We start from the raw sequence: 57,671 nt of genomic DNA, 5'->3' as shown, positions 1-57,671 counted from the left end.
TCTGATAGCACTACAAATATGTATTTTTTTCAGGGATGGATACTATGCCGGGAAGAAAAGATATAAGTAAAGTAATGATAATAGGTTCTGGTCCAATCGTGATTGGTCAGGCCTGCGAATTCGATTATTCAGGCACACAGGCGTGCAAGGCGCTTCGAAAGCTGGGTTACAAGATATTACTTGTAAATTCCAATCCTGCCACGATTATGACCGACCCCGGGATGGCAGATATCACATACATTGAGCCATTAACGCTCGATTCAATGACTGAAATCATCAAAAAAGAACGGCCTGATGCGCTGCTGCCGAATCTTGGCGGACAAAGCGGTTTGAACCTTGTTTCCGAACTTGCAAAGGCAGGCGTTCTTGAAAAATATAATGTCAAAGTCATCGGCGTGAACGTTGACGCAATAGAAAGAGGCGAAGACAGAATCGCATTCAAAAACACAATGGCAAAGCTCGGTATCGATATGCCGAAAAGCGACCCTGCCTATACAGTTGAAGAAGCGGAGAAAATTGCGGAAAAGCTCGGCTATCCGGTTGTTGTTCGTCCCGCATACACAATGGGCGGCACCGGCGGCGGTTTGGTTTATAATATTGAGGAACTTCGCATTGTTGCAGCCCGCGGTATCGCGGCAAGCCTTGTCGGTCAGATTCTTATCGAAGAATCCGTGCTCGGATGGGAAGAACTCGAGTTGGAAGTCGTCCGCGACTCCAAGAATCAGATGATTACAGTTTGCTTCATCGAAAACGTTGATGCAATGGGCGTTCATACAGGCGATTCATACTGCACCGCTCCGATGCTGACAATCGATGAAAAACTTCAGAAGAAATTGCAGAAATATTCGTATGATATCGTCCAGGCAATTGAGGTCATTGGCGGAACAAACGTTCAATTCGCTCACGACCCGAAAACCGGCAGAGTAGTTATTATTGAAATTAATCCAAGAACAAGCCGGTCGAGTGCTCTGGCATCCAAAGCGACAGGATTCCCAATTGCGTTGGTTTCAGCTATGCTGGCAGGCGGTCTTACGCTTGATGAAATTCCATACTGGAGAGACGGGTCTCTTGAAAAATACACGCCAAGCGGCGATTATGTTGTCGTGAAATTCTCGCGATGGGGATTTGAGAAATTCAAAGGTGTGCAGGATAAACTCGGCACACAGATGCGCGCGGTCGGCGAAGTAATGAGCATCGGCAAGAATTATAAAGAAGCGTTACAGAAAGCAATTCGATCTCTTGAAACCGGCAGATACGGACTTGGCTTTGCGAAAAATTTCAACAAAAAATCGCTGCCGGAACTTATGGATATGCTCAAAGAACCGACAAGTGAACGGCAGTTTATTATGTACGAAGCGCTGCGAAAAGGCGCTGATGTGCAGGAGCTTTATTGCAAGACATATATTAAGCCATATTTCATTACGCAAATGAAAGAGCTTGTCGAGCGTGAAGAAGAGGTTCTTAAATACAAAGGCAAACAACTGCCTGATGAATTGCTCGAAAAAGCCAAGAAAGACGGCTTCGCGGATAAATACCTTGCGAAATTGTTGGGCGTTGCCGAAGAGAAAATCCGCAAGCAGAGAAACGCAATCGGCGTTGTTGAAGGCTGGCACGCAGTTCCGGTCAGCGGCGTTGAAAACGCGGCGTATTATTATTCAAGCTATAACGCAAAAGATACGGTATCTGTCAGCAGTAATAGTAAGAAGATTATGGTTCTCGGCGGCGGGCCGAACAGAATCGGGCAGGGCATCGAATTTGACTATTGTTGTGTTCACGCGGCGATGGCGCTTCGTGAAGCAGGCTATGAAACCATTATGGTCAACTGCAATCCGGAGACTGTTTCTACCGATTATGACACTTCGGACAAATTGTATTTTGAGCCGTTGACAGTTGAAGATGTGTTAAGTATTTATGAAAAAGAAAAACCTGTCGGTGTTATTTGCCAGTTTGGCGGACAGACACCATTGAATATAGCGGGCGAGCTTGAGAAGGCAGGCGTTAAAATTATCGGTACAAGCGTGCAGAGCATCGACCTTGCCGAAGACCGCGATATGTTCCGCAAGCAAATGGAAAACCTGAATATTCCAATGCCCCAATCCGCGATGGCAAGTACGTTTGACGATGCGTTGAAAGCGGCAAAGGAAATCGGATACCCGCTGATGATTCGTCCGTCTTATGTTCTGGGCGGTCGAGGAATGGAAGTTATTCACGACGACGAAATGTTGAAAAAATATGTCGATGCGGCGGTCGGTGTAACGCCTGAAAGGCCGCTGCTCATCGATAAATTTTTGAGCAATGCCATCGAATGCGAAGCGGACGCTCTGGCTGACGGCGGCGACGCTTTTGTGCCGGCGGTTATGGAGCACATTGAGCTTGCCGGTATTCACAGTGGTGATTCAGCTTGTGTGATTCCGCCTATAAGCATCCCGCAAAAGCATCTCGATACAATTTACGATTATACAAAAAAGATTGCGATAGAATTAAATGTTGTCGGTCTTATGAACATTCAGTACGCTATTGCCGAAGATAAGGTTTATGTTCTTGAGGCAAATCCGCGAGCGTCGCGAACTGTGCCGCTTGTGTCTAAAGTCTGCGGAATACAAATGGCAAGACTGGCGACGCAATTGTCGCTCGGCAAAAAAATCAGCGATATGAAATTGAAGCCGAAAAAATTCGCCCACTTCGGCGTTAAAGAATCGGTATTTCCGTTTAATATGTTCCCGGAAGTCGACCCGCTGCTTGGGCCTGAAATGCGTTCGACAGGCGAAGTTTTGGGGATGGCTGAATCTTTCGGGCTTGCATTTTACAAAGCTGAAGATGCTGCGAAATCAACGCTGCCGACAAAAGGCACTGTACTGATTACTGTTAACGATGCCGATAAAAAAGCGGTCATTGGTGTGGCGAAAAAATTTGCGAAGTTAGGTTTCAAAATTGTTTCAACTTCAGGCACTTGCAAATCTCTGCAGGAAAACGGCATCGAAGCTGTGTCGATTTTCAAAATGCAGGAAGGCAGACCGAATATTGTTGATGCGATAACAAATGGCGAAATTCAGCTTCTGATTAATACCCCGGCAGGCAAAAGCAGCCAGTATGATGATTCATATCTTCGCAAGGCTGCGATTAAGTATAAAACTCCGTATATAACGACCATCGCGGCCGCTGTTGCTGCTGCCAAGGGCGTTGAAGCGATACAAAAAGGCAAAGGTGCTATCAAATCATTGCAGGAATATCACGCGGAAATTAAGTAAAACTGCACATAAAAACCGTTTTGTTTAAATAAAACCCCGATGGCTTGTCGGGGTTTATTTTTTTAATGCAATTTTATGGATTGACGAAACGCCAGATTAGTTATAGAAAAAAGGTGTAAGTTGACGATGTACTATAAATGTTATTAATGAATAATGAAAAATTAAAATAGGTAATTTAGTAAAGGAAGAAAAAAATGAAAAAAACGATTATTATGTCTGTAATGGTTGCCATATTACTTGGATTTGCAGGCTTTGCCAAGGCGGCGGAGCCAAACAAGCCTGTAAGACCTCAAAGGCCGCATTTTGACCCGAATGCTATTGTCGGAAAAGTTGAAGTAACACAAGACGCCAATGGCGCTGTAACATCGGTGAAAATAAAGGGCAGAAGAAACGGCGATTTTAACGTTGTTTTGGATGAAAAAGGCAAAGAACTCGCAGCGATGGCAGATAAATTTGTCAGAGTTACCGGTAAAAAAGAGACCAAAGATGGTGTACAATGGCTGACAGTTGAAACCATTCAGGAAATTAAACGGGCAAGACCTGCCGATCCTAATCAGATTCGCAGACGCCCCAACGCACCAGGTGCCCAAAAATAATTGTTGAAATATAAAAGCGCACTAAAGCCGATGGCAATTTCCCATCGGCTTTTTTATTTATGCAATATTTAAATTCTTCAAAGCGTCTATATGTGCAGACCGTACAGAACAAGAACAGAATTTTATTTAAGGAGTTTAAGTATGAAAAACAAAGTTGCGTTATTTTTAATGATTGCAGCTATCGGGTTTGCTTTTGTCAGCATTTCACAGGCTGACCCGAATAGGCCGCAAAGGCCGCATTTCGACCCGAACGCCGTCAGAGGCATGGTTCAGGTTACGCTCAATGACAGCGGCACTGTTACTGCGATTAAAATCGAGAACAGAAGAAACAGTTGGAACATTGTACTCGACGCCAAAGGCCTTGAACTTGCAAAGTTAGCAAATAAGAGGGTCTTTGTTGAAGGCACAGTCGCAGAGCAAAACGGCGAAAAATGGGTAACCGTAACATCTTACAAAGAGATGCAGCGTCGGCAGGGCGGACGTGAGCGACATCGTGGCGATGACCCGAACGGTCCTCCGCCAGGCGGTCCTGATGGTCCACCTCCGGACGGCCCAGAAGGCGGCGAACAATAAGCAATTGATTTCAACCGGCGATAAACAATTCGCCGGTTTTTTATTTTTCAACCTTTTGCAATTCCTGTGATTTATCTTTTGACAAATCGATGTTTTGCAGGGCATCATCTTCTGGCAGAATCAAAAGCAATTCATTGCACTTGTCAATTTGACATTTGCCGTCGGCGATTTCAAAGTCGAGGATATGGCCGCCTTGTGTAAAATCTTTGCTCAAAAAATGAAAATGATAACCGCTGACGTTAATTCCTTTGACAAACGGCGGCGACCTGAATCCGACTATTGTTCCGGCAACATCGTTCATCTCAAACACCGGCTGCGTTTTGGCGACTTCCACAAGCGGCGGATACGGTTTGTTTTGAGCCGGTACGCTGCGGGTTTTCATATATTTGAATGTTCCGGTAATTTTAACGGCCAAAAACTGATTCTGATTTGGAAAATTTTCGTCAATCATCGACTCGGCAGTTTTGAAATTTCCTGATTTTAAATTAAATTGCGAATCTGTTTTGAATTCACACACTGACGCAAACGGCGTCTTGGCCGAAATGGCGGGGATGTAAACTTTGCCATCGGATTTAATCTGGTAAATTTTGCCGTCCAAAACCGCCATTTCGCCATCAAGCCTGTCGAATGTTCCAATCCCGAAATCGCCATAGTTTAGCAATTGCCGGCATTCTATTTGACCATCATACGCACCCGCCAGTAAGGCGTCTATGGTCGATGTTTGGGTTATTCTATCGGTCTGCGGCGTACATCCGGCAGCCAACAAAAGTACGAATACCACTAAGATTTTTTTCATATTGAACTCCCAATGTGAATTTAGACACAAATATATCAAAATACAAGTTTAAATTTATACCAAATTTTAGCTTGCCAAACGGGATTTTTTTCGTATTATTATTCGTCTATTGCCCAGGTGGCGGAACTGGCAGACGCACTAGCTTGAGGGGCTAGCGAGCTTCGGCTCATAGAGGTTCAAATCCTCTCCTGGGCATTTGGGCGGACATATAAGTTCGCCCCTACACAGAACTTCACCTAATTTCACTATGGATAAAAAACCAATAATAGGAATACTCGGCGGTATTTCGTCTGGTAAAAGCACTGTTGCAAAGCAATTTGAGACATTGGGCTGTGCTGTTATAGACGCCGACAGGATAGCAAAAGACCTGCTTTTAGCCGATGATGTCAAGAAAGAGATTCGTGAGGCTTTCAGCGATGGGGTTTTTGATTCGGCAGGTAACGTAGATAAAACCAAACTGGCTGAAGCGGCTTTTAATAGTCCTGCTGCTGTCGGCACGATAAACAATATTATACATCCGCGAGTAATGCAAATTACCGAAACGCTTATCGAAAAATGTCAGATGGATGAAAAGATAAAAGCGATAGTATTGGATGTTCCGTTGCTTATAGAAGTCGGATGGGAAAACAGGTGTGATAAACTCGTCTTTGTGGCTTGTGATGAACAATTAAGGTTCAAAAGAGCGGCTAAAAGAGGCCATTTAGACGAAAATTTGTTAAAAAAACGAGAAAAATTCCAAATTTCTCTGGACAAGAAGCGAAAAATATCGCATTATATAGTTAATAATAACGAAGACCTTTCGGAGCTGACAAAACAAATCAGCGAGATTTTTCCCGCTTTAATTTCCAAGGAATGAGCGTTTTTTTGTATTATAGTACATCGGCGGGTATTCACGTACTACTATGGATGTTAATTATTCGTGTTGTTCTCCGCGGGTAAGGCGAAGCCGGCAAAGAAGTTGGCAAATCTCGCAACGCGCGAGTAATAATACCAATTGGTATAATTACATAGGTTAAAGGCAAATCGCATCGACCGTCTATGTTGACAGGTTGTTCTAAATCGTAAAGTTTTGCCAAAGAAAATTTATTTATACACAAAATTCTAAAATTTTAGTCGAATTTAAAAGGTCAAAAATTTTAGGAAGGAGCTAAAATGGCCAAATCGGAAAAACCAGATGACAGAAATCCACGCAGACGTAAATATACGAAGAGGAACGATGCAGAGTCTCAACCGGTAGAATCTGCAAAGCAGACAGTTGACGCACCTCCGGTGCCGCAGGAAGAACCCTCGGTTCAGCCGCAGGCGGCGCAGCAGACACAGCCGCAAGCTCCTGCTCCTTCTCAGCCACAGACAACGCAACCACAGACTCCGGCCGTCGCAAACGGTCAAAGCAATCAGAGCCAGAGCGACCAGGAGAAGAGTGATTACGAATCTACCCATGCAAAATACGAACGCATCAAACGCGGCAATCTTCACATAACAGACCTGCAGAAAATGACAGTATCTGAACTTCATGAAGTTTGCAAACGTGAAGGCGTTAATGAATATACAGGAATGAAGAAGCAGGAGTTGATTTTCAAAATCCTGAAAGAGAGAATCCAGTCGAACGGTTTGATGTACGGCGAAGGCGTTCTCGAAGTTCTGCCCGATGGCTATGGCTTCCTCCGTAATACAGAGTACAATTATCTTTCAAGTCCTGACGATATTTATGTATCGCCGTCACAGATTAAACGTTTCGGCTTGCGAACAGGCGCTGTTGTAAGCGGCCAGATTCGTCCGCCAAAGGATTCGGAAAAATATTTCGCGCTTCTTCGCGTTGAAGCGATTAACTTTGAAGAGCCGGACAAGCTCGTTGAGAAGGTGAACTTCAGCGATTTGACGCCGCTGCATCCAGAGAAGCGTTTTTACCTTGAAACTCGCAGTGACGAACTGAATATGCGTATTATCGATATGGTAACGCCGGTCGGTAAGGGCCAGCGTGGTCTTATCGTAGCTCCGCCGCGTACTGGTAAAACCGTGTTGATGCAGAAAATCGCAAACTCCATCAGCACAAATAATCCTGAAGTAAAATTAATCGTTCTGCTTATTGATGAGCGTCCTGAAGAAGTAACGGAAATGGAACGCAAAGTCGCTCGCGATGTTGAAGTTATTAGTTCGACATTCGATGAGCCTGCATCAAGACACTGCCAAGTTGCGGAAATGGTTATCGAAAAGGCCAAACGTATGGTCGAATACGGCCAGGATGTTGTGATTCTGCTTGACTCGATTACAAGGCTTGCAAGAGCATATAATACTGAAGTGCCGCATTCAGGCAAGATTCTGACTGGTGGTGTTGACGCCAACGCGATGCAAATGCCGAAAAAGTTCTTCGGTGCTGCAAGAAATATTGAAGAAGGCGGTTCACTTTCGATTTTTGCAACGGCTCTTGTCGACACAGGTTCGAAAATGGACGAAGTTATTTTCGAAGAGTTCAAAGCGACAGGCAATATGGAATTGCATTTAGACAGAAGACTTGTCGAACGACGCGTATGGCCTGCAATCGATATCAGTAAGAGCGGTACGAGACGCGAAGAACTGCTGCTCGACCAGAAAGAACTTGAGCTGATTTACAGATTGAGACGCGTATTGAGCGAACTTAATCCTGTCGAAGCGGTCGAACTGCTAAAGAGCAGACTGGCCAAATGCAAGACGAATGCCGAGTTCCTGATGTCAATGAAACTCGATTAGTACCGATTAGTCAAAAAAAACAAAGCCCCTTGATAACTTGCGTAAGAGCGGTGTCAAAGGGGCTTTTCTTTAATGAAAATTAAAAGTCAAAATTTAAAATGCAAAATTAAGGTGTCCCTTACGGGATAGATTTTAAATTATGATGGAAACAAAATACCGCATCTATTTAATTTACATCGTACTGGCGATTATCACATTTGCCGTTTACGAACCGATACTTCATAACAGTTTTGTCAGTTTCGACGACGATTCGTATATCTATGACAATCCGCATATAACTTCAGGCCTGAATATAAACAACATCGTGTGGGCGTTTACGAATATTCACTCCAATAATTACCATCCGCTGACTTCTATTTCACACATGCTGGATTGCCAACTTTATAAGCTGCATCCGGGCGGACATCATTTAACTAATCTTGTTTTCCATCTGGCCAACACTGCTCTGCTATTCTTTGTCTTGAGCAGTATGACAAAACGAATATGGGCGAGCGCATTTGTCGCGGCACTTTTTGCGCTGCATCCGATGCACGTCGAATCAGTTGCCTGGGCAAGCGAAAGAAAAGATGTTTTGAGTGCTTTCTTCTGGTTACTGACAATGCTGGCTTATTGGCATTATGTACAGAACAAATCTAAAAGATATTATGTTTTAACGCTCATTACATTTACGCTTGGATTGCTTTCAAAACCGATGCTTGTAACACTGCCGTGCGTTTTGCTGCTGCTGGATTATTGGCCGCTGCAAAGATTAAAGAATGTAAAGTTAAAACTGCTTATTGCGGAAAAGATTCCATTTTTCGCACTTTCGGGAATTTTGAGTATTGTTACATTTTTGGTTCAGCGTCAGATGGGTATAGTAAAGGATATGATGCGTTATCCTTTTACCTGGCGGCTGGAAAACGCCATCGCTTCTTATGTAATATATATAGAAAAAATGTTTTGGCCGTTTAATCTGGCGATATTTTATCCGCACCCAAAAGGGACTATCTCGCCGGCTCATACGGTTACTGCGATATTGATTCTGGCGGTTGTAACGATTTTTGCTCTGCAGAAAATTCGCAGCAAACCATATCTTGCAATCGGTTGGCTGTGGTTTATGGGGACGCTTGTTCCTGTTATCGGTTTGTTTCAGGTTGGTATGCAGTCGCACGCTGACCGATACACTTATATTCCTTACATCGGTTTGTTTATCGCAATTACGTGGTTGGTCTGCGATGTGCCTGCAAAAATAAACTCGCGAAAACTATTTTACGGAGTATTCGCAGGGCTGCTGCTTTTTTCGCTCGGCATTAAAACTTATATCCAAAATATGTTTTGGCAGAATAATTATACGCTATATTCGCACGCGATAGATGTGGTGGACAAAAACTGGTGGGCGTATGGATTTCTCGGCGTGGCGATGGGAAAGCAGGGTGAGTATGATGTAGCCGAAGATATGTTGAAAAAATCGCTGGAGATTTCGCCGGATAACGCGTCGATGTATTACGAGTTGGCCAAGATAAGCCTTTACAAAGGCGACTGGAAACTGGCGATTAAAATGTATGAAAAGCTGCTGCCGCCTCTGCCGGATGATGTAAACGATGAACGAAATGTAAATGTGTCGAGATTCGATTATCCGATGCTTCGGAATATGTATATAAACGCGAACATCAATATGGCCATTGCTCTGACTAACGAAGGCAGATACGCTGAATCGCAGCGGCGATATAAAGAAGCCCTGTGGCTCGTACCGGATTTGCAGGCGGCAAAAGACGGGCTCAAAAGAATCGAAGAGTTAATGCGCAAATCTTCAGAAACAAAAGACGCAAACGCAAATTAAGTTCTGAAAAGTGCAAACCAATTATACGGACTTGTGAAAACATGTCTCGTGAGCCAAAACTCTGATATGGTTATCGTGATAACCATTAGAGCAATCATTAGCATTACTGCTTTAGAGCCCAACTTGCCGAATAACTTCCAGATTCCATCTATGTAAATCAGCAAGAATGGCACCAATACAGAAGAGATAACTCTTCCGGCGACAAAATAAGGTCTATCTCTGGATGGCGACAGGCAATTATGGTAATCATATAATATCGAAGCAAAAGCCTGTAGAAATATCGCTGCTGCAATCACAAGAAAACTTAACCCCATAACAATATGATAAGTTGCAGTATTTTTCTTGTAATTATAAATATATATAAAGAGAAAAATGGCAGTAAATATGATTGATGATTTTATATAGAATTGGTCTGCGATGTTCGAAGATATACAATTCCAGTGCCAGGCTAATTCGCCTCGCCAGAATGTTTCAATTAATGACGTGAAAAATTGGCTTATACCATCGTCAAGAAAAAAAGGGTGATTCCATAATTGGTTGAAAGGTTTTGGTGTCCAGCCCCAATATTTCGCCTTATACCGTATACCAGCCAAATCTCCGAAGACAAAATAATTGCGAATCATCCATATTGAAACAGGTACCAGGAATGCGGAAAGAAGAATACCAATGCGGAAAAAGCATAAACTTGTACGTTCCTTTTTTATTTTTAATATGATAATTACCAAAACGAGCATTAATAACGCCGCATTTGGCATTCTGGTCAAAAACAATGCCGCGGCAAGTAATCCTGCAAAAAAATGATACTTCAGGGACATATTTTCAAAATATATCCTGATCGCCATAAGAAAGAAAATAACAAATAATAACGGCGGCAATGTATCGGAACTAAGCGTATAAAAAACATCCTGCGGAAAGAAGGCAAGTAAAAGCGGCACGGCTAATTGCTGGTGCACATTGGAAAAGCATATTTGTGCCAATCGCCAGGAAAACCAAATCAAAGCCATAAAAACCGGTACATTTATCAGCCTTGTCCAGAAAACAAGCATAGCGTCAGAAATGCCGAGAATCTCACCGGCCCTGTACCACATTCCCGCTAAAAAATAATAAACAGGAGGTGAAGAAATTTCGTAATTAATTTTTTTCTTATATTTTTCAATTAATTTAACATATATATCAGAATTAACAAAATCCTCTTGACGCCACAAAGGCCGACAACTGTTCGTATCCGTAGATAAGTATTCCGGACTGCCGTAAATAACCGCATCCTGAATTGTCTTGCTGCTGAAGTTTTTATAATGGCCAGGTAAAGATCCTCTTGAATATTTGTAAATTAAATCGAAATGTTCTTTTTCATCAATTGCATTGAAAAAAGGAAATATTAAGCAGAAAAATAAAATTCGCAATCCGCCGATTACGCATAAAGCTATTACGATTCGCCGGGAATTTACGTCTGTTTGCTCTGTTTTAGCACAAATCAAATCCATAATTGTATAATAATTGAAGATTTAATTTTCGCAAGCAAATAAAAGATAACAAATTGCTTTAATTGCCTGACTAAGTATAATAAGGCAAGATTTTTTTCAGGATAATATATAATGATTAATCGTTTTTCGGCCAATATAATTTTGCTTGCCATAATGTGTGGAGCTTTTTTTCTCATTGCCAATCTTGGCAATCAGTACCTATGGCAGGATGAAGCAGAGACTGCGCTTGTCAGCAAGACAATTCTCACCGAAGGTGTGCCTCGCGGCTACGATGGCAAAAATTTCTTTTCGCAGGAACTCGGCAGCGACTACGGCAAAAATTATATCTGGCACAGGCTTATGTGGCTGCCTTATTATACAGTCGCGGGATGTTACGCGGTCTTCGGTGTTTCCACGATTACCAGCAGGCTGCCGTTTGCGTTGTTCGGCATCGCATCGGTTTATTTGACTTATCTTTTTGTGCTTAAGTGGTGGGGCTCAGAGCGAAAGGCCTTACTTAGTGCGACGATGCTGACGTTTTGCGTTGCATTTTTAATTCTGTGCAGGCAATGCAGGTATTACAGTCTGGTGATATTTTTTTCAATGCTTTCACTGTATGCTTATGCGATGTTTCTGGAGCAAAAAAAATATTCCCGCCTAATGCTTGTTCTGTCTGCAACGCTGCTGTTTCACAGTCAGCATATCAATATCGGCATCATATTCGGCACGACACTTCTGCACACAATGATTTTTCGTCGAAACAGACTAAAAGATTTGCTGATTGTCATCGCAGCCGTTTTAATCATCAATGGCCCGTGGATTATCTGGCTGACGGGGATAAATTTCGCTGTCGCGTATGGAACAAACGTGATGCCTTTTTATCTGTCAATCGTATTGATGATTTCAGATATTGTGCATTATGTGTTCCCGCCGTGGCTATTGCTGCTTGCGGCCGGTTTGCTGATTTTCAAGAGAATCAAAACAGGGGCTTTCTTCGCCGATAAGCACGCAATGCTTGAAAAAATATCGCTGCCGATTTTCTTTATAATTTTCAATATGCTCACGATTTTAATCGTCAGTCCTTTCCCGTTTTTCCGATATATGGCGCCGTCGATTCCGATACTTATAATTCTAATGGCTTTGATAATCGATATGGCCGCAGGTGTGCACAGTCTTTTGGCGGCAGCGGCGATTATTGCGGTAATCGCGACCGGTCAATTCAGATATTATATTTATGAAATAACGCACGATTTTGACGGGCCTATGGAAGGAATTTGCAAATATCTGAACGAACACGGCGAGCCGAACGATACTGTCGCGATTGATTATGGTGATATGCCTGTGAAATTCTACACGAAAATGCGTGTTGTCGGCGGACTTACAGGAGAAAATCTTGAGCCGGCGAAAAACGCCAAATGGGTTATACTGCGAAAATACTCCAATTGCAGCAAGGACATAGAAGTCAAACGGTATTTAATTCAAAATATTAATTTTGTAAATTACCGAAGAGTTGTTATAGATTATCCTGATACCATGAACGAAAACAGAGAATATCCAGGTCAGCACTACTTCGCGACGCAAAAGTATGAGGACAGAGTGGTAATATACGAAAGAATGAACTAAAAATGGCTAAAAACCTTTACATAATCGACGGACATTCACATATTTATGCGGCATATTACGCGCCGTTGAATCAAAGGCTAACCAGCCCAAAAGGCGAGCCGACGAAGGCCGTCTATATTTTCACGACTATTCTGCTCAAACTGCTTGAGAACAAAAAGCCTGATATGCTCGTTGTCGCGATGGACTCAAAGGAGCCGAGTTTCCGTGCGGAGATTTACAAGGCATACAAAGCGCACAGGCAGCCAATGCCTGAAGATATGCCGATGCAGATTAAACGCATAGAGCAGATTCTCGAGGCGATGAATATTCCGATTGTCCGGCAGAGCACTTTCGAGGCCGACGATATAATAGGTACGCTTGCCGCAAAAGGCGCCGAGCAGGGAATGGATGTTTACATCTGTTCTAAAGACAAGGATATGAACCAACTGCTGGCCAATAAGGGCGTTCGGCTTTATGACGCAAGAAGCGATGCGGTTACAGATGCGGCGGCATTCAAAAAAGAAACAGGACTTGAGCCTGAACAGTTTATCGATGTGCTGGCCTTGCAGGGCGATAAAGCGGATAACGTGCCGGGAGTGCCGGATGTCGGCCCTAAAACGGCAATCGACTGGATAATTAAATACGGTTCGCTCGAAAAATTATACGAACACGCCGACGAAATCAAAAGCAAGCGAGGCGATAATCTGCGAAACTCTAAAGAACTGGCGTTTTTGAGTAAACAGCTTGTAACAATCAATTGCCGGATGCCGATTGAAATCGACAAAGAAAAATTCACGGTGGGAAAATTTGACGAAGCGAAACTGTCGGCAATTTTCATGGAACTTGGGTTTAACAGACTTATAACGCAGTTGAATTTAAAGCCCGCTGAAAGACCCGCACAGGCAGCAGGTTCACTTTTTGATTCACAGGAAGAAACGCCGGCACCATCATCATCCGGCGAATATAACACAATAAAAACGGTCAAGCACAATTATCATTTAATAGATACACCTGAAAAGCTCGACGAATTTGCCGATGAACTGAAAATGCAAAAGATTTTTGCCGTTGATACCGAAACCACATCTGTCTCTGCGCACAGGGCGGAACTTGTCGGAATGAGTTTTTCGTGGCAGCCTCACAGCGGTTACTATATCGCGGTAAAAGGGCCGATGATGTCAAAGCAGCTTGGCCTGTCGGTTGTGCAGAAAAAACTCGCGCCGATATTGGCGGACGAAAAAATCAAAAAAGTCTGTCAAAACGCTAAATACGATATGATTGTGCTGCACAATTCCAATATGTCGTTGAAAGGGCTTGCGTTCGATACAATGTTGGCGTCATATATTCTCGACGCCGAGCGAAGAAGCCATTCGATGGATAATATGGCGATGGACTTTTTGCATTATCAGCCTGTGCCTATTTCAGACCTTATCGGCAAGGGCAAGAATCAGCTTACCTTCGATATTGTTGATGCCGCCACAGCGTGCGATTATTCCAGTGAAGACGCGGATATAACTTTTCAGCTTTATCAGTATCTCAACAGTAAACTCAATGATGAGCCAACATTAAAAAAACTTTTCGAAGAAATTGAAATGCCGCTGGTCGATGTTCTTACAAAAATAGAACTCAATGGCGTTAAACTTGACACCTCGATTCTGAAAAATTTATCTTATGAAATCGACAGTCAATTGGAGCAGGCAGGCGAAGAAATTTATAAACTTGCCGGCAGAAAGTTTAACGTTGATTCGCCAAAACAGCTTGCGGATGTGCTTTTCAATGGTCTTGGCCTGAATCCGCCAAAGCAGGGCAAAACAGGTTTCAGTACAGATGCAGATGTGCTTGATGAGCTTTCCGGCGAACATCCGATTATTGCGGAGATTATTCAGTATCGCCAGTTAAGCAAACTCAAAAATACATACACCGACAAACTCGGCTCACTCATAAATCCGCGTACCGGCAGAGTACATGCAAGTTTCAACCAGATGATAACCGCCACAGGCCGGTTGAGTTCGTCCGACCCGAATCTGCAGAATATTCCAATCAGGACGGAAATCGGCAAAAAGATTCGCAGCGCGTTTATACCTGGCAACAAAGGCGACAAGATTATCAGTCTGGACTATTCGCAGATTGAGTTGAGAATGGTCGCGCATTTCAGCAATGACGCCGAGCTTAAAAAAGCGTTCGCAAACGATATGGACATTCACAGTTTCGTCGCTTCACAGATTTATAATGTCGATATCAATGATGTAACATCTGAAATGCGGTCGCGGTGCAAGGCGGTCAATTTCGGGTTGATTTACGGACAGGGTGCTTTCGGGCTAAGCAAGACGACAGGAATGAACGTCGGCGAAGCGAAAAAATTCATCGACGAGTACTTCGCAAAATACAGCTCTATTCAGCAGTTTAAGAAAGAAGCGATTGAAACCGCCCAAAAAACAGGTTACGCGGAAACAATTTGCGGACGCAGGCGAACAATTTCAGGTCTTGACAGTAAGAACGGCAATGTGCTTTCGCAGGCCCAACGGCTTGTAATTAATACGCTCGTGCAGGGTTCTGCTGCGGACTTGATAAAAATCGCGATGATTACAATTCAAAAACGAATAGAGCAGGAAGAGCTTTCAGCAAAAATGATTCTGCAAATTCACGACGAATTAGTTTTTGAGTCCGACAGCGGCAAAGCGGAAAAGTACGCGAAAATTTTCAGCGATGAAATGACCGGCGCGATAAAACTTAATGTGCCGCTGAAAGTCGATGCAACCATCGGCGAAAGCTGGATGGAGTAACAAAGGCTAAAACGTTATGGGAAATTTCCCTGAAAATATCGCGAAAATACTAATCTTTACCGGTGCGGTTCTGATTTTAGCTGGCATCACGTTTTTTGTGCTGGGCAAAATGGGAATGTTTCGACTGCCGGGCGATATCGAAATGGGCGGGAAAAACTGGAAATTTTATTTTCCAATAACCTCTTGTATTGTCATATCAATAGTACTCACACTTGTTTTTTGGCTCATCGACCTTTTGAGAAAATAAAATAAATGCGTCAACTGTTCAAAGATAAGAATTTTCTGTGTCTGTGCCTGGCGGCATTCTTTATGAGTTCCTGCCAGCAGCTTATTTGGGTTGCCATGCCTTTTATTGTCAAGTCTCTGCACGGCAGCGATACTGATGTTGGGCTTTGTTTTATGGCACAGATGGCTGTGTACGTTTTCTTCTGCATTTGGGCAGGTGTAATCGCTCACCGGCTGCGGCCGAAGAAAGTGCTTATAATCGGTTCAATTGGGCAGATATTCGTGACGAGCGGAATTTTTGCGGTCGTCTGGTTCAGCTGCAAATTATTTGTCGGGCCGGTAACACAGCTTGTCTTTCTGATGTCAATGATTGGAATTATCACTGCTTTTTACTGGCCGGTGATAATGGGCTGGATTTCAAAAGGACACGAAGGCGCGGAGCTTACTAAAAGGTTCGGCCTGTACAACGTAACGTGGGGAATGGCGAATATGCTGCTGCCGATTGTCGGCGGTTATTTGATGGAAGTGAATTATCTTATGCCGATTGCAGGGGCATTTGTGATGATGTTCGGCGGACTTGCATCGGTATATTTTCTGACAAAGCCGTCGCCAAGAGGCAAAAATAGAATCAGCAAAACAGGCGATGTAATTATCGAACAGCTCAATCCTCTCAATATGCAGTTTGTTTGGGTCTCAAGAGTTGCGCTTCTGACAATGTACACCTGTGTCGGAATATATCGAAGTCAGCTTGGCATTCTTTATAAATATGAACTGGGATTCGGCGAGTCGATTTACGGCTGGTCGGTCTCGATGATGTGTCTGCTCAATGTTGTTGTGTTTTTCCTGATGGGCAGGAGCCACTGGTGGCACTACAAAAAAGGCTTTTATGCAGTTTCACAACTGCTTATTGTGATTAGCCTGCTGATGATTATTTTTTCACGAAATGTTTTTATTCAGCTTCTGGCGTCAGGACTTGCGGGCATTACTTATGCTGCCATTTACAGTTCGCACCAATATTACGGCGTTGCGGGCGGAAGAAACCGCTCCGGCAAAATGGCGATTCACGAAACCATTATCGGCGCAGGTTACGCAGGCGGCTCCATTCTCGGCGGAATAATCAGCGACCATTTCGGAAGACACTGGCCGTATGTATTCGGCTGCATAATTGTCGCAGCGGCAGGGATTATTCAGATTGCAGTGTGGTTTTCGCTGGGAAGAAAAAATACATCTCCGCTGGCGAATCCATAATTTTACATTTTTATTTTGAAATTTTAATTTTAGTTATCCGCGCGGGTGGAATTTTTTATGGATACTCCGCAGTCTGTCCTGATCAACGTGCGTATAAATCTGTGTAGTGGCGATATCGACATGGCCAAGCATTTCCTGAACGCTTCGCAGGTCTGCGCCGCCGCTTAAAAGATGCGTCGCAAAGCAATGACGCAGCGTATGCGTTGTCATTTGACGAGACAAACCGGAAAGGCGTGCGTATTTTTTCACAATTCGCCAAAGTTCAATTCTGCTCAAAGCTCTCCCTGTTCGTGAGAGAAAAAGCGAATCCTTGCTCATTGGCTTTTCGAGTTTTGGACGTAATTCCGTAAGGTATTCTTCTATTGCGTGGGCGGCAGATTTATTCAGAGGTACAATTCGCTCTTTGTTCCCTTTGCCGAGGCATCGTATGTATCCGATTTTCAAATTTACATCGCCGATTTTCAGACCCGCGACTTCACTGGCTCTTGTGCCAGTTGCGTAAAGCAATTCCAGCAGGGCATGATCGCGATGATGATATGGTTCTTTTTCGTCCGGACTATCCATTAATTTCCCGACCTGGTCTTTGCTGCATATCACCGGCAGTCTCTGCCAGAGTTTCGGACTTTCCATAAATATTGTCAAATCATCTTTTACACGACCTGTCAACATGCAAAAACGCAGAAACATCTTTATCGCAACCACCGCTCGGTTTATAGACGCTTCAGCCTTGCCTTGTTTTGCGAGTTTTTTTGAATAATCGTATAGATTGTTCGTAACGATTGCGTCGGGGTGTTGGATATCTTTGGAATCGCAAAAAATCGCAAAATCCCGCAAATCCCGGCCATAACCAAGAATGGTATTGCTGCACAGGCCGGCCTCGACAGTCATATAGTTCAAAAAAGCCTGTATTATCTTGCCAAATGACTGCTCATCGAGTTTAGCGTTTAAATTTTGTACCTGTGTTGACATAATCCTGTAAAAGTCCCATAAACAAGGTTTCGTATGTAAAAAACCGTCAAATGTTTCATTGCGATAGGCTTTATTCGTCAAAATTGTACCTTTAACCTTAATAATTTCGGCTTGAGAGAAAGGCATATACCGTTTATAATCCACCGTTTATTTAAAAGGATTGTAATATGCGAAAATCATGCTTGGTTCTACTTATGTTGGCGGCTGTTGTTTTGCTACACGGATGCGCACAAAAATATCAGGCTGCTCCCGAACCTAAATGCCTGTCAGGTATAGACCTCGATACCGCGATGAAGGCGTCAGAACAGGCTCTTGTCAGAATGAACTTTGTAATCGACAAGGCCGACGCCAATCTTGCGATTATGACGACAAGGCCGATGTCGGGCGCGCAATTTTTTGAATTATGGCGGAAAGACAACGTTGGCGGCTACAATACCGCTATGGCAAGTCTCCACAGCATTCAGCGAACCGCCGAATTGGGTTTTACCGGCAAGCAGGGCGAAATATGTATCGTTTGCAAGGTAAAAGTCGAGAGGCTCTCTATTCCGGAAAAGGATATCGATAGTGCCGGCAGAGTTTACTCTATGTTCTCAAGCAGTGGAGATACCGAGCAGAATTTGGCAATCAACGAAGAGCAGCGGGAGAAAATGGATTGGATAGATATCGGCAGAGACTATGGTCTTGAGTCGGTTATTCTTAAACGCATTGATAAACAAATCGCAACATCATTAGTGAAAGGCAAGAAGAAGATATGAATGTTTTAGTCTGCGGAGGAGCCGGATACATCGGCAGCAATATGACGGCGCTGCTCGGAGCAAGCGGACATAATCCGATTGTTTTCGATAATTTAAGCAAGGGACATAGAGACGCGGTTAAAAACGCAGAGCTTATCGTCGGCGACCTGGCGGATTTCGATTTACTTACAAAAGTTTTAAAAGACAAAAAAATCGACGCGGTGATGCACTTCGCGGCTTTTATCGAAGTAGGCGAATCGTGTGCTGCGCCGCTTGAGTATTATCGCAATAATTTTTCAAACACGTGTATGCTTTTGGCGGCGATGGAAAAAGTCGGTGTTAAAAAATTCGTATTCAGCAGCACAGCCGCGACTTACGGAATGCCAAAAACGGTGCCAATCACCGAAGACCTGCAAAAGGAGCCGATTAATCCTTACGGCGAATCTAAATGGGCGGTTGAGCGTATGTGTCATTTCCAGAGTTTGACCGGAAGATTAAATTACGCGGCTCTGCGGTATTTCAACGCCTGCGGCGCAGGTGGAAACGGTACACTCGGCGAAGACCACAAACCTGAATCTCACCTGATTCCGCTTGTTATAGCGGCCGCTATGGGCAAACGCGAAGACATAAAGGTTTTCGGCACAGATTATCCCACGCCGGACGGCACGTGCGTAAGAGATTATATTCATATCGAAGATTTGTGCACGGCTCATCTTCTGGCACTTGAAAAACTCGAAAACAATTCCGAACTCGTTTTCAACCTCGGCAACGGCAAAGGTTATTCAGTTCGTGAAGTTATCGAAACAGTAAAAAAAGTTTCAGGCAAAAACGTAAAAGTTACCGAAGTTGCACGCAGGGCAGGCGACCCGGCCGTGCTGACCGCCAATGCTTCAAAAGCTAAAAGTGTGCTCGGCTGGCGGGTAAAATATCCGCAGCTTGAAAAAATTGTCGAAACCGCCTGGTTATGGCACAGCAGAAATCCGGAAGGATACAAAAAATAATGAACGAGACAAAAAAAACAGCGTTGGCGTTTCTTAAAAAATATCAGATGGCTCATCAGGACATTGATATCGATGAAAATGTAAAAGTATTTATCGATGAAATGCAGAAAGGGTTGGAAGGCCAAAAAAGTTCACTCGATATGATTCCGACTTTTATCGAAGTTAAAAATGATATTCCCGTTGATAAGTCTGTTATAGTTATAGACGCAGGCGGCACGAATTTTCGTTGTGCTTCAGTCAGTTTTAATGAAAAGAAAGAGCCAATTATTGAAAACCTGCAAAAACACATAATGCCGGGCGTCGAGAAAGAAGTTACCAAAGAAGAATTTTTCGATACTATGGCGTATTATATCAGGGATATCATTAATATATCAGCAAAAATAGGATTTTGCTTTTCCTATCCCACAGAAATTCTGCCAACCAAAGACGGGAAACTTCTGCGCTTCGCCAAAGAGATAAAGATTAAACAGGTGCTCGGTCAGACAATTGGCCAGAATTTGAATTGCGGCCTGCAGCGAATCGGTTTGTCTCCTGACAAACAGGCTATCATTTTGAATGATACCGTCGCATCGCTGCTTAGCGGAGTGAACTACAAAAACAGAATGTTCAGCGGTTACATTGGTTTTATTCTCGGTACGGGAACGAATTGCTGTTATATCGAAAAGAACGGCAACATAAAAAAACGCAGCGACCTTGAACTGTCCGACAGCCAGATTATTAACTGCGAGTCCGGCGGTTTCGGCAAATTTCAGTTGGGAGAAATTGACACGGCGTTTGATAAATCGACAAGTAATCCCGGCGTGCACGTGTTTGAGAAATTTATTTCCGGCGCTTATCTTGGTGCACTCTGTCTTTTAACATTACAAATCGCGGCAAATGACGGTTTATTCTCTAAAAACACAGCGGACGAAATTGCGAACCTGAAAAATCTCGGCACGATAGAAATAAACGAGTTTATGTATTATCCTTACGGCTATAACAGACTCGCGAGTATCTGCAAAAAAGGACAAGGCGGCGATATGCAATTGGTTTATTATATTTGCGACAGCATAATTGAACGAGCAGCGAAACTGTCGGCCATAAATATTTCGGCTGTGGCGGTAAAATCAGCTTGCACTACAAGCCCCGATAAACCGCTCTGCATTGTAGCCGAAGGCACTACGTTCTATCATCTTAAAGGCCTCAAGAGCAGAACGGAATATTATTTGAAACAGTATCTGGAAAATCAGTGCGGGATTTCTTATGACATTATCAATGTCGATAACGCTACGTTGATTGGCGCGGCCATCGCGGGTTTGACGAATTAGTTTTCGCTAAAGCAATTCTTCGAGGATTTCGCAGGCTGATTTTACATAGTCCGGGCAGAATTGTTTGATAAGATTATTGTCTTTAGCCTTTTGCAAGCCCGCCGGTGTGCTGATATCGCAGCCTAATAATTCTGCACAGCTTAATGTTTTATGACGTTCTTTAAATTTTTTGGCGAACTTGGTCGCAACTTCTATATTTTTCATTTTCGCGGCAATATCGTCAGCTTTAATTCTGCCGTGCTTTAATCCGATAACCATTAACGCGCCTGTAACTGCGCCGCAGGTTTGGTTCAGGTGCATCCCGCCGCCGAATGAACTGCCGATTTTGAGTGCGATATTTTTATCAACGCCGAACTGGTTGCAAAACGCCGCCAATACAGCCTGTGAACATGAGAAACCTTCTTTTTGAAGTGCCAGTGCTTTATCGGTTGCGTTCATTTATTATCTCTTAGTTTTAACTTCTGATATTGCCTTTTCAAGAAGGTTGGCAAGCCCTAACTTATTTGCCCATATTTTTAGATAGTCATAGTCAATCTTATTCTTTTGTACAGATAAAACGCCTTTGACATCCGACCATTGTCGGTCTGAAGCGCAATCCGCCATTTTATACCATTTAAGCTTTAAGAGGATAACATCTTCAGGCGATACTAATGAAAATTCTTTCGCAATAGATTCATCTATCTTATTCTTATGACTTCGTGCAATAAGGGTGTTTTCAAATTCACTATTTGGAATAAATATGTCTATCTTAAAAACCGCATCAAGATGTATTATATTAAAGCTGCTTTTTGAATTTACAGCCTGATACATAGCTTCTTTACTGATATAAAAATGACCGCTTACTTTTTCATAAAGCGATTCAGCAGCTGGTATGGAAAGTTGTACGGTAATATCCGCATCCTGCGTAAAACGAGGCGTACCAAATATCGAACTTGCGACAGAGCCTCCAATCGCATATTTTATATTCAGCTCGTCAAATATGTCTGCGAGAATTTTAAGAACTTCGGCTTGTTGTGGTGTGCTCATCTGTTTTTCCATAAACTCTGTCGTAAAGTTCCTCACCCAAATGTTCTTTTGCCCAGATTTGTTTAACTTCCTTCTCTGTCGCATTGGGATATCTCATTCTGATTCCCGCTTTTGCAAGCGACTGGCCAAAATCGTAAGCGTCGCAAACAATCCTGAATTTTTCCGCAGGACTCATTTTGCGGTAAAGCTCATACTGGATTTCAAGAACTTCTTGTGGTGTGTCGCTTATCATTTTTTATCCGCGTGGGCTAAAGCCCACCCTACATATTCATTATTTTTATCTCTGTGTTCTCTGTGAGCTCTGTGGCCAACAAAAAGCCGATGGTGGGATTCGAACCCAAAACCTCGGCTTTACGAAAGCCGCGCTCTACCGTTGAGCTACACCGGCGAAACTAATTGAAGATTGAAGATTTAATATTGAAAATTGATATATCCAAACAAAATCCGTCACTTCCATTACACTCTATATATAACGTTTTTTTTGTTTTTGTAAAGATTTAAAAACACTTGAAATGTGCCGGTTTATATGCTATAAAATATTGGTACAAAAAATGAACCAATTTCAATGTTAGATAAATGATTATTTAATAAGGATTTACGATATTTTATGTTATTTTGCAGTACAGGAAACCCGCAAGCCAGTCTGGCGGCAGAAGACCTTAAGGCAAATCTTTTTTCTGCGTTAGATAAAATCGGAGCAAGAAAAAAAGTATTGGTTCTTGGGCCGGATATAACGCGAATGTATTCGCGAGCAGGCGAGCTTACATATATGGCTTATCAATATTACGGCGACAAGCTGACAGATATTCTGCCGGCACTCGGTACGCACGTGCCTATGACCGAAGAAGAAATCAAAACGATGTACGGTCAGACGCCTGTGAATCTTTTCAGGAAACATAACTGGCGAACAGATATTGTTACGCTTGGAAATGTGCCGGGTGAGTTTGTTAAAAAAGTAACGGATGGCAAACTCGATTATGAATGGCCTGCGCAGGTAAATAAACTTCTTGTCGAGGGCGGTTTTGATTTGATTTTGTCTGTTGGGCAGGTTGTGCCGCACGAAGTCGCGGGAATGGCGAATTATAACAAAAATATTTTTGTCGGCACCGGCGGTCAGGAAGGCATTAACAAAAGTCACTTCATCGGCGCAGTCTGTAATATGGAAAAGATTATGGGCAGGGCGGACAATCCTGTGCGAAAAGTTTTCAATTACGCATCGGATAATTTCTCAAAGCATCTGCCGATAGTTTACGTTCAGACGGTTCTTGCTCCCGACGCACAAAGAAAATTGCAGACAAGGGGATTATTCATCGGCGATGATATTGAATGTTTCAATCGGGCGGCTGAACTTTCGTTAAAAGTCAATTTCATAATGCTTGATGAGCCGATTAAAAAAGCCGTGGTCTATCTCGACCCGCACGAATATAAAAGCACCTGGCTGGGCAATAAAAGCATTTACAGAACGCGAATGGCGATGGCTGACAACGGCCAATTAGTTGTGCTTGCGCCGGGCGTAAAGGAATTCGGCGAAGACAAACAAATTGACGTGCTTATCAGGAAGTACGGCTATGTCGGCACGGAAAAAGTACTGGCGGCTGTTAAGAATAACGACGATTTAAAAGCAAACTTAAGCGCAGCGGCGCATCTCATTCACGGCTCAAGCGAAGGCAGATTTAAGATAACATACTGCCCCGGCAAGCTGACGAGAAAAGAAGTTGAGTCGGTAAATTTCGAATATGCAGATTTAAATGAAATGCTGGACAGGTATAACCCAGCGAATCTTCAAAATGGTTACAATACAATGCCTGACGGCGAAAAAATATTTTTCATATCCAATCCGGGTATGGGCCTTTGGGCATATAAAAACAGATTTAATCAATAAATAAGGAGTAATGCAAAATGTCACAAGCGGATATTGGTTTAATTGGTCTTGCGGTAATGGGTGAAAACCTGATTTTGAATATGGAAAGCAAGGGATTCACTGTTGCTTGTTTTAATCGTACGGTTTCCAAAGTTGACGATTTTATGAACGGCAGGGCGAAAGGCAAAAACATAATCGGATGTCATTCAATCGAAGAGTTTTGCGCAAACCTAAAAACGCCTCGCAAAGTTATGCTGATGGTAAAGGCCGGACAGGCTGTCGATGATTTCATCGAATTGGTTCTGCCGCACCTCGAAAACGGCGACATCATTATAGACGGCGGAAACAGTCATTTTCCTGACACTACACGCAGGACAAAATATGTTGAAAGCAAAGGCAAACTTTACATCGGCACCGGCGTCTCCGGCGGCGAAGAAGGCGCTCTGAAAGGCCCATCAATTATGCCCGGCGGTTCACCTGCCGCCTGGCCTGCTGTGAAGCCGATTTTCCAGAAAATTTCAGCTCATACTGAAGACGGCGAACCGTGCTGTGACTGGGTCGGCGAAAACGGCGCAGGCCATTTCGTAAAGATGGTTCATAACGGTATCGAATACGGCGATATGCAGATGATTTGCGAAACATACCAGATGATGAAGCAGGGACTTGGTATGTCAAACGAGGAAATGCACGAAGTCTTCACCGAGTGGAACAAAGGCGAACTTGATTCTTACCTGATTGAAATTACAAGAGATATTCTCGGATACAAAGACGAACAGAACAACGCTGTTATAGATTTAATTCTCGACACCGCAGGCCAAAAAGGCACTGGCAAATGGACCGCAATCGCAGCTCTCGACGCAGGCCAGCCGCTGACACTGATTGGCGAAGCGGTTTTCGCAAGATGTCTGTCCGCGATAAAAGAAGAACGTGTTGAAGCGTCAAAAATTCTTGGCGGTCCGAACAAGCCTTTCAAAGGCGACAAGGCGAAAATGATTGACGATTTACGCAAAGCACTTTACGCATCAAAAATTGTCAGTTACGCACAGGGCTATCAGCTTATGAGAGCCGCGGCGAAAGAATACAACTGGAATCTAAACTATGGCGGAATCGCTCTTATGTGGCGGGGCGGCTGCATTATCCGTTCGGCATTTCTCGGCAAAATTAAGGCCGCGTTCAAAAAGAATCCAGAACTGCCCAATCTGCTGCTCGACCCATTCTTCAAGAGCGCAGTTAAGAAATCGCAATTCTCATGGCGAAGGGTTGTTCGCGCGGCGGTAGATTTGGGAATACCAATGCCGACGATTAGCACAGCTCTGGCGTATTTTGACGGCTATCGTTCCGAAAGACTGCCGGCAAATCTGCTGCAGGCTCAAAGAGATTATTTCGGCGCTCATACTTACGAAAGAGTTGATAAACCTCGCGGCCAGTTTTTCCACACAAACTGGACAGGCCGAGGCGGCTCAACCAGCGCATCAACTTATATTGTTTAAGCAGAAACTATAATATCCAAAATTGATTTAAAGGAAGGTTTGGTATGGGCAAATTAGTTGTACCGCAAAAAGGCGCACTCGATTTTCTTTCGTTAGGCGCGTTGGTTGTCAGGCTCGACCCCGGAATGATTCCATTCCACAAAGCGACGACTTTCCAGGCACACGTCAGCGGCGGAGAATTTAATGTAGCCGCAAACTTGTCGGACTGTTTCGAGATGAACACCGGCATCGCGACCGCTATGGTAAAGTATCGTCTCGGCAGATTGATACAGGAACGCGTTAAGGCAATGGGCGTTCGTCCGTTTTATAAATGGTTCGAGCGTGACGGCGTGCAGGGGCCGAATATGGCGCTGGTTTACAGCGACAGAGCTTACGGCGTTCGCACTCCGGAGGTTGATTACAATCGCGCAATCGAAGCAGCGGCAATGCTCAAGCCGGGCGATTTGAATTGGGACGAAATTTTCGCCGGCGGTGTTCGCTGGCTGCACAGCGGCGGGATTTTCGCTGCTCTTTCAGATACAACTTCAGAATTCATTATTGACGCGATGAAATATGCCAAGTCAAAAGGCGCTGTTACAAGTTTCGATATTAATTATCGCGCAAAACTGTGGAAATTCCGCGGCGGGCAGGAAAAAGCTCAAAATGTTCTGCGTAGAATCGTGGAAAATGTTGACGTACTCGTCGGCAACGAATCGGATATGCAGGATGGTCTTGGCGTTAAAGGCCCTGATGTGGTTAAACAGTCAAAACTTGACTCGTCAGTCTTCGTTGCTGTTATCGATGAAGTTGTAAAGCAGTTCCCGAACGTAAAAGCGGTCGCGACGACGCTTCGCGAAGAACATAACACAAACCATCATACGTGGAGTTCTGTTGCGTGGATAGATGGCAAGGTTTATCAGGCGCCGACTTGTGAATTAAATGTTTATGACCGTGTCGGTGGCGGCGATGGTTTCGCGACAGGGTTATTCTACGGCCTGCTTACCGGCAGAAGCTACGAAGATGCTGTGAAGCTCGGCTGGGCACACGGTGCATTGCTGACGACAACGCCGGGCGATACGACAATGGTAACGCTCGAACAGGTTGAGAATTTTATTAAAGGTTCTCGCGGCAGAATTCAGCGTTAAATGTGACGCACTAAAAAACAAAAGCTCGCATTCGGTTTTCTGATACGGGCTTTTTTATTGCCTATTTTTATATTTATGCTAATTAACCCATTGTTATTACTTGTTAAGGAGAATTGATAATGAGTAAATTGCATTTTCCAGAGCCTTTTGTTCATCAACATAAACCCATCAGAAATGTTAATGAAATAGTTGATGAAAAAAAGACCCCCGGCCAGCAGGTTGCTGATTTTGTTGCCAAAATTATGGGTTCATGGCCTTTTGTTATCGTTCAGTCCGCCATACTGGTTCTGTGGGGGCATACTATGCTTTGTCTGTAATACACGACATGCTCAATGATTTAAAACAAAACAATAATACAAATAAATCCTGATTTTTATATTATTAATGTTTGAAATTCTGTGAACGCTTACTAAAATTTTCATTTTTGATAATCAATAAGCATGCCATTAACCATTGTCGTTTTACCTTTATATTCAATTTTGCCATTAGCGGGACATATAACTATGACTGCCGCGGATTTTGGTGCCAAACCGATAAAGGTTTTTCCTGTAACAGATGTACTTATAAATTTATTGCTGATTGATTCATAAATATCTTTTGTTTCTGTTCCGAGTTCGATAACGACTTTCTGCTCTTTCGGGAAAGGATTGTAATACAGATAAGTCGGATAAGCAGGGGCGTGATAGAAGTCTGTCGCCAGACAGTCAAGCCGAATGATGCCTTCTATGTTTGTTTTTTGGATAATGCCGCCGAATATTCCTACATAAGCCGAGCCGTATATTCCGAGGTTTGTTTTGGCCCAGCCGTTTTTCTTGGCATCGCCAGTCGCGTAAGGAGCATTGTCGCTAAGTGATTCTATCCAGATATCATCAATGTATATTCTGTCGGATTTGCTCGAGGGGACAGTTTTTTTTGTGTCGGTAACTTTGAGATAAAACGTTTCCGGATTTGTCGGAACTTCAACTGTTTTGCAGGAATCCGTTTGCGAATTGAAATCAAACAACGGCTCATACCGTCCTGCAATTTGCAGCGAATAGCTGAACTGAAAAATTTCACCATCGCCGAGGTTGTCAGTCTTGCCAACAAAGTTTAGAATATGCCTGTCCGCTTTGCTTATCTGCACTTTCCAGATATGTTCGAGATTATCCTGCTGATTCTCTTCTATGCACTCGTAAATTTTGTTTGTGCCGATGGCCGCTGTGTAGTCTCCTGATGTTATTTTGCCTTTGACGGTTTCAAGGTCGCCGGCAACCCTGTCGATTTCAAGATACCGCTGACGAAGACCTTCATAAGCGATACAGGATTGCGGGTCGTTAATTTTAGACCATTCGTAATCTGTCTGCTGATTGGCATCCAGACCGTCGGGATAAAATAATCGTGCGCTGTTTGCGGCGTTGAGCATCCATTTGCCGATGGCGTTGGCGAATCTCTCATCGTATCTGACTAACGGCACAAGCGAGGCCGCGACATCGAAAGTGTTCATTGTAAAGCCGTACATATTATCGTTGTCTGATACACTTCCAATCAAGCCCGCGCAGTCAGCGTTGCCCCATTTGCCTGTTGTTGCTCCCCATTTTCGCCAGTTGCTTCCATCGAAACACCAGTTGACGAATTTTTCCACGTCATAATTTGTGCCTGTTTGGGCATTCATTCTTGCGGCGGTATAAGCCCCAAGCGGCATAAGAATTTCGTAATAAGGGTTTGTTTTGGATTGCTCAAGAAAATCCATACTCCATTTAGCGGCGTTAAGATATTTTGTTTTCGATTCATTATCCGGGCTTTTGACATAAGCGATATATTCAATCCACGCTGCCGCAGCGGCCGCATCAGCCTCTTTCCACACGTTATTATCAAACGGCGTCATTGTCGAAAAGTCAAAGGCGGTATAATCGAAATTCGGAATCTGCCGCGGGTTTGTTTTGCCTCCCATTGCAACGCAGGCCTTTTGCCACTGGTCTGCGGTGAGGTAAAATTGTTTTTGCATTATTTCAGATTCTGGACAGAAGTAAAATGTCCTGTAAAACAGCACACTTGGAAACATTTCATACCAGAAAGTTTGGCCGGTTTTATCGTTGATTCTATTCAGGTAAAGTTTCTGGCTGTCTGTGAAATAGTTCGGAAAAATATCCATATGTTTTTTGTCCAAACCTGCAATCAATCTGCTGCTGATGGCTCCGAGACAAACGATAGCCTCTGTTCCGCTCCTGCCGCTGCAGACATAAGAAGGTATTACAAGAATTTTTTTATCTGCGTTGTTTTGCAGAGTTTCAAATTTCGCAAGCGGCAGAAATTCGCCTTTTTTTTCGGTATCGAAAATAATTTTATCAAAGTCTTTTGCGACCTTACTCCAGTCTCTCATAATATAAGGCTGCGGAAAGTCCGGCATCTGGTCTATTCTCGGAATGTTTATCTGCCGGGTCGTTTCGGCATTAGAACAGCCTGAAAAGGCCGAAAAGCCGATAATCGCCAATATCACAAAAGATTTAGCAGTCATTAAATTATGTCCTTAAATTTTCAACGAGTCGAGAATCTCATTTATTGAAAGTTCGGCTTTGCATATAACGTCATCCGAAGCGCCGTAGTACATCGTAACGGTATCGCCTTTGACGATATGGCCGTTGGTAAAAATCACATTTCCAAAAAAGCCATTCTTTTCATAATCTGTCGTCGGCTCCATAATCGGTTTCTGCGACCGGGCGATAACTTTCGATGGGTCGTTAAGGTCGAGTAATAAAGCTCCGAGACAATATCTGTGATTTTTATCTGCGCCGTGATAAATCGCAAGCCATCCCTTGTCCGTTTTTATCGGTGAAGCGCCTGCTCCAATTCTTTCGCTGTCCCACATACCGGCTCGCGTTGTAGCTGCGCATTTGTGCCTGCCCCAGTATTGCAGGTCGTTCGACTCGGCAAGCCAGATATAATTTCCGCCGAGAATGGACATATTCGGACGGTGCAGACAGCAATATCTGCCGTTTATCTTTTCCTCAAATAAGGCACAGTCTTTATTTGGGCCTGAAATTATCATACCGTGTCTGTTAAAGCTCGTCCAGTCAGATGTGCTCATCAATCCGACACCGTATCCGTAATTTGAAACAGCGGTATAAGTCAGATAGTATTTTCCCTCTATTTTGGCAACTCTGCAATCCTCAATGCCATACGATTCAAGACAGCCTTGCCCGAATAGTGGTTTGTCGTCAACGACGGTAAAATTATTCCCATCCGTGCTGTGCGCCAGTCTCAAATGCGACAATGTAGTAAGATAGCCGTTTCCTTTATATATGATTACTCTTGGGTCGGAACAATTCAGAAGGGGATCTGCCTCGTCAAATTCGAGAATTTTGATTTTTCCATCCTCCATCACAGGAAGGCTTATTTTGTCTTCTTTCTGCGGAGGCCTTTCAGCGACTCGCATCAGCAGCCATATTTTGCCGTTATATTCAAAAGCTCCAGGATTTAGCAGACATTCAACATTAAGTCCCGCATGGCTCGGACGAACCGCATCGGGAACGAGAATGGGATTATTCTTAAATCTTTTCGCTATATCAGCCACTATTTTGCTCCCGAATTACTTTGTTGCGTGGTTTCGAGATTGTGCTTTCTTAAACCACCCCATTCTTCGAGTTCTCTGACTTCTTTTTTAAACCATCTGTATACCCATAACGCGCCGATTAAAGAGCATCCGAAACAAGCAGCCGCTTTACCGAATTTCATCAGGAGGCAATAACCAATGCCAAGTGAAACGCCGTAACATAACAGAATGCCGCCGATGATATCGAGGAAGGTGCCGGCGTTTAATGCTTTGCCCGGCAGATTGCGAATATCTTTGCTGACAACGCTCCAGAAACCGCCAGGCCGAACTCTGCGATAAAACACTTCAAGCTTTTGTATAGATACTTTGGGCGTAACAAAAGTAACCACTAAACTTACCGAAACGATAATTACAATAAATATCGTAATCTTAATCTCGAAAGGCATCGCAGGCCACGGATAACCAAACACCACGACAGAGGCGGGAATAAATGGGTTTATGAATCCCGCGATTAGTCCGAGCAGCAGGGCGGTGATTTCGGTATAAGCGTTTATACGCCACCAGAACCACCTGATAACGCTGATTATTCCGCTGCCTGCCATCAGGAATGCGAGGAATTCCCATGCCGCCGTAACCGACTTCAGCAGGGGAACTATACTTGCGGCACAAATCATCATCGCAACCACTACGATTCTCGTAACAATCATATACTGACGATGTGAAGCGTCTTTCTTGACAAATCGTTTATAGACATCGGTCATAATATACGAAGCGCCCCAGTTGAGCTGCGTGGTAATTGTTGACATAAACGCGGCGAGAAAACCAGCTACGAGCAACCCTTTTAACCCCATACCAAGATATGTATTCGCGACTAATGGGTAGGCTTGCGTATCAGTTTGTGTGCCTGTCAGTTTTGGAAACAGAACAATGGAAACAAGAGCGACAGGTATCCACATCCATGGTCGTATGGTTTGGAAAAGTGCGTAGAAAAGCGTAGCCTTCACCGCATCGCGTTCATTTCTGCACGCGCTCATTCTCTGCATATTATATCCGCCGGCATCCGCCCACCAGAGAACTAAAATGTAAATCATCAGCTTGAGCATATCCAAATCGAAATGTTTGAAATCAGGAAAAATTGAAAGCGTTTTGTCGTACCCCTGCGTCGCGGCGACGGTGGTAAGTACGACGTGCAGGCCGCCTGCTTTATAGACGGCGATAAACGCCAGTATTATCATAGAGCCGGTCGCGATAAAAAACTGCACGACATCGGTAATTACAACGCCGTAAAAGCCGGAGAACGTAGTGTAAATCAGCGCGACAACCATGCAGGTGCCGACTGCCCAGACTTTATTCATCGGCGTCATAATCGTAATGATGTTGCTCATAGCGAACGTAACCCATGCGATTACGATGAGGTTTTGTATGATTCCGGAATAAAATGCGCGAAAGCCGCGAAGAAAAGCGGCTGCGTTGCCGTCGTAACGTAACTCGTAAAATTCGGCGTCGGTAATAACGGATGACCTCCGCCAGAGACGAGAGAAAAGAAATATACCGACGATTAACGTGAGCACCGCGGCAAAGACCCACCACATTCTCTGCAGGCCGAATTGTCGAGTGATTTCGGTAACGACCAAAGGCGTGTCGGACGCGAAACTTGTTGCCATCAGCGAGACGCTAATCATCCACCATGGCATAGAACGACCGCCAAGAAAATAATGTTCCGGGCTTTGGGACGCTTTGCGTGAATAGACTATTCCGATAATCAGCGAGAAAAGCAGATACGCAACGATAATTCCGTAATCAAGAATCGTCAAGTTTTAAGCTCCTGTATTTAATCGATTCTACAGTTAGGATAATCTGCAACAGTAAAATAATCTACTTATATTATTTTCATTGAAGCGGACGCAGCCGGGACCGGACTGGGAATGGTTTCTGTACCGAGGTCTCCAGATCCCTTAAACTCCGGGCTGTTCAGCAAACAATCAATTAGTTCCTTTTTATTAACTTTGGCTGCTAAAGTGCAGCAGTCGGCTCCGCCGTAAAGTATGTATATATCGCCATTATATTCATAACTGCCGCAGGTAAAAACTACATTGGAAACGCCATCCTGACTTGTGGATTTGCATTCGTATTTTGTTTGGGGTTCCATAAGTCTGTTCATACCTCTTTCAATGATATCAGCAGGCCTGGATGGGTCAAAATTATTAAAATTGTAAAGGTCTGCGTGCAGGTCATACCATTTACTGCCGCTGTTAAGGACATGGCCTTTATGATATATCACAATGAATTTTTTATCTCCGAGAGAAATTGGAACCGAGCCGGCGCCAACCCATATATGTTTTGCCAACTCAGCGTTTTGGGTTGCATGTTTTATTGTGCCTAAATCCTGCCATGTCCCTTCAATACTGCTGCTCATCGCCAGCGCGATAGCGTATTTTGAGTAATTATCATCAAAGCACGGCCTGTGGAGCATAAAATAATGGCCGTCGATTTTTTCCGGGAAAAAAACGCCGTCTTTATTATTGCTATTATCTGTGTTGACATCTCCTTGTATGGGGCCGAGTTTCTGCCATGTAAGCAGGTCGTCGGATTTGGCCAGACATATCCGTGTTTTTATCGGCCACTTTGACTGTGGATTAGGCACAAGACTGACTCCGCAATACAGATAATAATAAATACCGTCGATGCAATGCAGCCTTCCGTCTTCAACGCTGACATAATCATAAAGATTTTCATCTTCGCCGGGGAAAATTACCGGATTGGTATGCCTGAAAATTGATTGCAGTTCCGGCGTAAAAACTGCGACACCGGAAAAAGACCTGCTGAACGGCCGCTTGGGGTCTGTTTCAGTAGATGGCCGGGAGCGATAGTGCACTGCGACTATGCCGTCTTTAATTCGATTGTCGTTAAGATTGTCGCTGCCGATTAATTTGCGGATTATAGGATCGTTTTTGGGCGACCTTTCGACATAAATTACTCCGGGGTTGAAAGTTGTACCGCTTTCCCACCAATTTGCGGTAGGGCTTATGATTGGTTCACCATTATTAAGTCTTATTATCTCTGGTTGCGAAGAACAATTCGGCATTAAATCTCCATTCGTTTTTATATATGAAATTTGTATTGTTGCACATAGGGGCACATTATGAAGCGCAAGTTGCAGAATGTCAATGAAAATAAAGAATGTTTACTAAAATCAGTAAACGTTTTTGGTGCTTATGTGTAAAAGTGTTTATTAATATAAAGGCTTTTGTGGTAATGTTTTATGGTATTTTGTTTGTAATAAGCCACTGTGGCTTGTCAGTTGTTTACCTGACAATATATATATAAATTTACAAATGTTGCATGAAATTGTTATTGACAAATGACCGAGCCGGTGTTAGTATGCCGCGACAAATAGATACATATCAAAACGATTATTTGGAGGCCAATAGATGCCGGTGGATGCAAAAGTGAGAGTAAGAGATGTTGCGACAAAGTTATCTGTTTCACCAGCAACAGTTTCGAGAACACTCAAGGGAGATTATGGCCGGGGAACTACATCTTTGGCTACTGCCACTCGCATTCTTAATTACTGTTTCAGTCACGGCTATCTTAGCAAAGAAGAGAAAGACGGCATTCTTCTTAAAATGAAAGTTAAAGTATCGAATAAGAAAGTAATTAGTCTGTCGTGCTTTGAGGGTCTTTGGAATTACAATGCGATTTTTTCTTCAGTCAGCAGTTCGCTGCAGGACAGGGGACAATATTCGGGATTTTATACCGTTCGGTCGTCCAATGATTTAAAAAGATTTCCACGAAGTTCGGTAAGTGTCATATTAGTTTTTGGACGCATTGCACCGGATACTTATGAAGCTCTGCGTGGATTCGATATACCTGTCGTAGTGGGCGACAACCATATACCAGGTTCAAAATGGAGCACAGTCAACAGTGATAATATTGGCGCTGCATCAAGAGCAGTAGAAGTTCTTGCTGAATTAGGGCACAAGCGCATTGCGTTTGTATGCAGACACGAGGATTATCCGCAACGCACATATAATTTACACCAGCGGCAAAATGGCTATATGATTGGTATGAATAACGTGGGTTTAAGTACTGATGGTCTGATTATTGCCAAGGACTGTTCGAGAAATGATTATACGCCAAGCACGCACGAAGAAGTAATGAGTGATTTGAGAGAACTCGCTGAACGTGTCATAGCTTTGAAACCAATGCCGACAGCCGTTGTTGCGGCCAATGACCTGATTGCTCATGTTTTACGTGTAGTTCTGCGGGAGCATGGTCTCAAAGTGCCGCAGGATATGAGCATCATTGGATATGACGGTCAGCACAGAATCCCCGGCGTGATGGGTTTTGAGCCGATTTCCACGATGGTAGTAAACTGGAGTGAAATGGGACGGGCAATGGTGGACTTAGCCACTGAATTTGTGCTCAATCCTAAAACCAACATTCGTCACGTATTAATTCCGGCAGAGTATGAGGATATGGGCACAGTTGCCCGATTGTGATTTATAATTGAATAGGGTCTTCTAAACAATAAGGATTGTTTGCCGAATTAAGGCAGACAAGAGGGCGGGAGAAAGGAGTTGTTGAAAAAAAGTGGTATAACGTAAAGAGAAGAGTTGTTTGTTTGAAAATTTTTATCACTTATTTATTTTGGAGGATTTAACAATGAAGATGAGAATGTTTTTAATTTTTGTGTTGGCAGCATTTTTGGCACCAGCGGTACAGGCGATAGTATTAGATAACATGGACAATGTTCTGGCGAGTAATGGCGGTCTGTGGCATGACGAGAGAAACTATAATCCACCTCTGCTGAAACAGAACACTGATGTTGCTTTTGTTTGCGACACCACAGGTTCAATGATGATTGACTATACAGTTTTCGATGGAGGTCAGTATGATGTTGTGCCTCGTGCAAATATCATATTCCCGACTCTTACTCCGGATATGGCAATTACATTTTGCTGGTATAAGGGCAATACGGCCGGTCCTGAACATGTTCGCGAGATAATTCTCTATTCGAATAATTTAGGAGATGCTGTGGCACGTTACGCTGTGGCTAATGGAGAAGAAACAATAGCCGTGGGCTGGCAGTATGTGGTTGCGAACATTAGTGATTTTGTCGTAACACAAGGCACGTTTGATTGGAGCGATGTCGATACTATCGATATATGGGTTAGCTGCTGGGGTTATGTAGGACCATGGGGCGAAGAAGGAAGCTATCAGATTATGCCGACCAATACACCGGTTTACATTGATTGTTTACAGCTCGTTCCAGAGCCGGCAACTATGTCGCTGCTTGCACTTGGCGCACTGGCGATGCTGAAGAAACGCAAAGCTTAATTGCAAATTGAATATTCGGCGGCGGTACGATAATCGCGCTGCCGCCGGATTCTATTAAGCAGGAATGGTGGCGGTATATGCGCGCAAGGTAAAGGTATAGGAGTTGGAATACGATAGGAGAAAAAAATGAAGTTATTGAAAATATTTTGTTATATATCATTTCTTGTTACGGCAGTTTTTTTGATGCCCGTCTTTGCGGCAACACCGATAGGTCAGATTGATTCGATGGATGATATTAATGAGGCGGTAGTAGAACCATGGCCTACGGGCGTTTGGTACGATGACCGTGTAACCGGCTGGATGCAGCAATCGCCTCCGGGCGAAGTGCATGAAGGTATAGGTTCAATGAAGATGGCGTTTTCGCTTTGGGGCAGTGGAAATGTAGATGTTGAGCCAAAGATGGTATTTGACCCTACTTTGGATTTTAGCGATCATAACAATCTGGCTATTACACTTTGGGTTTGGAGCGACCGCAGTGGTTCAAGATTCAGGGAAATTATTTTATATGATAATGATAATCCTCCGCACAACGGACGTTACATCGTGCATCCTCCGGACAGCAATGGCTGGACGAAGATAGTGGCTAATATGAATGCGTTTTCATGGTACAACGAAGGAAGCGAGACTCCTATTTCGCCCGACGATGCCAACTGGGGTTCGATTAAGTCGATGGGATTATTTTCGAGCTGCAGTGATGGAGAAACCAATCGCGATATTTATCTGGATGATTTGCGGCTTGAGGCAGCTCAAGTTGCTATAAGCGAAGCGACAATAGTGAATGCCGATAGAGTTTTCAGTCCAATTACCGTGGACGGCAATGCGGCAGACTGGGCTGCTCTGGACGACAGCGATATTGTTGATTTTGACCTTGCGACGGTTAATAGCCCGTCTCAAGGCAATCTGCATGTCAAGTATCAGCTCGCGTGGGATCCAAATTATCTCTATATATTGGTGAAAGAACAGCCCGGCGATTTATTAGCTAAAGAAGCGAATCAGGTTGGAGCGTATGCGCAGCAATGGAGTCTGGACGACCGTTTCGGCGGCGATGCTTATTATGACGCTCTTACGCTGTATTTTGACTTTACTAACATTCGTCCGATACTCGGCAGCCGGGAAGGTATTAGCCTGTGGCTGTTCCTCGGTTTGAACTCGAAAGAGAAACCTGATGTGATGATGGCATGGACAAATGCCGTTTGGGGACGCCATCAATCGGCGGCTGTAAATAATGGTATGGCTCGCACGAGCGGCACTCTGGGGCATCGCATTACAGAGGCAAAAATTAAATGGAGCGACTTAGACACCGCGATAAGTGAATGGCTTTTGCCTGATGGCGGTCTTGCCGCTGCTATTAAACCGGGTTATATCTTTGGCTGCAATCCGCGGCTTAACGATTTTGAGAAAAGCGCAGCATGGAATTCTCCCACGACTGAACGCGGCACGGCATGGCTTAATGGTAAGCTGTGGGACTGGCAGGGTACGCCAAACGCGACGGGTATTTACGCCAAAGATGTTCGATTAGTATGTTCGGCCGCAGACCTCACCGGAGATTGTGATGTGAATTTTGAAGACTACGCGCAGTTTGCTGAAAAGTGGTACAACAGCGGCTGTAACAATATCAATATTTTCTGCAATGGCGCTGATATTGTGATTGACGGCGTTGTGGATGCGATAGACCTTGCTGAATTATCCGATGAATGGTTATCAGAGTAAATTATATTTAAGGCAACCTCTAAAAATGTCATTGCGAGAAATTTTTTGTGGCTTTAGACGTAAAAATGACGAGGCAATCTCAATTTTGCGAATTGTTAGAGGTGCTCTTAAGATTGTCTGAATTTAATGGTGATACCGGCGGTGTCTTGTTAAAGACGCCGCTGGTATTCCCTGTAAGGGAAGTATAATATGAAAAAGACAAAGGGCTTTACTCTGGTCGAATTACTGGTTGTAATTTCGATAATTGCGATACTGCTGGCAGTTTTGATACCGTCGTTGAACAAGGCACGCGAACAGGGCAGAAAAATTGTTTGTGCAAATCATTTAAAAACCATGGCGTTAGGTGATCAAATGTATGCTATTGATTCAGACGACTATCATGTTCCCATATACAACGGGCTTAATCCACCTCCACGTGATTGGAAGTGGTTTCAGAATCCGCTGTTTATGAAGATAGTTGGTATGCAGGGGCGAAAAAACGATGAAACATTAGCGGGTAATGTTACAGGGACGTTACCGGCAGAGTACAAGTGTCCATCGGATAAACGAACAGTTGCTAATGGCGGTCTTATAAAATATGGCAACGGAAACGTGGAAGGTGTTAGCTACGGGATGAACAGTGTAGGGCTTCGTATTAGTGTTGCGGCCAGTTGGGTTCCTACTACCAGCACGCGTCGAGGCAAAGCGCAGGCGTTGAAGACATCGAAGGTGGAAAGACCGGCTGCCAAGTTTTTCTTTATGGATGCAGAGTGGTTTGCCGTGCATTATGAGAGTGCTGATTATACACGGTTTTGGGATAAGATAGGCGACAGGATGAGTAGCCGAGAGTGGGATATGCCGGCATATAGGCACAGAGAAGGCGCAAATATTTTGTTCTATGACGGCCATGTAAAGTACCTGTCCAAGCAGGAAATATTCAAAGTTGATCCTGACGACGGCCTTAATCAGTTTCTCTTAAATAAACCATCGTGGTTTCCAATTGGCGACAGGCTCTACTTAGATCCGCCGTATAATTAATCGTTGATAAGAGTACAGATGAAGAATTCATATTCGGCAACTATCGCTGCAATACTGGCTGTTGTGTTTTATGCAAATATTATTACAGCATCTCAAATCAATATACCACGAATCGAGTTGATGCCGAATATGCCTGTGCCGTATCAAATGCGCAACTGGAAGCAGGTAGCAAGAGATTACGATAATTACATCTTCAGTTTTACCCGCACCACATCATCATCTGATTCATGGTGGAAAACATATCCGATAATATGGTGGGATACCAACCGGGTAAATTATTCGTGGAACACATTCGGAATGCCGTCTTATGTAGGCAGATATGACCAGACCAGCGGCGGCGCACATGAGTCTATAAATGTTCTCGGTGCGGTTTTGGGCGGCACACTGGCCGGCATAGACAAAAGCAATCAATATGTCGCGGCAACAGGGCAGTATTATAATTTCGTCCTGATGCAGCAGCAGTACTACAATCTGGCAAACGGCGAGAATATGGTGTTGAATTACACATCCACAGATTCAGGGCAATCTTTCTGGTACGAAGTTTTTCCTCCTCTTTTGTTTTGTCAACTATTGGCAAAATATCCGAACACCGGCTCAATGGAAACGCTGATGTACGCGATGGCCGATAGGCTTTATAACGCCGAATACGCGATGGGCGGGCGAACATCGCCGTGGACGGTGCCGAATTTTACGCACACGGCTTTTGATTTCGATACGATGACGCCTTTCGACAATGGCAATTGGAACGAGCCGGATGCCGCCGCCGGTTATGCGTGGATTGAATATATGGCGTATGTGAAGTGGTCTGCGCCACAGCATCTGATGGGAGCAAAGTGGGGCATAGAGTATCTTTATGCACGCAGCGACAATCCGCTTTACGAGGTGCTTTTGCCTTATGGTGCGTACACGGCCGCGAGAATGAATGCCGAAACGGGAACAAGTTATAATCTTTATAAAATTTTAAACTGGTGTTTTCAGCCGAGTACCGCATCGGATGCAAGATATGGCTGGGGCGTAATAGCAGATAGCCCGTGGGGCGGATATGACTGCGATGGTTTGGTGGGCAGTGTAACCGATGGCGACGGATACGCCTTTGCGATGAACACATTTCAATGGGCAGCTGCACTTGCGCCGATACCTCGATATAATCAGGATTATGCTCGCGCTATCGGCAAATGGATACTCAACGCCGCAAACGCTTCACGTTTATTTTACACAAACGGCCTTGACGCAGCGCATCAGTCGGGCGAAAACTGGTCGTACATTTATGACCCATGCAATTGCATCGCGTATGAAGGCCTGCGAAAAACGCCGCGAATCGTTGATAGGGTCGCGTCCGATTACAGCAATACTTATGGCACTGTTACCGCCACTTATGTCAATACTCATCTGAAAGACAACAAATATGAAATATTTAAAGAGCAAACGGTCGGAGCGTTCGACAAACTTGACCATCTGTGGTTGTTGAACATTGAACACAGCGGCAGCCATACGCTTCACTTCCATGGTCGTTATTTTGATGGTGGAGATGTGGACAGCGGTTTTATTTTATCTTATGCGATTTTGCCGAATGGAATTTACACGGATATGTTTACCGTTGATAACACAGGCAGTAATCAGGAATACACTTATGACCTGCCGTTAGGTTTGAGCGGTGCGATATATATAAAGGTACGCGATACAAATCCGGATACAGCGGGCACAGGTAATGACGGGCTTTATGTTAATTGGCTGATGGTGATAACCGAGACGACAGGATTTTCACCTTATGCGATGGGCGATGGTTTGATGTGGGGTATGGGGACGGATTTTGCGTTGTATGGTGCATCGCACGTCGGAATGCTGGCGGCAATTGTAGAGCCGACAAACGTAGAAAAAATTCTCCGGCTGGATTTACTTGCGACAGATTATTACCACGCACCGGCTTATCCGACATATCTATATTATAATCCATACACTACGGCAAAAAACGTACAGATTGATGTTGACCAATGTCCTGTCGATTTGTACGATACTGTTTCGCAGACTTTCCTGAAAACCGATGTAAGCGGAATAACGGATTTCGACATCACGCCTGACAGTGCGGTTGTGATAGTGCTTGCACCGGCAGGCGGGCAGATAACGATATCGAGCAATAAGAAATTTGTTAATAATGTTGTAATTGATTACAAGACTAACACTAATTTCGCCACTTGCGCCCAGATTCAGGCATCGCCGCAGCGTCTTGTCGGCGACATCGTCGGCGATTGTATCGTTGATATGCAGGATGTTGCGGAATTAGTTGAGCACTGGCTTGAGCAAAGCATTTGTTCGGGCAGGGCGGATATCAACGATGACAATATTGTTAATTTCATAGACTTAAATAAGCTCGCCGACAATTGGCTTGCGAACAATAAACCGTAGTATGCTGATCACGATTGAATTTTCCAGATAATCCGCGGGTAAGTGTTTTAGAAATGATATCTTCCTCTTTCAATCGCGGGAATTTACTACCCTCAAGGGTATAAATCGCGTGCTGGGCAAAAAAATTAAAACCTTTCAAAATACACAGAATTGTTCTATAATCTAAATATCAGCGCGTTTTTATAGGCTATATCCATCTATAAGAATTTGAACGTTGATATAAAAAAATGTGGGCAGTTGGGCATTATACCCTCGAAAAAGTGTCCAAAGTCACTTTCATGGGTTAGAAATCGATAAAAAGTACCGGCTGCCGGAAAAGAGGTGCTCATCGTGGATAATGTACCAAGTTCAATACTCAATCGAATTGCGTTCATTGGTAACTATCAGCCGCGATTATGCGGCATAGCTACATTTACTACAGATTTGTGTGAGACCATTGCCGGTCAATATAGTCAAACAGCCTGCATTGCACTGCCGGTCAATGATATTGATGGTGGTTACACTTATCCGTCTCGCGTTCGGTTTGAACTGACGGAAAAAGATATTGATTCATATCGCCGGGCCGCTGACTTTCTGAACATAAATAAAGTTGACATGGTATCTCTGCAGCATGAATATGGCATTTATGGAGGGCGTGAGGGCAGCCATATCCTGTCGCTTTTGCGCGAATTGCGAATGCCTGTCGTTACGACATTGCACACTATTTTGCGTGACCCGAACCCAACTCAAAAGCGGGTTTTGGAAGAAGTTGCGGCTTTGTCGGATCGATTGATTGTTATGAGTAATCGCGGTACGGAATTATTACAGGAAATATATGGTGTACGACCGGAGAAGATTGATATGATTCCGCATGGCATTCCTGATGTGCCGTTTGTTGACCCAAGTTTTCATAAAGACATGTTTGGTGTCGAGGGTAAAACGGTCTTGCTTAGCTTTGGATTGCTTTCAGCAAGTAAAGGTTTCGAAACTGTTATCTCCGCCTTGCCCGACATTTTAGTCCGCCACCCGAATGTGGTATATATCATTCTTGGTGCAACTCATCCCCATGTCTTGCAGAACGAAGGCGAAAGATATCGGCAGTCTCTTCAATGGCTGGCACAGGAAAAAGGTGTGGAAAGTCAGGTGATTTTTTATAACCGCTTTGTCAGTTTGGAAGAGCTGGTGCGGTTTATCAGCGCGGCTGATATTTACATCACACCCTATCTAAATGAGGCGCAAATCACATCCGGCACACTTGCCTACACTCTGGGAGCGGGCAAGGCGATGATTTCGACGCCGTATTGGTACGCCCAGGAGCTGCTGGCTGATGGACGGGGAATGCTGGTACCGTTTAGGAATCCCGCGGCGATGGCCGAGCAGGTTATTAACCTTTTAGATAATGAGTCACAACGGCACGCTATGCGTAAGCGGGCTTATATGTTTGGTCGTCAGATGATTTGGCCGGAAGTGGCGCATCAATATATCGCGAGTTTTGAACGTGCTCGCGTTGAACGGCGACATTTTATTCCGGCAGGCTTTGCGGTCAAACCTTTAGATAAACGTCCGACCGAATTGCCGGCCATTAAACTCAATCACCTGCGTAATATGACAGACGATACCGGTATGCTGCAGCACGCTGCATTCATTGTGCCCAACTATCAGGAAGGCTACAGCGTTGACGACAATGCCCGTGCTTTGATTGTGAGTACATATTTGGAAGTTCTGGGTAACAAAGCGGCATCAGAGTTAAGCATTCGTTATCTTGCCTTTATATGCTATGCTTTTAATACGGGAACTGGTCGTTTCCGTAACTTTATGGATTACCAGCGTCGCTGGCTTGATGAGGCCGGTTCAGATGACAGCCAAGGCCGCACTTTGTGGGCAATGGGCGTCGTTTTGAATCGCTCGTGCACGCCGGTATTACAAAGAATGGCAGGACGCGTATTCGAGCAGTCACTGCCGACTATTCTCAATACTACAAGTCCACGCGCCTGGGCATTTGCAATCATTGGCATCCACGAATACCTGCATCGCTTTTCCGGCGACAGACAGGCCGGTCAGGTACTGGATGAATTAGCTAAGCGATTGCTTACGCTTTATCAAAACAACCGTTCGAATGAGTGGCGATGGTATGAAGACGGGTTAACCTACTGTAATGCTGTGTTACCGCATGCCTTGCTCCTGTGCGGCCAAACGATGTCAAATGTTGCCATGGCAGAAGCGGGATTAGAGTCGTTATGTTGGCTGGCAGACTTACAACATTCGAAAACCGGATATTTTGTTCCTGTCGGCTCTAATGGTTTTTATCCAAAAAATGGTGAGAAAGCCAGATTCGATCAACAGCCGGTGGAGACCCAGACAATGGTTTCTGCATGTCTGGAAGCCTATCGGATTACAGGCGATAATCGTTGGCGCAAAGAAGCCCGCAGGGTCTTTGATTGGTTCCTGGGACGCAATGATTTGAATTTGCCTGTCTATGACCCAACGACCGGAGGGTGTCGTGATGGTTTGCACCCCGACAGCGTGAACGAAAATCAGGGCGCCGAGTCAACGCTGGCTTTTCTCCAGTCGCTTCTCGAACTGCGTCTGGCCGAAAATACCACAATGTCTATGGAGGCATAAATATTATGAAATACCAATATCCTGAACTATTTTACCGTTATAAGTCGAATCCAATATTAACCGCTGCGGATTGGCCGTATCCGGTTCATAGCGTATTCAATCCTGCCGCCACACTGCTGCTTGACGGCACGACTCTGCTTCTTTGTCGTGTGGAAGACAGACGCGGGCAATCTCACTTATGTGCTGCTCGTTCTGCCAATGGTAAAGACGGCTGGGTGATTGATAAACAGCCTACCCTTGTGCCATTTCCAGAGAACTACCCTGAAGAGTTTTGGGGTATTGAAGATCCTCGTATAACATTCATCAGCGAGCTAAATAAATATGCAGTTGTTTACACTGCCTATACTCACGATGGGCCGGGTGTATCCCTGGCGCTTACAGAAGATTTCACTCACTTTGAACGTTATGGTTTGATTATGCAGCCGGAAGATAAAGATGCGGTGCTTCTGCCTAATCGTATACTTGGTAATTGGGCTTTGATTCACCGGCCGGTCAACAATCTTGGTGCACATATATGGATATCATATTCGTCTGATTTGCGTCAATGGGGCAATCATAAGTTAATGCTGAAAGCCAGGAAGGGAGGATGGTGGGATGCGAATAAGATTGGTATTTCACCTCCGCCTATTGAAACGGATAAGGGGTGGCTTGTAATATACCATGGTGTGCGAGAGAACGCTTCAGGCAACCTTTATCGACTCGGTTTGGCATTGTTTGATTTGCACGACCCGGAGGTTTGCCTTAAACGTGGTGATGAGTGGGTTTTTGGTCCGGAAGAACCGTATGAGCAGCGAGGAGATGTTGACAATGTTGTTTTTCCGTGCGGCTACACTATAGCTCCTGATGGTGACACAATTAACTTGTATTACGGTGCAGCGGATACGAGTATTGCACTGGCTACTGGTAGTATTAAGTCTATTCTGGAATGGCTTGAACGACAATGATAATTTTGCAGGGATTAAAATAACAAAAAACAAGAAGATTAGCCGAATATAATGGTTGCAATTCTCTTTAATTTTTGGTATTTTTATGTCTTTGCATTATGGATTGAAGACACAAAAAAGCTTTAATAGTTCAGGTTTTCAGTCTTTAGATTGAGACAGAAATGGGTCGGTGCCCGAGCGGCCAAAGGGGACGGGCTGTAAACCCGTTGGCGCAAGCCTACGTTGGTTCGATTCCAACCCGGCCCATTTAACAAGCCACAGCGTGCGCAGGGGGCACAGATGAAATAAATATTTCTGTGTTCCTTGTGGGTTCTGTGGCGAATTTTTGGCGGCGTAGCCAAGTGGCCCAAGGCGATGGTTTGCAAAACCATTATCCGTGGGTTCGAATCCCACCGCCGCCTGTTGTTTTGCTATTGTACGGATGGTATTACAGGATGTAAAAGTGCCGGCAAACGTTCAAAATACCTCATTTCCCGCTAAATACATTAATGCTTGTCTAATTGCGGTTTTTCTTGTTCTGGTATCTGTTACCGTAATTATACGAATTCAGATACTGTCTGTACCGCTTGAACGCGATGAAGGCGAGTATGCGTATTCCGCGCAGTTAATGCTCCAGGGTGTGCCGCCTTATACACTTGCGTACAATATGAAAATGCCGGGCATTTACGCCGCTTACGCAGTGATTTTGGCTGTGTTCGGGCAGACAGCGGCGGGCATTCATTTCGGTGTTCTACTCATCAATACCACAACGGTAATACTAATTTATTTCCTTGCGAAAAAACTTTTTAACTCCATCGCAGGTGTAACAGCGGCAGTGTTTTTTGCCATAACCTCGCTTAGCCAATTTGCACAGGCAACGGCTAATGCTGAAAACTTCGTCGTTCTGCCTGCCATGGCCGCGATTTTGCTCCTAATGAAATTCACAGAGATCAAAAAACTTTTGTATCTTATTTCAGGCGGCCTGCTGATGGGCATCGCGTTTATGATGAAGCAGCACGCGATAGGCTTCATACTTTTCGGTTATTGCTTTCTGCTTTGGAACCTGTTCCGTCAACAACCTCGGAATTATAAGAAATCGACTTATGTAATTTTTGTTTATTCTTTTTTTGTAATTCTGCCATTTCTTTTTACCTGTCTGGTTCTGTGTCTGTGCGGAGTGTTTGAAAAGTTCTGGTTTTGGACTTTCGATTATGCTAATAAATATGTAAGCTTAGTTCCACTCAAAATCGGATTCATAATTCTCAAAAAAAATTTATGGCTGATTGTTACTTCGGCGCCGCTGATATGGTTATTGGCAGCACTGGGACTTTTGAGCGTTTTATGGAATAAAGATATTCGCAGGCATTGGGTTTTTCTTGTTTTATTTCTTATCTGCTCATTTCTTGCGGTTTGTCCGGGACTGTATTTCCGCTATCATTATTTTGTATTGTTTTTGCCGGTTGTAGCAATTTTCGCAGGCGCAGGAATTGTCTCGGTTGAAAGTTTGTGCCGGCGAATTGTCAAATCAGAAAATAAAGCCGCGTTTATCGGATTGACGATTTTACTTGCTGTATGGCTGGGCACTTTGTTTTTGCCGAAGAATCATTATTTTGAAAAAGACCCGGCCAAGATTTCACAATTAACCTTCGGCTCTAATGGGTTTCCGGAAATGCAGGAAATCGCTAAATATATCAAAGAACACTCCAATCCGACCGACCAAATAGCCGTCCTGGGCTCCGAGCCTGAAATATTTTTCTACTCTCAAAGACGCTCGGCATCGCCTTACATATATATGTATCCTCTTATGGAGGCGCAGCCGTATGCTCTGGTGATGCAGCGGGAAATGATCGAACAAATAGAGAACTGCAAACCGAGATTTTTTATATTTGTTACTAACAAATTTTCATGGCTCCAACTGCCAAAATCTGAAATGCTGATTTTTACATGGTTTGAGCAATATATGGAACATTATCGCTCAATCGGACTTGTGGAAATTTTGCCTGGGAAAACATTGTATTACTGGGGAACAGACGCTGTTGTGTCGCCCAAAAGCTCCCGGATATATATTTTCGAAAGAAAGGATTATGCGGGTGCAATGCAATGACAGATGAATCCGCCGAAGTGAATAGTAAAGCGTTTAAATTTTTCCTGATGCTGATTTTGGCGATGGTTATGGTCGTAACCGTGTTTGTCCGGATTAGGATGCTTGCTGCGCCGCTCGAACGAGACGAGGGTGAATACGCTTACGCGGGTCAGTTAATGCTTCAGGGCGTTCCGCCTTACCAGTTGGCGTACAATATGAAAATGCCCGGCATTTACGCGGCTTACGCAGCGATAATGGCGGTGTTCGGGCAAAACCACCTTGCAATCCATTTCGGCGTGCTGCTTATCAACGCGGCGTCAATCATATTGATTTATTATCTTTCGAAAAAACTTTTCGGTAAAATTGCAGCGACCGCGGCGGCGGTTTTTTTTGCAATCACCTCAATGAGTATCAATATTCAGGCAACGGCTAACGCCGAGAATTTTGTTGTTCTGCCTGCCATAGCCGCGATTCTGCTTTTGGTTAAATTTGCGGAGAGTCAGAAAATATGGCAATTAATCTTTGGCGGGCTACTGATGGGTGTCGCGTTTATGATGAAGCAGCACGGCATCGGGTTTATTCTATTTGGGTATTGTTTTCTGTTTTTGAAATTACTTCCGCTACGACAACCCCCCTGCACAGGTCAGGGGGCTAATAAATTATTTACCGGTCGCTTCCTCTTTCCGATTTTGGTTTATTCGTTTTTTGTGATTCTGCCGTTCCTCGTTACCTGTGTGATTCTGTGGCAGAGCGGGGTATTTGGCAAATTCTGGTTTTGGACTTTCGATTACGCCAGGCATTATGTCAGTCTAAATTCATACGCCGATGGGTTTGGATTGCTGAAGGAAACGCTGTCCAAGATAGTTCCGTCAGCGGTTTTTATCTGGCTGCTTGGGTTGGCAGGGCTTATCGGCAGTATATATGATAAACGATTGCGTAAACATAGAGTGTTTCTGATTACGTTTTTGATATGTTCATTTTTATCGCTGTGTCCAGGGCTGTATTTTCGCAATCATTATTTTGTACTTTTCCTGCCGATGCTGTCGATTCTTGCCGGCGCAGGTGTGCTGTTCGTTTCAAATATTTTCAAATCCGACAGGAAACGGGCTTGTGCCGCGGCTCTTGTGATTCTGCTTGCCTGGTCGTATTGTTTTCTTTCGCAGCGTAAATGTTTTATGCTGACCGACCCGGAAATGATTTCACGAGTGATGTATGGCGGTTTTCCATTTCCCGAAACACTGCGAGTTGCCGAATATATTAAAGCCCGCTCTAACGAAGACGATAAAATTGTGGTCTTCGGTTCGGAGCCGCAGATTTATTTTTATTCTCAAAGACGCTCGGCGACTTCGTTTATCTATACCTATCCGCTGATGGAAAACCAGCCGTTCGCAGTGCAGATGCAGCAGGAAATGATCAGTCAAATCGAAGCCGGTAAACCAAGATTTATAGTCGTTGTTAAAACGGTCGATTCGTGGATGCCTTTTGCCGGCTGCTCGAAATTAATCTTTCAATGGGCGGACTCATATTTTCCGGAACATTACCGGCAGATTGCGCTTGTAGAAATTTTCAAAGAAAAGGGGGAAGTGGTATATCACTGGGATTCCGATGTCAAGCCGCAAAAGCCTGAAAGCTGGATAATGATTCTCAAACGAGTTGATTGATAGCCACGAAGGCGCTAAAAAAATAATCGCTGATTACGCAGATCCCCGCCTTTGCGAGGACAAGCTTTACTGATTTTTTTGTGTATTTTGTATATTGCATTTTGTATTTAGTAAACAAACCCCTCGAATATCACGCCAATGGCGGATAATAATCGCGGGGCTAACGAACGAATTACCAATCGCTGACGCTCATGGCTCTGATTTTTACATTTGTAGAGATAGCCTTAATATTTAATATTTTTTGGAATTTTTTGGTTTAACGAACCTGCCGTGGAACGGCAGGTTAAATATCGTTGTCGTACCGACAACGGCTAAACAAAACGTAACCCCAGGCAAAGGTCGATGTGCTAACAATAAAAGCGCAAGTGTTTACCGGCGCAGTTTTAAAATTTTTATGATTTAATTACTTCATAAAAAGCATCAATTCAAATTTCAGTGAAAAAACGCGCATGATTCATCCCTATATAGAAAGGGGAATCCTGTGACTAAACCAACCATTTCCAACTGTATTATCAGAAAAACAGCAGGCAAAAATGTTATACTCGATGCGGATGTGTTCTATAATCCTGCAATACTAAAATCAACACTCATAATCAGCAAGGCAGGGCAGGTGTTTGTTCGCAACCGCCAAACACGAAAAACCACAGCACTTGCACGGGTAATCACAAACGCCAAGAAGGGACAGGTAGTAGATCATATCAATAGAAATCCTTTGGATAATCGCAAAAGCAATCTGCGAATAGTGACGCATCGGCAAAATATGCTCAACCGCGTTTTGAAAAATTCGACAGGATTTATGGGTGTAAGTATTAACAGCAAAAGAGGGCAATACTGCGGTGCATATTACATATCAAACAAAAGACGGCATTTTTACAGTCCGTTTACGCCAAACGGCCTGGTATTGGCTGCGATGGCGAGAGATAAATTCGTTATCGAAAACGGCGATGAAGAATACACGCCGCTGAATTTTTCAATATTAAAAAAAGAACCGTTTAAAACGTTTCTGCTGAATACGGATTTGTGCGAAATGAGGGAATTACACTCTTAAGGCCAACTTGTTTGCACCGCCAACGACGAGGATTTTTACGTTCGGTTTTTCTTTTATCCATTCATCAATCACGGTTTGCATGTTTTCGGCAGGGTGCAGATGGGCGGCTTTTATCATCTCGGCAGGCAATTTGGAATACAGCCAGAGCTTTCGCAGTCTTTTAATCATCTCGGCAAAACGCAGCGGCTTGTGGCTGAATAATTTATACGGTTTATTTTTTACCTGCGCGAAAATTTCATCCATCGGCTTAATCAGTAAATTCCAGAAATGAGGCATTGTGCGTTCCGCGCCGACGCCTTTTTCGCACTCGGCGGCAAACAAAATTTCTCCGCCGTCGATTATCGCCTGTTTTGTAAGTTCCAGCGCACGCTGGGCGATGTAAAGGTCTATATCATTTGGTGATTTACCGCACGAAACAATCATTCGCTCAACGGGTTGTACTTTATAAATATTCCATTCATCCGCTTTTGCGAAGGCTGCGGCGGCTGTTTCTTTCGCTTTGCCGAATTGCAGCCAGTTGATTTTATTGTTTGAGCTAATCATTGTGATTGCCCAAAACGGTCGGTCGCCGATGATTTTTTCCATCGCTTCGGTCTGGTCGGCGGCGAGTGGATTGTTTCTCACATCTTTATTTAAGTGCCACGGATGTTTGCCGAAGTGTGAGTTCTCATCGAGACTCAAACTGTGATTTTGCTCGGTTGTTTTGTATGCGCATACGCCGGGCACGAGATTTTTTACGGGATTCGAATAGCCGGCGAAATAATGATGCTTGACATCGCTCAACGCAAGGAAAATTTCGGCGTCTTTAATTGCCGCGTTGTACAAAACATGCGTTTGTCTGCTCGTTGTACCTGCGTCGATGAATTCGGCTTTTTCGCAATCGTGCGCGACGATGTCGAAGTTTTTGATTCCGCGGTCGTTCATAAGCGAACTGATTTTTTCAATCAACACATCATTCTGTTCGGTTTTGGCGTTGTGTGTGCCTGTGCAGATGATGAACCTGATACGGCGGGCGTGTTTTAATAGTTTTGCCGCCGATTGCAGGACTGTGTTTATGGGCAAATCGCGTGTGCCATCCGGAACGAGTACGCATAAATACTTATTTTCGACTGCGCGAGTAAATTCATTATTTAATATTGCACGGTCAATTTGGTCGGCGGTTAATGGCGGCTGCGATTTTCCAGGTCGGATAATGCCGGCCAGATTCTGTTCCGGAATGTCGAAACCGATATTGCCTTTGCCGTAAGAAATTTCAATTTTCATATTTTAACTGCGTGGGCTAAAGCCCACCCTACAAACGTTTATAATCACAGATTACGCAGATTTCACTGATTTTATTGTTTGGTATTCCTACTTTATATTCATCATTTTGTCGATGCCGTAAACTTGAGCAATGGAATTAGCGGCGTAATCGAGCTGACTTCTGTCTAAAACAATCGCGGGCTGGGACATTTCAAACTCTATGACGATAAATTTGGCATCAGGATTTAGTGCAAGAGCTTTTGGGATGTCGCTCATTCTGCAGATTTTCATTCCGTTGATTTTATCGACAACGTACTGACTCAAGTTCTGATAGCCGATGTTGATATTCGCCGGCATACAGTAACTTAAAATTACGAGGTCTCTGCGCTGGTCAGTCGGTTTGAACGCTTCGTTAATCAGATAATTATAAAGATGCGGCTCGACTTTTCCCTGCCAGTCTTCGCCTCTGCCTGCCATATAACTTTTTGTAAGTTTCTGCAGGATGCAGCCTCCAACAATCGCGTATTCGGGCTGTGTGTCGAATTCATACCATGGCACGAGCATATCGGAAGCGTTGAATCTTTTTGCGACGGCGTTTAGAATTTGTTTTTTGCCGTCTCGCCAGACTTCAAATGTAATCGCGTCGCCTGCGGTTTTGCCGGTTATGAGGCTGTCGAATGCGAGCGTGCCGAATCTCCGGTCTTCGTATCTTCCGTAAGGATTGATTGAATATCCGTCAATGCCGAGCAGTACGTCGCCTGATTTGAGAACGTCGCTTCCGGTTCCGATAGTGTAAACGTTCGCGACATAAACGCCGGTCTGCACATCATTGGGTATTTTCAGATATTTTCGCATCGCCGGGTCAACCAGAGCGGATGCCTCGAAACCTTTCATCGCTATTCCGTTATACTTGCCGTTGCGGGCATCTGCCAAAAAGCGATTAATAATTTGAGCGGGAATGATATTGCCTTCTTTTTCCTTGCCGGAAAGGCTCGCGATGCCGACAGGCCGGTCTTCGAGGCAGTATAATTGTCCGAGATTCGTCGTTTCTGATATTCCTGCCGCAACGAACGTAAGCGTTTGTGAACAGAAGACAGCGGTGCTTTCGACGGTTACTCTGTCGAGAAAGCCTCTGCCGTTGTACATTCTGCCGTCGGCGGAAAGCCAGTAGAAACTGACGCCGGCGCCTTTGACGTATTTTTCGCTGAACGCAAGCGGCTTGAACGGTTTTGTAAGCGAATTTGAATCCAGCTCAATCAACGCGAGGTTGCTTTCATAATCTACGGTCAAAATTTGGGCGGGGATGAAATCGTTTTGGTTTGCCGTTCTGGCCTGTATTAGCTTGGCGTCGGCGACGCTCGATGCGATGGTGATAACCTTATTGCCGTCAACTGCGCAGCCGACCGCGAAACCTTCCGATAATTCAGAAGTCTTCCACGGCGTATATTGTCCGTAACCGTGATATGTAATCTGAAGATATACAATCGAATCTTTTAATTTTTCCGAAATGTCTTTTGCAAAAACGGAAAAAGATGAAACACAAATCAAAATAATTATAAATGTCTTTTTCATAACTGCTCCTCCGGATAAGTCCATGACGGTACATTATATTTTTTCAAAATCGCGTCGTTCTGCTGATGAGCCTGTTTGGCGTCCAAAAGCAGCGGGATATCGGAGCTTATAAACTTTACGATAAAAAATTCGCAGTCTTTGTTCCTGAACGCTTTGCGCACATCTTCGAGGCTTCTTACAGGCTGGTCGTTGATGCTTTCAAGCGGTTTATTGAGAAAATCGCCGTCGTAGAGATTTATCTGGTCGGGCAATATCTCGGAAAGCACTACATATTCCTTTCGCAGCTTGTCGGTGTTGAGCGTTTGTGATTCGCTCATGAGATAACGCAGGATATGCGGAATATCTTTCATCCATTCACGGCCCCAAGTTTCGAGAAAGTTTCTGTTTGCCGATACGAACGTAAGACCCGCAAAGCAGACATAAGGCGGACGAGCATCATATAATCTGGCGAACTCGAACACCGGCCTGTTGAGCTGAATTGTTAATTGACCGGTTTGCTTTTTGCCGTCGCGCCAGAAAACGACATCTACAGTTTCGCCGATTTGTTTCGCTTCGACCGCTTCGGAAAGCGAATACTTCTGGCCGTAAATCACAATCATGCCATCGTTGTCAAGAGCGTAATTATCGATTTGTGTAATGCAGTCGTTTCTCCGCAGTACGTTTTCCGCAGAACTGTTGAGTGTTACCGCTGTAACAACGACGCCTTCGGTATCGGCTGGCAGGTTGAGATATTCCTTGTAACTTTCGTTGTGCAGACCTTCAAAAATGCTTACGCCCAGCGAGCCAAAGCCGTCATATCTGCCATCATTTACATCCAGCAGAAAATGATTAATTATTGTTGTCGGAATCATATAGCCGATGTTGTCGGCCTGCCGGATACCCTGAAAAGCGACGCCTACGACGTTGCCGTCAAGTATTACCGGGCCGCCACTGTTGCCGGGATTGATTGCCGCGTCGGTCTGGACTACAAGATGGCCGTCCGCACCGCTGTGTGCGTACATATCGGTCTGAATTCGTGAGACAATGCCTTTCGTTACGCTTATATGAGTGCCGCCCATCGGAAAACCGTAAGTTTCGACTGTACGGTTGACTTCTGGAAGACCGCCAATTGCCAATGGCTGCATTCCATCGAAAAAGGTTTCGTCCGCGATTTTTAAAATCGCTAAATCGCAGTCGTGGCCGGCGAACTCGACCGTTGCGGGATATTTTTTCGCGAAATTTTCTTTTTTGACAATAATAAACCGGCTGTCGGAGATGTTGTGCGCGTTTGTTAGGATTCTGTTGCCTTCGATGATAAAGCCGGAGCCGACGCCCTGTGAAATGGACGTCTGCTTCCATGGCGTGGCATAATCGTAAGGCTGTTTTACAATTTGAATCATTACTACCGATTTTGTCATATCCGGCCCGGCAAAACAGACCGCCGTAAACAATAACAGTATAAACATTTTTAATTTCATAATTATCCCATTTTTTTTATTTTATAAACCCTGCCAATGTTCCCGCAAGGGGGATTGTAATGTTGGCAGGGCTAAACACTATAAACGACTATTTTTCTTTTAATTGTTCGAGCCTTTGTTTGGCGAAATTATAATTAATTTCTCCGATTCTGCTGAACATTTCCCTGTCCGGATACATAATTTTAAACTCTTCGCGGTAAGCGTCTTCAATCGCTATTGTCTGGATGTAATGCTCAATTGCCTCGTCTGTTTCATTCAACTGCTGCGCGAGTGCCGCGGCCTTGAGATGCAGTTCGCTGCCTGATGGATACCGTATTATGGCCTGATTTAGGGCGTCAAGAGCCTTCTGGAACCATTTGGCACACCGGTCAGGATTGGCCTCGGCAAGCAATTGATACACTTCTGAAAGTTTTTCATAATTTTTAAAATCGGCAGGGTCTCTGTCGATTGCCGTCATAAAGGACTTTTCCGCATCCATAAGTTTTGCTTTGTTTTCCGGCGGATTAGCCTGATAGAGATACCTTTCAATCGTACCTTTAAGATTCGCGGCAGAAGGATTCAAAACATCGGCGTCCATCGCGTCGGCGGCCAAAACGGCGGCCTGTTCGAGATAACCGTAAGAGGAAATTTTTTTGGCGGTCTCGACGTTTACCGCAGTTTTACCCGCCGGTATTATGAAAAGCCAAAAGCAAACCGCGCAAATCACGATTGTTAAATTCAACGGAATATATTTATATTTCATTTTCAACTGCACAATATGATGCTCGTCATAAGACGCTGTCAAGGCGATAACGGCGAATAACGACATTAAAATGCCCGGCTCAAAAATGCCGAAATCGATGAGATTGTGCAGAACGACCGCTAAAATTCCGCAAAGCAGAGCGGCGCGTTTAATCGAAAATTCTTCGCAGCATTTTTTGCTTCTGGCGATTACCCACAGTACTACCGCAAAGAGAAAAACGGGCGCGACATACAGCATGGCAACAACATAAATCATTACATCGATTTGCGAGCCGAGTCCGCTTCTGATTGCTAACGGCCGTAAACATATCAGAACTAAAACCGCAGGTATCGCGACTTTTTTCAGTGTTTCAGAAATATTTTTTGTGTTGTCGCCTATTTGCGATGTTTTTTTCATGGCCCTGAAAACCGGAACAAGCAGGCAGGTCAGGAAGCCTGTCAGGCCGATGATGCCATAACCACTGAATATCGTTAATATAAAGCAATGAGGATCGCGGACTGTTTCGAGCGATTTCGCGGCTTTGTATTGCGTGTAATGAGTGCCGAAATTGTTGCCGCCGATGCCGGTGAAGAAATTATCCGCGATTAATTCACTTGCGGCCGTCCAGTACTCCCATCTTACAAGCATCGAGTTGCCGCCCGGCAGGGTATCGTGCCTGATGCCGTAAGAAATCATAAGCAAAACTGCGCCGATAAACACAGCGGTAGCGGCGCCGATGATTAATACTTTGTGCCGATTGATAAATTTTCCAAACAAATAAATGCAGCACAAAACAAAAAGTGCAATGGCGAGAGACACTAACGCCCCTTTGCTGGCCGTTAGAATCAATCCCAAAATGAGCACCGCAATAATAATCACGGGGAAAGCAATGGTCTTTAAATCTTTTTTGTGTTTTTTAATTCCGCCGGCAAAAACGGCAATAGCTGAAAATAATGCCAGATTAAAAAAGCTGCCTGCGCTGTTGCTTGTGGAGAAAAAGCCCTTGACGTCTTTGGAGTTCAGTCTGTGTTCGTAGAGCATTTGCGCAAACGTATCCGGTTCGATGCCGAGAGCCTGAAGCTGCTGTTTTGGGTTGGCCTTGTATTCTTCTATCATCATTTTGTTGCCGGTGGTGTTCTGGTCAATGCACTGGTACACATTCAAAATCGCAGCGGCAATAATGAAAAACAGCAGGATTTTCTTTTTTGTTTCGCTGTCCAGAAGCTGTACGAGCGTAATCGCCGAGGTTATGACAGCTAATATTGTTAATGAATCATTCAGCGAAGCTCTTTTGTTGGATGCGCAGAAGAAACTGATAACGGCAGCAGCCAAAAAGATTACAGCGCCAATTTCAAGTCCGCTGTATTTATAGGTTTTGCCTTTCCAGAATAAAACCGAAAACCAGGCTACCGAGGCGATTATCAAAACGCAGGAAATAATAATGCTGATGAGATTATCGAAATATATCCCTGCCAGACTGAAAGAATCGATAGAGATGTTTTCTGTGAAACTTAATCTGAAAGCGATTATACAGAGAAACAGAACGAAGAAAATATTCGGAGCGGATAGTTTATTTTGTATGTTTTTTTTCATTATTACCTGTTGATTCGAGGACGGCGATTATCGCCAGCACCATAACAGTTTGCAGGAACACCAGCAACCCGTAAGGCCAGGTTGATTCCTTGAGCACTACGGCGCCAAGGCCTGTGGTGATTGTAGCCAGATAAAGCATCAGAACGGTCTGCACTTCGTTCAGGCCGCGACGTTTTAGTCTGTGTGAAAAATGCTGTGTGTCGCCGACAAACGGACTTTTCTTCTGATGCAGACGCAGGGCGGTTACACTGATAAAATCATAAAGCGGTATCGCCAGTATGACCAGCGGCATTAACACGATATACCAGCGAATGTCTTCGGCTTCGTTATAATATGTCGTTTTCATTGTCAGCATACCAATGAAAAAACCGATGACAAGCGAGCCGGCGTCGCCCATAAAAATCGAGGCGGGGCAAAAATTGAAAATCAAAAATCCGGTCAGTGTGCCTGCCAGCATCATCGAAAAACCGGCGACAAACGCCTGCTGCGAAAGTGTCGCCACGATGAAAATAATCATCGAGACAATCGCGGCGATTCCTGCGCTTGCGCCATCCATATTATCGAGAAAGTTGAATACATTTATGATGAGTACGAGCCATATCGAGCTTAACGCGGATGCGTAGATTCTGCTGTCGATAAAAAATTCCATTCGCACGTCCGCAAAATACGCGACAGTAAATGCCGCGGCGAACTCGACGATAAGTTTGTGTATGGGCTTGAGGTTTTTAAAATCGTCCCAAAGTCCAAGAACGAATAAAATCGCTGCGCAGCCGAGGATTATGAGGAGTTCGTTAAATTTGCCGGCGAAACCTTCGATGTACAGTTCGAAATTTCTGCCGAAAAGGCTTGTTGTGCCATCGTGAACAAGCAGCTTAATAAAAACAACCGCCGACAGACACAGAATGAGCATTGTAAAGAAAATCGCAATTCCGCCGCCCATCGGTATGGCTTTGCTGTGGAAACGGTCGTCTTTGGGATGTGATATCAGGCCTCTTTTGACCGCGAATCTTTTCGATGGAATAGTCAACAGCAGCGACATCGTAAATGCCGTTACAAAACAAAGCACACAAAACACAGCTAATGATTCTGCCATAATTTATTGCCTTAATTCATACAAAAAAACGTCCATGATCATAATCCGCCTGCGGCGGATTATGAACCCCTCGAATAAATCGAGAGGCTAACAATTTTTTAAACGCAATGTAATTGTTTTACGATTCTTTCCCGAACCTGACTGAAAAACGCGTGATAGCGGTCTTCCTTGTGGTCAGGGAAAGTATAATCGAACGAAATCCATTTCTTACTGTAAACGAGCGTAACTTCTGCCCATATTTTTTTGCCGATGTAAATTCTGTGCGAAAAATTTTTCGTACTTGCCAGTACTAATTTCGACGGCTCCATGTAACCGGGGTCGAGATTTACCGGCCTGCTCAAATTTGAACCGAGCATTTTCGCCAGTTTTTCTTCCATTTTATTCGTCTTGAGTTTGATGTCCGCCATCTTGTCCGGCGAAATCAAACTTTCAAACGCTATGTACTTTTTCACAATCGCAGTTCCGGTTTCGTTGGCATAATATTTCGTATGCGTAAACGGCCAGGTCGGACTTTCAAAATCACAGACGCCGAACTTTGCCTTGAGCATATCGACCGATACCGCCAACGATTTCTCGTCGCAGGCAAGTATGCCGACAACTAATTTTACCGGGTCAGGTTTTTTAAGCGTCCACATTTATAGCCACAGAGTTCACAGAGAACACAGAGTTTCTTTTATAACTTTTATCAGCTGTTTTGCTGTTTCAACTGTCCGATTTTTCCGGACACTTCATTGTTATCAGCACTCGTTTTTTAAGTTTTCAATGATCGTTAGAATATTTGCTTTTACTTCAGCAAGAGCGACTTTTTTGTTTTCGGCTTCCCTGCGGAGTTTTATTTCCGCGTTTCCTTCGGCGATTGATTTTGCGCCGATTGTAATCCGAATCGGAATACCAATCAAATCAGCGTCCTTGAATTTCACGCCGCCGCGTTCGTCTCTATCATCAATCAATACCTCAACGCCGGCAGCTTTCAATTCGTTATATAAATTCTCGGCCGCGGCGAGAACCGGCTCTGTGTTGCCTGCCGGTACGATAATCACTTCATACGGCGCGATGTTAATCGGCCAGATAATGCCGTCCTTATCGTAC

At 44.2% G+C, this 57,671-nt stretch carries 44 protein-coding genes and 4 tRNA genes (1 of these 48 cut by a window edge); 30 read left to right on the top strand and 18 right to left on the bottom strand.

What is annotated here, in order from left to right:
- The first annotated feature begins 44 nt into the window (after positions 1-44).
- From carB to LLF92_10185, 3 genes are all read left to right on the top strand, one after another.
- A complete protein-coding gene (gene carB / locus LLF92_10195) occupies positions 45-3,248 on the top strand; it encodes a carbamoyl-phosphate synthase large subunit (GenBank protein MCE5341474.1) in 3,204 nt (1,067 codons plus the stop codon).
- Between the two features lie 194 nt (positions 3,249-3,442).
- Entirely contained in the window at positions 3,443-3,844 is a 402-nt protein-coding gene (locus LLF92_10190; protein ID MCE5341473.1) for a hypothetical protein, read from the top strand.
- 141 nt (positions 3,845-3,985) lie between these two features.
- Positions 3,986-4,417 (top strand): hypothetical protein, encoded by a 432-nt coding sequence (locus tag LLF92_10185; GenBank protein MCE5341472.1) that lies wholly within the window; start codon positions 3,986-3,988, stop codon positions 4,415-4,417.
- Positions 4,418-4,457: 40 nt separating this feature from the next.
- Here the strand turns inward: LLF92_10185 and budA are convergent, their stop codons facing one another.
- Positions 4,458-5,213 (bottom strand): acetolactate decarboxylase, encoded by a 756-nt coding sequence (gene budA, locus LLF92_10180; GenBank protein MCE5341471.1) that lies wholly within the window; start codon positions 5,211-5,213, stop codon positions 4,458-4,460.
- A gap of 111 nt (positions 5,214-5,324) precedes the next feature.
- On the opposite strand from budA, the gene LLF92_10175 reads away from it, so the two are divergent.
- The 4 genes from LLF92_10175 (at position 5,325) to LLF92_10160 (ending at position 9,759) form a co-directional block, all read left to right on the top strand.
- A tRNA-Leu gene (locus LLF92_10175) sits at positions 5,325-5,408 on the top strand.
- Positions 5,409-5,460: 52 nt separating this feature from the next.
- Positions 5,461-6,069 (top strand): dephospho-CoA kinase, encoded by a 609-nt coding sequence (gene coaE, locus LLF92_10170; protein ID MCE5341470.1) that lies wholly within the window; start codon positions 5,461-5,463, stop codon positions 6,067-6,069.
- 599 nt (positions 6,070-6,668) lie between these two features.
- On the top strand, positions 6,669-7,940 hold the full coding sequence (rho, locus tag LLF92_10165; protein MCE5341469.1) for a transcription termination factor Rho: 1,272 nt from the start codon (positions 6,669-6,671) through the stop codon (positions 7,938-7,940).
- Between the two features lie 139 nt (positions 7,941-8,079).
- Positions 8,080-9,759 (top strand): tetratricopeptide repeat protein, encoded by a 1,680-nt coding sequence (locus LLF92_10160; GenBank protein ID MCE5341468.1) that lies wholly within the window; start codon positions 8,080-8,082, stop codon positions 9,757-9,759.
- Here the strand turns inward: LLF92_10160 and LLF92_10155 are convergent.
- Positions 9,756-11,237: a DUF2142 domain-containing protein gene (locus LLF92_10155; protein ID MCE5341467.1), complete on the bottom strand. Its 1,482-nt coding sequence runs from the start codon at positions 11,235-11,237 to the stop codon at positions 9,756-9,758. The genes LLF92_10160 and LLF92_10155 overlap by 4 nt on opposite strands.
- Positions 11,238-11,354: 117 nt before the next feature.
- On the opposite strand from LLF92_10155, the gene LLF92_10150 reads away from it, so the two are divergent.
- Genes LLF92_10150 through LLF92_10135 form a run of 4 tightly spaced genes read left to right on the top strand, consistent with a single transcriptional unit; the run spans position 11,355 to position 17,077 of the window.
- Positions 11,355-12,845: a glycosyltransferase family 39 protein gene (locus LLF92_10150; protein ID MCE5341466.1), complete on the top strand. Its 1,491-nt coding sequence runs from the start codon at positions 11,355-11,357 to the stop codon at positions 12,843-12,845.
- Positions 12,846-12,847: 2 nt separating this feature from the next.
- Positions 12,848-15,604: a DNA polymerase I gene (gene polA, locus LLF92_10145; GenBank protein ID MCE5341465.1), complete on the top strand. Its 2,757-nt coding sequence runs from the start codon at positions 12,848-12,850 to the stop codon at positions 15,602-15,604.
- Between the two features lie 16 nt (positions 15,605-15,620).
- Positions 15,621-15,851, top strand: coding sequence for a DUF2905 domain-containing protein (locus LLF92_10140; protein MCE5341464.1), 231 nt, complete (start codon positions 15,621-15,623; stop codon positions 15,849-15,851).
- A gap of 5 nt (positions 15,852-15,856) precedes the next feature.
- Positions 15,857-17,077 (top strand): MFS transporter, encoded by a 1,221-nt coding sequence (locus LLF92_10135; GenBank protein ID MCE5341463.1) that lies wholly within the window; start codon positions 15,857-15,859, stop codon positions 17,075-17,077.
- A 33-nt stretch (positions 17,078-17,110) separates the two neighbouring features.
- On the opposite strand, the gene xerD is transcribed toward LLF92_10135, so the two are convergent.
- Positions 17,111-18,046, bottom strand: coding sequence for a site-specific tyrosine recombinase XerD (gene xerD / locus LLF92_10130; GenBank protein ID MCE5341462.1), 936 nt, complete (start codon positions 18,044-18,046; stop codon positions 17,111-17,113).
- A 167-nt stretch (positions 18,047-18,213) separates the two neighbouring features.
- Between xerD and LLF92_10125 the strand changes: the two genes are divergently transcribed.
- The 3 genes from LLF92_10125 to LLF92_10115 are packed head-to-tail and all read left to right on the top strand — an operon-like array spanning position 18,214 to position 21,088.
- Positions 18,214-18,801 (top strand): hypothetical protein, encoded by a 588-nt coding sequence (locus LLF92_10125; GenBank protein MCE5341461.1) that lies wholly within the window; start codon positions 18,214-18,216, stop codon positions 18,799-18,801.
- Positions 18,798-19,781: a UDP-glucose 4-epimerase GalE gene (gene galE / locus LLF92_10120; protein MCE5341460.1), complete on the top strand. Its 984-nt coding sequence runs from the start codon at positions 18,798-18,800 to the stop codon at positions 19,779-19,781. The genes LLF92_10125 and galE overlap by 4 nt, the downstream gene beginning before the upstream one ends.
- Positions 19,781-21,088, top strand: coding sequence for a hypothetical protein (locus LLF92_10115; GenBank protein MCE5341459.1), 1,308 nt, complete (start codon positions 19,781-19,783; stop codon positions 21,086-21,088). The genes galE and LLF92_10115 overlap by 1 nt, the downstream gene beginning before the upstream one ends.
- Positions 21,089-21,094: 6 nt before the next feature.
- Here the strand turns inward: LLF92_10115 and LLF92_10110 are convergent, their stop codons facing one another.
- From LLF92_10110 to LLF92_10095, 4 genes are all read right to left on the bottom strand, one after another.
- Positions 21,095-21,526, bottom strand: coding sequence for a C-GCAxxG-C-C family protein (locus LLF92_10110; protein MCE5341458.1), 432 nt, complete (start codon positions 21,524-21,526; stop codon positions 21,095-21,097).
- A gap of 3 nt (positions 21,527-21,529) precedes the next feature.
- Complete coding sequence (locus LLF92_10105; protein ID MCE5341457.1) at positions 21,530-22,126, bottom strand: hypothetical protein; 597 nt, start codon at positions 22,124-22,126, stop codon at positions 21,530-21,532.
- On the bottom strand, positions 22,083-22,346 hold the full coding sequence (locus LLF92_10100; GenBank protein MCE5341456.1) for a hypothetical protein: 264 nt from the start codon (positions 22,344-22,346) through the stop codon (positions 22,083-22,085). The genes LLF92_10105 and LLF92_10100 overlap by 44 nt, the downstream gene beginning before the upstream one ends.
- 84 nt (positions 22,347-22,430) lie before the next feature.
- A tRNA-Thr gene (locus tag LLF92_10095) sits at positions 22,431-22,502 on the bottom strand.
- A 219-nt stretch (positions 22,503-22,721) separates the two neighbouring features.
- Between LLF92_10095 and LLF92_10090 the strand changes: the two genes are divergently transcribed.
- The 4 genes from LLF92_10090 (at position 22,722) to LLF92_10075 (ending at position 26,906) form a co-directional block, all read left to right on the top strand.
- Positions 22,722-23,996: a lactate racemase domain-containing protein gene (locus tag LLF92_10090; GenBank protein ID MCE5341455.1), complete on the top strand. Its 1,275-nt coding sequence runs from the start codon at positions 22,722-22,724 to the stop codon at positions 23,994-23,996.
- Between the two features lie 17 nt (positions 23,997-24,013).
- Positions 24,014-25,465: a decarboxylating NADP(+)-dependent phosphogluconate dehydrogenase gene (gnd, locus tag LLF92_10085; GenBank protein MCE5341454.1), complete on the top strand. Its 1,452-nt coding sequence runs from the start codon at positions 24,014-24,016 to the stop codon at positions 25,463-25,465.
- 44 nt (positions 25,466-25,509) lie between these two features.
- A complete protein-coding gene (locus tag LLF92_10080; GenBank protein ID MCE5341453.1) occupies positions 25,510-26,589 on the top strand; it encodes a sugar kinase in 1,080 nt (359 codons plus the stop codon).
- A gap of 119 nt (positions 26,590-26,708) precedes the next feature.
- A complete protein-coding gene (locus LLF92_10075) occupies positions 26,709-26,906 on the top strand; it encodes a hypothetical protein (GenBank protein MCE5341452.1) in 198 nt (65 codons plus the stop codon).
- Between the two features lie 101 nt (positions 26,907-27,007).
- Here LLF92_10075 and LLF92_10070 read toward each other — a convergent pair whose 3' ends face one another.
- From LLF92_10070 to LLF92_10055, 4 genes are all read right to left on the bottom strand, one after another.
- Entirely contained in the window at positions 27,008-29,083 is a 2,076-nt protein-coding gene (locus tag LLF92_10070) for a hypothetical protein (GenBank protein MCE5341451.1), read from the bottom strand.
- Positions 29,084-29,095: 12 nt separating this feature from the next.
- The gene (locus LLF92_10065) at positions 29,096-30,139 is read right to left on the bottom strand and encodes a glycoside hydrolase family 130 protein (protein ID MCE5341450.1); all 1,044 of its coding nucleotides are present in this window, start codon (positions 30,137-30,139) and stop codon (positions 29,096-29,098) included.
- Positions 30,139-31,932, bottom strand: coding sequence for a Na+:solute symporter (locus LLF92_10060; protein ID MCE5341449.1), 1,794 nt, complete (start codon positions 31,930-31,932; stop codon positions 30,139-30,141). Before LLF92_10060 ends, LLF92_10065 begins: the two co-directional genes overlap by 1 nt.
- 65 nt (positions 31,933-31,997) lie before the next feature.
- Entirely contained in the window at positions 31,998-33,203 is a 1,206-nt protein-coding gene (locus tag LLF92_10055) for a hypothetical protein (protein MCE5341448.1), read from the bottom strand.
- Positions 33,204-33,549: 346 nt separating this feature from the next.
- On the opposite strand from LLF92_10055, the gene LLF92_10050 reads away from it, so the two are divergent.
- The 12 genes from LLF92_10050 (at position 33,550) to LLF92_09995 (ending at position 48,904) form a co-directional block, all read left to right on the top strand.
- Positions 33,550-34,620: a LacI family DNA-binding transcriptional regulator gene (locus LLF92_10050; GenBank protein ID MCE5341447.1), complete on the top strand. Its 1,071-nt coding sequence runs from the start codon at positions 33,550-33,552 to the stop codon at positions 34,618-34,620.
- Between the two features lie 163 nt (positions 34,621-34,783).
- Positions 34,784-35,458, top strand: a complete 675-nt coding sequence (locus LLF92_10045) for a PEP-CTERM sorting domain-containing protein (protein ID MCE5341446.1) — start codon at positions 34,784-34,786, stop codon at positions 35,456-35,458.
- Positions 35,459-35,584: 126 nt separating this feature from the next.
- A complete protein-coding gene (locus tag LLF92_10040) occupies positions 35,585-37,168 on the top strand; it encodes a hypothetical protein (protein MCE5341445.1) in 1,584 nt (527 codons plus the stop codon).
- 189 nt (positions 37,169-37,357) lie between these two features.
- Positions 37,358-38,185 (top strand): prepilin-type N-terminal cleavage/methylation domain-containing protein, encoded by an 828-nt coding sequence (locus tag LLF92_10035; protein MCE5341444.1) that lies wholly within the window; start codon positions 37,358-37,360, stop codon positions 38,183-38,185.
- 18 nt (positions 38,186-38,203) lie between these two features.
- The gene (locus tag LLF92_10030) at positions 38,204-40,588 is read left to right on the top strand and encodes a hypothetical protein (protein MCE5341443.1); all 2,385 of its coding nucleotides are present in this window, start codon (positions 38,204-38,206) and stop codon (positions 40,586-40,588) included.
- Positions 40,589-40,918: 330 nt separating this feature from the next.
- A complete protein-coding gene (locus tag LLF92_10025) occupies positions 40,919-43,189 on the top strand; it encodes a glycosyltransferase family 4 protein (protein ID MCE5341442.1) in 2,271 nt (756 codons plus the stop codon).
- Positions 43,190-43,194: 5 nt separating this feature from the next.
- Entirely contained in the window at positions 43,195-44,133 is a 939-nt protein-coding gene (locus LLF92_10020) for a hypothetical protein (GenBank protein MCE5341441.1), read from the top strand.
- A 163-nt stretch (positions 44,134-44,296) separates the two neighbouring features.
- Positions 44,297-44,379 (top strand) — tRNA-Tyr (locus LLF92_10015).
- An 81-nt stretch (positions 44,380-44,460) separates the two neighbouring features.
- Positions 44,461-44,534, top strand: a tRNA-Cys gene (locus LLF92_10010).
- Between the two features lie 20 nt (positions 44,535-44,554).
- Positions 44,555-46,216 (top strand): glycosyltransferase family 39 protein, encoded by a 1,662-nt coding sequence (locus tag LLF92_10005; GenBank protein MCE5341440.1) that lies wholly within the window; start codon positions 44,555-44,557, stop codon positions 46,214-46,216.
- Positions 46,213-47,856 carry a glycosyltransferase family 39 protein gene (locus LLF92_10000; GenBank protein ID MCE5341439.1) on the top strand — a complete coding sequence of 548 codons (1,644 nt, stop codon included), beginning with the start codon at positions 46,213-46,215 and terminating at the stop codon, positions 47,854-47,856. Before LLF92_10005 ends, LLF92_10000 begins: the two co-directional genes overlap by 4 nt.
- 481 nt (positions 47,857-48,337) lie before the next feature.
- Positions 48,338-48,904, top strand: coding sequence for an HNH endonuclease (locus tag LLF92_09995; GenBank protein MCE5341438.1), 567 nt, complete (start codon positions 48,338-48,340; stop codon positions 48,902-48,904).
- On the opposite strand, the gene LLF92_09990 is transcribed toward LLF92_09995, so the two are convergent.
- The 7 genes from LLF92_09990 to LLF92_09960 all read right to left on the bottom strand — a co-directional run.
- Positions 48,893-50,167 carry a lactate racemase domain-containing protein gene (locus LLF92_09990; GenBank protein ID MCE5341437.1) on the bottom strand — a complete coding sequence of 425 codons (1,275 nt, stop codon included), beginning with the start codon at positions 50,165-50,167 and terminating at the stop codon, positions 48,893-48,895. The genes LLF92_09995 and LLF92_09990 overlap by 12 nt on opposite strands.
- An 87-nt stretch (positions 50,168-50,254) precedes the next feature.
- Positions 50,255-51,718: a hypothetical protein gene (locus LLF92_09985; GenBank protein MCE5341436.1), complete on the bottom strand. Its 1,464-nt coding sequence runs from the start codon at positions 51,716-51,718 to the stop codon at positions 50,255-50,257.
- Complete coding sequence (locus LLF92_09980) at positions 51,715-53,175, bottom strand: trypsin-like peptidase domain-containing protein (GenBank protein ID MCE5341435.1); 1,461 nt, start codon at positions 53,173-53,175, stop codon at positions 51,715-51,717. Before LLF92_09980 ends, LLF92_09985 begins: the two co-directional genes overlap by 4 nt.
- An 88-nt stretch (positions 53,176-53,263) precedes the next feature.
- Positions 53,264-55,489 carry an O-antigen ligase family protein gene (locus LLF92_09975; GenBank protein ID MCE5341434.1) on the bottom strand — a complete coding sequence of 742 codons (2,226 nt, stop codon included), beginning with the start codon at positions 55,487-55,489 and terminating at the stop codon, positions 53,264-53,266.
- The gene (locus LLF92_09970) at positions 55,467-56,582 is read right to left on the bottom strand and encodes an undecaprenyl/decaprenyl-phosphate alpha-N-acetylglucosaminyl 1-phosphate transferase (GenBank protein MCE5341433.1); all 1,116 of its coding nucleotides are present in this window, start codon (positions 56,580-56,582) and stop codon (positions 55,467-55,469) included. The genes LLF92_09975 and LLF92_09970 overlap by 23 nt, the downstream gene beginning before the upstream one ends.
- 98 nt (positions 56,583-56,680) lie before the next feature.
- Positions 56,681-57,217, bottom strand: a complete 537-nt coding sequence (locus LLF92_09965) for a DUF4416 family protein (protein ID MCE5341432.1) — start codon at positions 57,215-57,217, stop codon at positions 56,681-56,683.
- A gap of 102 nt (positions 57,218-57,319) precedes the next feature.
- On the bottom strand, positions 57,320-57,671 hold the final stretch of the coding sequence (locus LLF92_09960; GenBank protein MCE5341431.1) for a proline--tRNA ligase. Its footprint extends 1,376 nt past the window's final position; only the last 352 of its 1,728 coding nucleotides appear in the window; its start codon lies beyond the right edge, outside the window — the gene reads right to left on this strand; the stop codon is at positions 57,320-57,322.

This window comes from Planctomycetaceae bacterium (genome assembly GCA_021371795.1).
Taxonomy (GTDB): domain Bacteria; phylum Planctomycetota; class Phycisphaerae; order Sedimentisphaerales; family UBA12454; genus UBA12454.
The sequence above is the reverse complement of the archived record's forward strand: the minus strand, read 5'-3'. Positions and strand labels throughout refer to the sequence as shown.

Bases quoted from the DNA above. Each gene is read 5' to 3' on its own strand.
- LLF92_10050 (MCE5341447.1), top strand. From the start codon at position 33,550: ATGCCGGTGGATGCAAAAGTGAGAGTAAGAGATGTTGCGACAAAGTTA.
- LLF92_10150 (MCE5341466.1), top strand. From the start codon at position 11,355: ATGATTAATCGTTTTTCGGCCAATATAATTTTGCTTGCCATAATGTGT.
- LLF92_10000 (MCE5341439.1), top strand. From the start codon at position 46,213: ATGACAGATGAATCCGCCGAAGTGAATAGTAAAGCGTTTAAATTTTTC.
- LLF92_10115 (MCE5341459.1), top strand. From the start codon at position 19,781: ATGAACGAGACAAAAAAAACAGCGTTGGCGTTTCTTAAAAAATATCAG.
- carB (MCE5341474.1), top strand. From the start codon at position 45: ATGCCGGGAAGAAAAGATATAAGTAAAGTAATGATAATAGGTTCTGGT.
- LLF92_10030 (MCE5341443.1), top strand. From the start codon at position 38,204: ATGAAGAATTCATATTCGGCAACTATCGCTGCAATACTGGCTGTTGTG.
- budA (MCE5341471.1), bottom strand. From the start codon at position 5,213: ATGAAAAAAATCTTAGTGGTATTCGTACTTTTGTTGGCTGCCGGATGT.
- LLF92_10125 (MCE5341461.1), top strand. From the start codon at position 18,214: ATGCGAAAATCATGCTTGGTTCTACTTATGTTGGCGGCTGTTGTTTTG.
- LLF92_10100 (MCE5341456.1), bottom strand. From the start codon at position 22,346: ATGATAAGCGACACACCACAAGAAGTTCTTGAAATCCAGTATGAGCTT.
- LLF92_10160 (MCE5341468.1), top strand. From the start codon at position 8,080: ATGATGGAAACAAAATACCGCATCTATTTAATTTACATCGTACTGGCG.
- LLF92_10070 (MCE5341451.1), bottom strand. From the start codon at position 29,083: ATGACTGCTAAATCTTTTGTGATATTGGCGATTATCGGCTTTTCGGCC.
- xerD (MCE5341462.1), bottom strand. From the start codon at position 18,046: ATGTCAACACAGGTACAAAATTTAAACGCTAAACTCGATGAGCAGTCA.
- LLF92_09970 (MCE5341433.1), bottom strand. From the start codon at position 56,582: ATGGCAGAATCATTAGCTGTGTTTTGTGTGCTTTGTTTTGTAACGGCA.
- LLF92_10190 (MCE5341473.1), top strand. From the start codon at position 3,443: ATGAAAAAAACGATTATTATGTCTGTAATGGTTGCCATATTACTTGGA.
- LLF92_10040 (MCE5341445.1), top strand. From the start codon at position 35,585: ATGAAGTTATTGAAAATATTTTGTTATATATCATTTCTTGTTACGGCA.
- LLF92_09985 (MCE5341436.1), bottom strand. From the start codon at position 51,718: ATGAAAAAGACATTTATAATTATTTTGATTTGTGTTTCATCTTTTTCC.
- LLF92_09990 (MCE5341437.1), bottom strand. From the start codon at position 50,167: ATGAAAATTGAAATTTCTTACGGCAAAGGCAATATCGGTTTCGACATT.
- LLF92_10135 (MCE5341463.1), top strand. From the start codon at position 15,857: ATGCGTCAACTGTTCAAAGATAAGAATTTTCTGTGTCTGTGCCTGGCG.
- LLF92_09975 (MCE5341434.1), bottom strand. From the start codon at position 55,489: ATGAAAAAAAACATACAAAATAAACTATCCGCTCCGAATATTTTCTTC.
- LLF92_10075 (MCE5341452.1), top strand. From the start codon at position 26,709: ATGAGTAAATTGCATTTTCCAGAGCCTTTTGTTCATCAACATAAACCC.
- LLF92_10140 (MCE5341464.1), top strand. From the start codon at position 15,621: ATGGGAAATTTCCCTGAAAATATCGCGAAAATACTAATCTTTACCGGT.
- LLF92_10020 (MCE5341441.1), top strand. From the start codon at position 43,195: ATGAAATACCAATATCCTGAACTATTTTACCGTTATAAGTCGAATCCA.
- LLF92_09980 (MCE5341435.1), bottom strand. From the start codon at position 53,175: ATGAAATTAAAAATGTTTATACTGTTATTGTTTACGGCGGTCTGTTTT.
- polA (MCE5341465.1), top strand. From the start codon at position 12,848: ATGGCTAAAAACCTTTACATAATCGACGGACATTCACATATTTATGCG.
- LLF92_10045 (MCE5341446.1), top strand. From the start codon at position 34,784: ATGAAGATGAGAATGTTTTTAATTTTTGTGTTGGCAGCATTTTTGGCA.
- LLF92_10185 (MCE5341472.1), top strand. From the start codon at position 3,986: ATGAAAAACAAAGTTGCGTTATTTTTAATGATTGCAGCTATCGGGTTT.
- LLF92_10105 (MCE5341457.1), bottom strand. From the start codon at position 22,126: ATGGAAAAACAGATGAGCACACCACAACAAGCCGAAGTTCTTAAAATT.
- galE (MCE5341460.1), top strand. From the start codon at position 18,798: ATGAATGTTTTAGTCTGCGGAGGAGCCGGATACATCGGCAGCAATATG.
- LLF92_10035 (MCE5341444.1), top strand. From the start codon at position 37,358: ATGAAAAAGACAAAGGGCTTTACTCTGGTCGAATTACTGGTTGTAATT.
- LLF92_10090 (MCE5341455.1), top strand. From the start codon at position 22,722: ATGTTATTTTGCAGTACAGGAAACCCGCAAGCCAGTCTGGCGGCAGAA.
- LLF92_10080 (MCE5341453.1), top strand. From the start codon at position 25,510: ATGGGCAAATTAGTTGTACCGCAAAAAGGCGCACTCGATTTTCTTTCG.
- LLF92_10005 (MCE5341440.1), top strand. From the start codon at position 44,555: ATGGTATTACAGGATGTAAAAGTGCCGGCAAACGTTCAAAATACCTCA.
- gnd (MCE5341454.1), top strand. From the start codon at position 24,014: ATGTCACAAGCGGATATTGGTTTAATTGGTCTTGCGGTAATGGGTGAA.
- LLF92_10055 (MCE5341448.1), bottom strand. From the start codon at position 33,203: ATGCCGAATTGTTCTTCGCAACCAGAGATAATAAGACTTAATAATGGT.
- LLF92_09965 (MCE5341432.1), bottom strand. From the start codon at position 57,217: ATGTGGACGCTTAAAAAACCTGACCCGGTAAAATTAGTTGTCGGCATA.
- coaE (MCE5341470.1), top strand. From the start codon at position 5,461: ATGGATAAAAAACCAATAATAGGAATACTCGGCGGTATTTCGTCTGGT.
- LLF92_10110 (MCE5341458.1), bottom strand. From the start codon at position 21,526: ATGAACGCAACCGATAAAGCACTGGCACTTCAAAAAGAAGGTTTCTCA.